Origin of the sequence: Ohtaekwangia sp. (assembly GCF_036568665.1) — a bacterium.
GTDB lineage: Bacteria > Bacteroidota > Bacteroidia > Cytophagales > Cyclobacteriaceae > Ohtaekwangia.
The window spans coordinates 1-57,671 of the sequence record NZ_DATCSD010000313.1; the positions used below are offsets into that span (position 1 = coordinate 1).

Genomic DNA, 57,671 nt, shown 5'->3' on the forward strand with positions numbered 1-57,671 from the left:
TTAAAGGCAAACTGCTCTTCCATTTTAAAAAGCTCCGAGCTCGAAATGGGTATCATACTCCCCATCAATATAGCCAGGGGACTTTTATTGTAGAGTAAACTGGAAGTAAGATCGGTCGTAATTTTCAGTTCCGACTTCTCCAGGTATTCGATATAGTCTTTCGAAACAGCGTGATGCTGCAACGCATCGATCCAGCCTTCGTACTGATCAAAGTATATACGTATACGCAGCCACTTGTTGTCTTTGGAGCGATCAATTACTTCATAATGATCTCCAAACAGAAGCTGTGTTGTCTGCTCCGCTTTATCGGACGGCTCTGCACGTACCGATAGTACACTGAGGCGACAAACACCATAGTCTAAATTCTCCATTATGAAATTCCGGTTTATGTTAGCTTAATGCGGCTCAGCTCTCGCTTCGCATCACGTTCGCGAATACTGTCGCGCTTATCATGAAGTTTTTTACCACGGCCCAAAGCGATCTCCAGCTTTGCCAGACCACGGTCGTTAATGAACAAACGCGTAGGCACCAGCGTTAGTCCTTTCTCCTCTACTTTTCCTTCCAGCTTTTTAATCTCCGAGCGTTTCAACAGCAACTTTCTCTCGCGGGTAGCATCGTGATTATAGTGTGTGCCCTGTGCATACGGTGTTATGTTTATACCTTTTACAAACATCTCGCCATTGCTCAGGTAGCAGTAGCCATCCTGCAGATTTACTTTACCCTCGCGGATAGATTTAATTTCTGTGCCCGTCAGTACCATGCCTGCTACATACTTATCCAACAGCTCATATTGAAAGCTGGCCTGGCGGTTTTTGATATTGATATTATCTGAAAAACGTTGTTTCATGTTCTATACTGTAGAAGCGCCTGTAAATATTTTTATACTATACGCTCCTGGTTAATATTCTTTCGAGTTTCTCTTTCTTTAAAATTTTCTGCCCTGTACTTCCTGTCGCTATCAAGCGGTCGCCTGCTGTGGCCTCGCATGTGCAGATCAGTTCATGGCCATTCAACTGGCTGATCCTGGCCGTGAAGATAATCTCTTCTCCGATAAAGGCCGGACTTTTATGATCGATGCTGAGGTGCGTTCCTATACCTTCTTCATCTTCATCTTTCATCTCCAGCACAAACAACCGTGTTGACCATTCTATCTCCCGCGCCAGCACATACGTTGAACATACCGGGTGTACTGTTTCTCCATGAAACGCTGCTACATCTTCCGGCTTTACCGTATAGTGGTATTGCTTTATGGAAGATGAAGGTTGTTTCATTCGAGAGGTTTGAAGTTCAGGTTCAAGGTTTCAGGTTTATAGTTCAAGGTTGAAGTTCAGGGTTGAAATATATAGTTTTCCTTATACGGGCATGCGGGCCAGGGGTGTTACATCCAGCGGGCAGAACTCGCTTCTCAGGTATTTATAGTGTGCTGCCATGGCAATCATACCAGCATTGTCCGTACAATATTCAAAGGCCGGTATAAATATATTCCATCCTTGCTTCTCTCCCATCGCTTTCAACTCATTCCGTAATCCGCTGTTGGCAGAAACACCGCCTGCTATAGCAATGTTCCGGATACCGGTTTGTTCGCTGGCCTGTCGTACACGCGTGAGCAGCATCTGTACCAGGTGATGTTGCAGGCTTGCACAAATATCGTTTATATTCTCCTCTACAAAGTTGGGATTCTTTACTTTTTGATCTCTCAAAAAATACAAGAACGCAGTCTTGATGCCACTAAAAGAAAAGTCGAGCCCAGGCATAACCGTCTCTGAAAATTTATAGGCCTTCGGATTCCCCAGCTTGGCATACTTGTCTATCAGTGGCCCACCGGGATAAGGCAGTCCCATAATCTTGGCGGCTTTATCAAACGCTTCTCCCACAGCATCATCATGTGTCTGGCCGATCACGTGCATATCCAGATGATCTTTCACCACCACAATCTGTGTATGTCCTCCGCTCACCGTCAGGCAAAGAAACGGAAAGGATGGTTTCGGGTCGTCTATAAAATGTGCCAGCACGTGGGCTTGCATGTGGTTTACCTCTATCAATGGAATGTTCAATGCCATCGCTAAACCTTTGGCAAACGATACACCCACCAGTAATGCACCCATCAGTCCGGGCCCACGTGTGAACGCTATGGCATCGAGTTCTGTTTTGTGTACGCCCGACTTTTCCATGGCTTCGTTTACTACCGCTACTATGTTTTGCTGGTGAGCACGCGATGCCAGTTCAGGCACCACACCTCCGTATTTTTGGTGCACTGCCTGTGAGGCGATAATATTATTAAGTACCTTGCCGTTTCGTATAACGGAGGCAGATGTTTCATCGCACGAAGATTCAATGGCAAGGATAACGGGACGCATGTGTTGATAGAATGAACCGGCAAGTTATCAAAAATAAAATTCGAAAAATACTGGCTTACCTTTTTGCGAGCACAGTCTTCCTGCTTATCTCAGGATTTCTGGTATTGCAGATGCCGCCCGTACAGAACTGGCTTGCCTCACGCTTTCTGAAAGATTTTACCAAAGTAGTTGGCTTCCGCTCTACGGTAAAGGGTTTTCGTATGCTCTGGTTCGATCGACTCGAACTCACCGGGGTAAATATCTATGACCTGGAAGGCAACCGGATGATCGGTGCCAAAGAGATCATGATCAACTTCAAGTTGTCGCAGCTTATACAGGGCCGCGACATCAACATCGATGGTATTTATGTAGACAGTGCGCATGTATACCTTACCAAGATTCACGAGAGCGATACTTCCCGAAATCTGAACATCAATGTATTCATCGATCGGATCAACGAAGGTTATTCTTCCGGATCGGGTGGTACCGGCAAAGCTCCACGCATTAATATAGGGGAAGCCTTTCTCAATCAAAGTCAGTTTACCTATATCAACCAGGACCGCGACTCTATTCATAACGGTTTCGACTATAATCACTTCTCACTGGCTGTAGACGAAGGTCACCTGAACAGCTTTGTGGTGCTGGGCGATACCACGGAGTTCCAGGTAAGTACACTGATCGCGCAAGACCTCAAGACTAAATTTACGGTTAAGCAACTGTCAACGTTCTTTCGCATTTCGCAGTTAGGCATGGAGTTTACAGGACTCAACGCACAGGCTGGTGAAAGCACTATATCAGATACGATCATCTTCCGCTACAATGCTCAACGAGACCTCAATGATTTTGTTGATAAGGTAAAGATCCATGCGAATCTGACGAACACGATCATCGATCCGAAAGATCTCGACCTGTTTGCTCCGGGTGTGCATCGTATCACACAGCCCCTCAAACTCAGCGGTATATTTAATGGCCGCGTAGATAAATTCAAGCTCAGTAAAATGCAGCTCGGTATAGGCAACACAAGTTTGAATGGTTCGCTGGATATGGAAGGGTTGCCCAACTTTAATGAAACGTTCATTAACCTGAACATGAACAATTCGAAGTTCGATCCGCGCGACCTCGCCTTTCTTTTCAACGATCGTACACTCGACAGGCTTCGTCCATTAGGTATACTTAATATGCACGGGCAGTTTCTGGGTTACCCGACTGACTTTGTTGCCAATGGTACATTCTCGGGCAAGCTGGGTATTATACGTTCGGATATAAACCTGAAAGTAAATGAAGAGAACATCGACTACTCGGTATATAAAGGAAAGATATCACTGTCGTCCTTTGATCTCGGCACCTACCTGAACGATACTGCGTTTTACCAACGCGTAACGCTTGACGGGCAAGTGAGCGGTAAAGGACTGACACAGCGCACTGCCGACTTCCTGTTGAATGGCAAGATCAGTTCGATCGGTATAAAAGGATATAACTATACCAACATTACTACCGATGCGCGTTTTGCTACCGGCTTGTTCCGCGGATTGGTAAAGATCAATGACCCGAATCTTGAATTGACGGTGCGCGGTTCGATGGACTTGCGTGACGAACGAAACGAGATACGTTTTCAGGCACAGCTTGATACGGCATACCTGCATCGCCTGAAGTTATCGAAAGATAGTCTCTTCATTCACGCTATAGCGGAAGCCGACTTTCAGGGATTAACGCTCGACTCACTCAAAGGTACTGCTCACCTGCGTGACCTTGTAGTACTCTATAAGGACAAGTGGCTTTCATTAAACGATGTGCAGGTTGACGCCCAGCGCGACCGTGGTAACAGGCTTTTCAAAGTACAATCTACTCTCGTTGATCTGGAAGCACGCGGTAATTATTATTACTCCGATATATCTTCGGATGTACAGTTACTGATAAAGGAAATCCTCCTCAACATCCGAAACGACAAGCATGAGATTGCTGAGTATTATAGTCAGAAAGCACGCAGACCGAAAACATACGAAGCGCGCATCTCGGTTGATCTGAAAAATATTACACCCATTGCCGAACTGTTCAATGCGGATGTACACTTATCGCCCAACACAAGGTTCGATGGTAAATTTACCAGCGGCCGCACTACGATCTTTAATATATACTCACAGTTCGATTCGCTGAAGTATGAAGGAAAAACCTTTGTGAAATCGGCTGTAGAACTTACCGTATCTAAAATTACTGATAGCACGAGCGTACTCTCCATGCTCACGATCAATTCGGATAAACAACTGCTGAGTAAAAATCTGCAGACAAAGAATTTACTCGCAGAAGCTATCTGGAACAGAAACCATATTGATTTCTCGCTGGATGCTGATCATGACGGCCAATCAAACTATATACGCCTGCAGGGAGATGTTGATTTTCAGAAAGACAGTACGGTAATATCAATGCATCCATCGGAACTGCAACTGCTGGAACGCAAGTGGCACTTTAGCGATAACAACTATATATCGGTGCGCGGCAGTGACTGGGGATTTTCAAATCTTGCACTGATGAACGATCAGCAGTCGATTAAAGTAGATGGTATGATATCGCAAGACCCATCGAAGATTATTACCCTTACCATCGACAATCTCGAGCTGTCGCTCTTTAATGTACTGACGAATAAAAAAATAAAAGGCATTACCGATGCCGATATCAACATGAGTAACTACTACAAGAAGCCGGTTATTCAAAACGACATCAGCATTCGGGAGTTTACGGTGGATGATTTCCTGGTGGGCGACATCATGGGTAAAAATCATTGGGATACGCTGGATCACAAGCTCGACATAAATATGTATGTAGACCGGATGGGAACTCGCATTGTTAACCTCACAGGCGATTACAATCCTTCGCGTGCAGACAGTCCGTTGAACATTACAGCTAACCTGGATAAAGCCGAGCTAAAGATTGTGCAGCCATTCCTTGAAGAATTTTTCACGCACATCGATGGTACTGTTTCCGGAGCGTTCAGCATTACCGGTCAACTGAATGAACCCGAGATTCGTGGCGAAGGTAAAGTGGCTGACGGGCAGATCATGATCAACTACCTGAAAACGCTATATCGCTTTACCGGCATCATTGGCCTCACGCCTACTTCTATATTCTTTAAGGACATTGAGCTTACCGATATACTTCGCAACAAAGGAAAGTTAAACGGTGCTATCACACATCGCAACTTCTATAGCATGGGTATAAACATGAAAGCGGAGTTTAAAAATTTCCAGGTACTTAACACAGCCATGAAAGATAACAGTCTCTTCTACGGGCAGGCGTATGCCACGGGCGATGTAAGCTTCACCGGTCCGCTCAGCAACCTGGAGATTTCATCCAACGTCCGCACAGAAAAAAATACGCATATATATATACCGCTCAGCGGTTCATCTTCTGTTGATAAAAAAGAGTTTATCACCTTCGTCAATTTCAAGGATACAACCTTTACCAAAACCGTAAATCATCCGGTTACCAAAAAAGTTAATATTACCGGTTTATCATTCAACCTCAACCTCGATGTAACACCTGATGCCTATTGCGAGATCATCTTCGATATGAAGTCGGGCGACATCATTCGTGGTCGCGGTGTAGGAGATCTTCGTCTGCAGCTCGATACAAAAGGAGAGTTCAATATGTTTGGTCCGTTCGAGTTCACCGAAGGGTTCTACAACTTTACACTATACGATATCATCAACAAAGAATTTATTATCAAGAAAGGAAGTCGCATTACCTGGTATGGCGATCCATACAAAGCCACGGTAGATATAGACGCAACCTATAATCAGTTAGCATCATTCGCCCCGCTGGTAGCGATGAACGATCCTTCTATAAAACTTTCGGAAGCACCACAATTACAACGCCGTTACCCGGTAATGGTATTACTCTCGCTCGATGGACCAATGCTGGCACCCGAGATAAATTTTGATATAGTAGCAAAAGACCTTCCGAAGAACGTAACCTCTAACTCCGGCCAGGTATATAATCTCGACCTGTTGTTTACCGCCTTCAAGAATAAACTGGATGAACAGGAATTGAAGCGACAGGTATTCAGTCTCATTGTACTGCGCAAGTTCTCTCCGGCCGAAGCGTTGAGCACCAGCGGGTCCGTTGTAAACAGTCTCAGCGAATTATTCTCCAATCAACTCAGCCACTGGATGAGCCAGGTGGATGAAGACCTCGTGGTAGATGTAGATATAGGGTCTATGGATGCCGAGAGCTTTAATACATTTCAGTTGCGTATGTCCTATACATTCCTCAACGGTCGCTTGCGCGTAACCGGTGATGGAACCTATAATAATATGAACTCCGCCACGAGCAACGCCACGCAACAGAACCCTTCGAGTCTTGCAGGTGACTGGACGGTTGACTATATGTTAACGGCCGATGGCAAGCTGCGGGTAAAGATGTATAGTCGCACCAACGTAAACCCTATACTTAGCTCGGTTAATAACCAGACGGCTATGACTACGGGGGCGAGTCTCATTCACACACAAAGCTTCAATGAGATACGCGACCTCTGGGTATCGGAACGGAAGAAACGCAAGAAGCAGCAACAATCCGAAGAACAGAAACCCGATGCTAACAAAGATGCAATCAAGGAAGAAGAAGGCGATGGTACGGAGTAAATGGATCGCGATCTTTTTGTTAGCTCCTTCCCTGTTGTTGGCGCAATCTGATTCTATACCGGCCGTTAACAAAAAACGACTGCGTGCCTTTACCATTACTTCTATTGCGGGCTATAGCGCAGCATTAACAGGTTTAAATTATCTCTGGTATAAAGATTCAAACCGCGAATCGTTTCACTTCTTTAACGATAACGCAGAGTGGAAACAAGTAGACAAGATTGGTCATTTTTACTCAGCATTTTACCTGAGCTATGGTACATCGCGCGGTTTGCAGTGGAGCCGTATGCCGGCACGCAAGGCCGATCTTATAGGAGCGCTCGCAGGCTTTGCTGTATTGGTACCCGTAGAGATCTTCGATGGATTCTCGGATGAATACGGTGCCTCTACAGGCGATCTTATTGCTGATGCTGCGGGAGCTGCCTTCTATCTCGGACAAACGCGACTATGGAATGAAGTACGTATATACCCGAAGTTCTCCTTTCATCGCACAGGCTATGCGCCACAGCGTCCGGATCTTTTAGGCGAAGGATTATCGGGCGAGATACTCAAAGACTATAACGGCCAAACGTATTGGTTCTCGGCAGATATGGATAAGTTTATGCGCTTTCCGAAATGGCTGAATATAGCCGTGGGCTATGGTGCGCAAGGTATGCTATATGCCCGCGATAATCAGAATATAGCAGCCGGCTATGCGCCACCTTATCGACAATATTACCTGGCGCTCGACTTCGATCTCTCGGCTATCAAGACCCGCTCGAAGGTTGTGAAGACACTCATCTTTATTGCCAACATGGTAAAGTTACCGGCCCCCACAGTGGAGTTCTCATCGCATGGTACGCGGTTCCACGCCTTTTATTTTTAACGGCTCTGCCTGCTTCCAGGCGCTGTTACCAAATGATTTACAGTTGTTTGATTCTAAATGCGCCAACTATTTTCTAACTTCCGGTATTAACCCTAATCTCACTGTTTATGGTAGCAACATTACCCGGCATTATGTATTATGTTGAGCAATACGCTGAACATATTGGAGGCCAGTACACCGACTATGATCACACCCGTTCTGTGATCGTTGTACCGTTAAATTCCAGTCGCTTTCAAACTGTATTGGCAAGTGTACAGATCAGTCCTGTCTCCGGTCGTGAGCAGGCGCTCTTCACATCGAAAGTATGTGAGTTCTCTCCATCCCTTGATCTGAAGGCATTGCTTGAACGAAATGCAAGCTTTGATTACAGCAAATTTATTCTCGAAGACGGCTATCTGAAAGTGGAATCTTCCTGCCTCGCAGAAACTGTATCGGAAGAACAGGTTCGCGAAATGATCCAGGAAGTAGCACAACTGGCAGATCACTATGAGATGAAGCTCACGGGCAAAGACATTCATTAGTCGTTGGCCGTGAATCGTTATCCGTTAATGGTTACTCGTTAAGAGTGGATCGTTATACGTCTGAAGAATACGCTGTAAAAAAGAAACCTCGAAGTTATTTGCTTCGAGGTTTCTTTTTTGTGCTATACTATATATCTGCTTCTGTTAACGACTCACGGATAACGAATAACCATTAACGGATAACAGAAAACCGAATATCGAACAAGGAACACCGATCAACGAATAATGAAGTATAAATGCCGCCTTCTAACGAATAACCGTTAACTGATAACGATTAACGATAACTAAATCCGTTACTTCTTCACAAATCGCGCTACCTGTCCCTTCTGATTCTTCACCAGGTATACACCTGCAGGAAGTTTGCTCACGTCTACATTCTTCACACCATCGGCTTTCATAACAATTACATCGAGGCTGCTGATGATCACGACATTTGCTTTTTGATTGAAATATAGTGTTTCATTGCCAACCGGGTTGGGATATAGCGTAAATGCCGGGTCCGCTGTTCCTTTACGGGTCAGCGATGTTATCCACGATGCTGATTTACCATCAAAGTCGGTTTGTGTTAAGCGATAGTATGATAATCCGGGATACGGTTCTTCATCAACAAAATTATAGGTCTTGCGAATGGTAGAGTTACCGGCTCCATCAATAGTCGTTATATATTCAAAATCCAACCCGGTAGATGAGCGCTCCAGCGTAAAGTAATCGTTGTTGATCTCGGTGTCTACAATCCAGTTAACCAAAGCAGTTGCTCCGTTGTCTTGTGCCCAGAATTTTTCGAGTGTTATCGGCAGTGGATTGGTTGGCGCTGTCGATGCCAACGTAAACGGACTAAAGCTGGTAACAGCAGCCGAGGTTGGTATAGTGCCGTTGGAAGTAGAACCACTAGCCCCACCGTTGCCATGACTTACCCATCCTGTACCATTCCAGCGTGCTACACGCAGGTCTGCCAGGTTTGTTATATACCCGGCACCACCGCAGGCATTTTCATTCCAGCTTAATGTAACCACTACGTTAGAGCCACCGGCTGCACGATCCAGTATCCAATATTCACAACCGCTTACCGTATAGAAGCTCGGATCCCAGGTAGCTTTACCACCATACGTCTGGCCAGTGAGAAAATATTGCGCAGTAAATTGCGATGATGCGGCAGGTGCAGCAATAGATATAGGTCTGTAATAATTACCGGCTCCTACCGGGAATGTAAATGCTGTCGTACCCGTCTTCCGCACCGGGCCATTTACATAGCTGTTGTTATTTGCACCACTCACAGATGTACCCGCAGGGAACAGCAGTAATGCCGTGGATGAACTGTTAAGTATACCTGAAGTAAAGGTAGCACTCGCGCCAATACTGATGTCTGTATTAAGTGTAACGGTGTTGGAAGTTTTGTTCATCACCAAACGTTGAAATACAGGCGTAACAGAGCCTGCTGTTTTACTGATAGCCTGTGCGTTGCTTCCGGTTGTTTGTATAATGCCGGTTCCCCCACCCAACGTTAAGGTTGTTGTACTGTTGATCGTGATATCGCCAGCAAAATTGTTGGTTTGATTATAGGCTGGTAAAAATGCTCCGCTTGATAGTTTGGAAAATGTTACCGCACCATTATAGGTATCGCCTGTTCCGTTTGCCAACAGCCATTGCGCTGTACTGTTGTTGATCAGCACCGTAGTTCCGTTAAAGGTGTTACCTCCGCTGGAAGTATTGGTAGTGACACCATTCTTCTGTACAGTAGCCGCACCGTTGAATGTAGCTCCGTTCAGCAACACCTGAGGCGATGTAGCCGTAACATCGCCATTGAACTGTACAGTAGGACCAAGCTGAAGTAATGCCGAACCCGTAAGTATAACATTCTGCGCGGTGCTTCCGGCTTGTGTAAAGCGTTGCATCCACAACGTTCCGGTTGTGAAACCAGTAGCTCCCACCGATATCGTTTTACCACTTGCAAGAGTAGCCGAACCGGATGTGTTTTCGCAGAAATATACTCCTGTGCCGGATGTACTGTTCACCGCTATATTTCCGTTGAATGCGTTGCTTCCTGAAAAAGCAGAGCGGATATACCCGGTTCCGGTGTTAGTCAGCGTTACATCACCATTGTAAGTACTGGCCGACAACAGTTCCAGCAGTATGGTGCTTGAACCACTGCTTATCAAAGTAGCCGTACCATTAAATGTATTGTTACCGTTAGTATATAATTGAGCACTGCTGCTGTTTGTAATGATAGCACTGCCTCCAAAAGTATTATTTCCTAAACCTGTATTGTTAGTGGCTCCGTATTTTTCGAGCAATGTAGTAGCCCCGTTGTAGCTGCATCCATCCAGGTATAATTGAGAGCCTTTAAAATCAACATTCCCATCAAAGCTTGAGGCTGGCCCTACGCGTAATATAGATGCGACATTCAAAGTCTGTGCAGTGCTACCGGTTTGCGTAAAGCGTGCGAGGCGCAATTCACCGGAAGTAAACCCGGAAGCACCAATAGCGATGGTCTTTCCTGCAGCAAGCGTAGATGTACCACCGTTCGATCCGAAATATACTCCACTCCCCGATGTTGCATTCACCGTAATGTTTCCATTATATACTGTACCCGCTACGTTGTCAGACAACAATATATAGGATGCCGTGCTGTTGTTATTCAGTGTAAGATCATTATTGAATGAATCGAGTGTAGTAACCCCGGAGCGTAACCATCCGCTGCCAGAGTTGGTCAAGGTAGTTACACCATTGAAGATATTGCTTCCGTTACTGTCATCGTTAGTAGCACCGGTCTTTTCGAGCAGCGTCACACCATTGTAAGTACATCCGTTCAAAAATAAACGTGGCGCTTTGAAATTAACATTACCATTAAACGTAGATGTAGGCCCGAGATATAGCGAGCTTGTTCCCGTTAATGTAAGACTTTGAGGCGTTGTTCCCAGCTGAGTAAAGTGTATCAGACTGAGTCTTCCTGTGGTAAGTCCGCTGCTGCCAACCGAAATAGTTTTCGTGTCAGCCAGTGTAGCCGTACCGGTACTTTCGCAGAAAAATATACCGGTTCCTCCTGTTGAGTTCACCACTATATTTCCACCAAAGGTGTTTGTTCCTAAATATCCGATGCGAATAGAAGAAGAACCGGTATTAGTAAAGGTAACGTCATTGTTATACGTACCACCGGAGTAACGCTCCAGGAGTATATCAGCCGAACCACTGTTGATGATCGAAGTAACACCGTTAAATATATTGTCGCCATTGGTGCGCAGGTAGCCGCTGCCACTATTCACAATAGTAGTTGTCCCTCCAAAAACATTGGCTCCTGTACCTATATTGGCAGTGGCTCCGGTTTTCTCCAGGTAAGCTGCTCCATTATAAGAAGCACCATCCAGGTATAATTGTGGCGATCTAAAATCAACATTGCCATTGAATGTACTGGTTGGTCCTACACGCAGCAGGGCTGTTCCTGTAAGAGCAAGTGTCTGGGCTGTATTGCCTACTTGTGTGAAGCGACTCAGACGCAATTCACCGGAAGAGAAACCACCTGCTCCCACGGCTATCGTATAACCATCCGAAAGTGTTGCCGTAGCACCGTTGGTCTCTGCAAAATATATAGCCGTACCGGTAGTGTTACTTACCGATACATTTCCACTAAAGGTAGTGCTGCCTGCATAAGCCATGCGTATACTGGACGTACCGTTGTTGATCAATGTAAGATCACTATTGTAAACACTGCCTGAAGTATACTCAAGAAGAATCTGGTTACCGGTACTCAGCAACGTAGCAGGTCCGTTAAAAGTGTTGCTTCCATTGGTATACAGAAAAGAAGAACCGCTGTTTACAATAGTAGTGTTTCCTGAAAATATATTTCCGCCAAGTCCGGTGTTACCATTGGCGCCTGTTTTCTCCAGGTAGTTTGTAGTACCGTTGTAAGTAGCTCCATCCAGGAGAAGTTGTGGTGCTTTAAAATTTACATCGCCACCGAAAGTAGTACTCGAGCCTACACGTAATATCGATGAAGCTCCTCCTAAGGCAAGCGTTGATGCGGCTGTTCCCAGCTGAGTAAATCTGCGGAATCGTAATTCACCCGAAGTAAAACCTGTGGCTCCTATGGAAACACTTTTACCCGCGGCCAGCACAGAACTCCCGGCTGTGTTATTGGAGAAGTATATACCTGTGCCAGAAGAAGCATTCAGAATTATATTGCCATTGAAATTATTCGGACCCGAATTGTGTGCAAGGTAAATCAGGTTCGATCCTGAATTGGTTACCGTAAGATCACCACTGAATGTATCAGCCGTTGTATTCGCCAACAGAAAATAACCCGAGCCTGAATTAACGATGGTCGCAGTGCCGCTAAACGTATTGCCGCCATTGCTGGCATCATCAGTTGCTCCGGTCTTTTCAATATAGGCCGATCCGCCATAGGTACATCCATGTAATCGAACACGAGGCGAAGCAAATGTTACATCGCCTCCTATCGATGAGCCGGGACCAATCTGTAGTATAGCATTGCCGGTAAAGGTAAGCGACACCGGTGTAGTTCCGTTTTGTGTAAAGTTTGAAAGCTGGAATGTTCCGGCAGAAAATCCGGCAGCACCAACAGTTATAGTATAGCCCGGCATCATCGTAACAGTTCCGGTTCCTGCAGCCATATCTATACCTGCAGATGTAGTACTGTTGATCGTTACATTGTTATTGAAAATAACATCGCCTAAGTTACCAACAAAGAACTCACCGTTATTCGAAGAGCTGGAAGTAAAAATTACCGGGCCGTTAAAAGTTGTCAGTGTACCTGCGTCGTAGCTGATGTGTACATCACTGGTGTTACCATCACTGGTAAAAGAGGTGGTCCCGTTAAAGGTTACTGAAGAACCTGTGAGTCGCGATACCTGCACGCGGTTGGCATCTACCGTAGGATCACCCGAACTATAGAATGTAGCATTCGCATTGAAGACGGTTCCGGCAGAGCTTTGCCCTACACGAATACGACCACCGCCCAATGCATGAAAGGTAGCATCCGCCTGGAATGTATCGCCTGCATCGGCACTGTTCGAGCCGAGCACAAGATCAGCATCACCCGTGTTTGTGAAGTCCGTTACACCCATGAAGAGATTTCCTCCACGTGAATTACCCGTATTGCTGTCGCTGGTTTGTGTAAAGGTTCCGGTGTTGTTAAAGGTACTGCTGTTAAAAATCAGCACCGGAGAAGAAGTTGTTAACGCACCATTGAAGACAGAAGAGGGTCCTAACGTAAGTGTAGCCGTACCGTTGCCTGCCAGTATAAGCGACTGACTTGTACCGCCTGCCTGCGTAAAGCTCGATAATTGTAAATTACCACATCCCGAAGCACCATAACTCGCTACACTGATGGTTTGCCCTGCGGCCAGTGTTGAAGAACCTCCGTTATACCCGAAGATCACCGAGCCGGTAGAGTTATAGTTAATCGAAACAGAACCGTTGAGTATATTTCCTGCAGAAGCCCGCGCGATCATGATAGCAGCGGTACTGTTGCTATTGATCGTTACAGCACCATTGAAAGTATCAGGAGATGTTCCTCCTAATTGCAACTGGCCCGAGCCTGTGTTGGTAAGAGTAACTGCACCGCCAAATGTATTTCCACCGGTACCATTATCATTGGTAGCACCGCTTTTCGTAATGTCTATATCTGCTGTAAAAACTGATCCGCTGAACAGCACACGGCCTGAACTACCATTAACCGTAGCAGTAAATTGTGTTCCCTGAAAGGTTGTAAGACCGGCCGTGTTCAACGTTAGCGAACCGGTAGCCCCCGAGTTGGAAACTGTACCAACTGCAAAGTTATTGGTACCCGTGGTGGTGAGTATATTTCCATTGAGATCAATTGTGCCGGTATAATTTGTAATCATCGACATGCCGCCAACGGTCGGGCTAATGTCCAGCACGCAGGTTCCGGTTCTTCCTCCCGCACCATCAAAGATGGCTACATTTCCGCTGCCGGGTACAGATGCTCCCCCGGTTCCTCCGGAGGCCGTTGACCAGTTTGCAGAATTGTTCCAGTTAGACGATACGGTTGATATCCAATAGCGATTTTGAGCTATCCCTTGATAGGAAATGAATAGCGCGGCCATTACAGCCAGGAGGTAAATTTTTTTCATGGTTTTGGGCTCCCAGGAATTTTATGCCAATATATAACGAATTGGTACGAGTGGTAACATATATGTTTAAATTATCACTTCTAGCATGGTAATGGCGATTAAATTCCACGTATTACGTGAGACATATTCCAGCGTGTTACTGCGTTTAGGCTATACGTTGGAATCAAATCTCTAAAAGAGACAATCAATTCCCCGGCATATTTCGGATCTTATTACCTTTGCATCAGCAAGCCGCCTTATCGCTCTCGCAAGAGGGAGGAAAGTCCGGGCAACACAGGGCAGCGTACTTCCTAACAGGAAGGTCTTGTTGAGTTATATCAGCGGGAACAGACAGTGCCACAGAAAACAAACTACCTGATCCCGACTTGTCGGGATTGGGAAAAGGTGAAAAGGTGAGGTAAGAGCTCACCGCTCTGATGGTGACATGAGAGGCATGGTAAACCTTACGCGTTGAAAGGTCAAATAGGCTTCGGTTGGAGCGGCTCGTTCCATATATCAGCAATGATATATACCGAAGCGGGTAGACTGATTGATTCCGGCTGTGAGGCCAGGAACAGATAAATGATAAGGACTCCCGCTCTGCGGGATGACAGAACCCGGCTTATAAGCTTGTTATTTTTAAACCTGCTTCGCGAATGCCCAGCAGGTTTATTTATTTTAGCACACTGGCTTCAACGGTTAATCGCTATCCGGTAATCGTTAAGCTTAACCAAAAATCTATGGCAAAAATTCTCATCATCGAAGACGACAACAAGATCCGCGCAATACTGAAAGAGATTCTGGAAGAAAAAGAACACGATGTTCAGGAAGCAGCAGACGGACAGGAAGGATTTAAAAAACTGGAACAAGGTAATTTTGATCTTTGCATCTGCGATATAAAAATGCCCAAGATGGATGGCCTCGAAGTTTTAGAGAAAGCCAAAGAAGCCGGTATATCTTCCAACTTCATTATTATATCGGCACACGGTACGATCGATGTAGCGGTGGAAGCGGTGAAAAAAGGTGCGTTCGATTTTCTGCAAAAACCTTTTGACCTCGGGCGCCTGGAGATAACGTTGCGAAATGCACTCGATAAATCCAGCCTTGTTAAAGAGACCAAGACGTTAAAGAAAAAGATATCGAAGAAATTCGACATGATCGGTGAGTCTGCTCCTATACTTGAAGTAAAGGAGATGATCGAAAAGGTAGCGCCTACCGATGCACGTGTGTTGGTGAATGGCCCTAACGGTTCGGGGAAAGAATTAGTGGCGAGATGGATACACGAGAAGAGCAAGCGCGCAGACGGACCATTGATCGAAGTAAACTGCGCAGCAATACCATCGGAATTAATCGAGAGTGAATTGTTCGGACACGAGAAAGGTTCATTTACTTCGGCTATCAAACAACGCCTGGGTAAATTTGAATTGGCGGAGAATGGCACGTTATTTCTCGATGAGATAGGCGACATGAGTTTATCGGCACAAGCCAAAGTATTACGCGCACTGCAAGAGAGTAAAATATCGCGCGTGGGTGGCGATAAGGAGATCACGGTAAATGTACGTGTAGTAGCAGCTACTAATAAAGATTTGCGAAAGGAAATTGAAGAGAATCGTTTTCGCGAAGATTTGTACCATCGCCTCAGTGTAATTGTTATTAAAGTACCAGCTCTCAACGACCGGAAGGAAGATATACCCTTACTGGTTGATAAATTTCTGCAGGATATAGCGGATGAATACGGAGCGAAAAAGAAATCGATCAACGCAAAGGCTATTACACAATTAAAGGAACACAACTGGACGGGTAACATACGCGAACTGCGCAACGTGGTGGAGCGACTGGTAATTATGAGTGGTGACGAGATTTCGCAGGAGGACGTTAAAAAATATATTTAGCCTCTGCACGTCTATACTACCGGATCAGTTCACCAGCATTCTTTATGAGCACAATCAAAAAGATCGCTTTTATTGGAGCTACCGGTATGATAGGCAAGCCAGTAGCCCTTGCGTTGCACCGGGCCGGTTATGAAATTACCGTGCTAGCTCGCGACAGCACCAAAGCCCGCACTATATTTCCCGAAGATATTCATATTCAGCAGGGCGACATAAAGCATATAGCCGATCTGCAAAAACTCTTTAAAGGTCAGGATGCGATCTATATAAATCTGAACCTTAACCTGAATGATGGCGCAGGCGCGTGGCATTCTGAACGCGAAGGGTTGGATAATATACTTGCTGCGGCAAAAGAATTCTCTATAAAACGTATAGCCATGACCAGCTCGGTAGTTAAAAATTACCAGGGCATGAATGGATTTAAATGGTGGGTATTCGATCTGAAACAACAGGCTATCGAAAAGATCAAAGCATCGGGTATACCTTATACCATCTTTTACCCTTCTACATTTATGGAAAACTTCATAAGCACGTATCGAAGAGGTAACAAGATTTTACTGGCTGGCACTTCGCATCACAAAATGTATTTCATTGCTGGCAGTGATTTCGGTAAACAGGTTGGTCGCGCACTTGAATTACCGGAGACTGAAAACAAAGAATATATCATACAAGGCCCAGAAGGTTTTACGGCCGATGAAGCTGCTGAAGTGTTCATCAAACATGCTCCGGATACTACACTGAAAATATCACGGGCTCCGCTGGGACTATTAAAATTTATAGGCATGTTCAGCAACTCCGTGAACTATGGTCACAAAATTATCTATGCGCTGAATAATTACCCGGAGAAATTTGAGAGTACAGAGACGTGGAATCTGCTCGGTAAACCAACTGTAACGCTAACTGACTACGCCAAATCCGGAGGAAGTATATAAATTAAATTATATAGCTATAGTCCGGTAAGATCCCACGGCAATGATGCATCGTAGCGAATCTCTCCTTTTGTTACCTTGAGTGGCGAAGGTATATTATCTTCATATATAGCACCTGTGCCTAAGCCCTGCGGTATAGCGATAGCATATTCTGCTGTGAATTGACAGATCGCATTCAAACCTATACTTGACTCGAGCGCAGAAGTTATCCACCAACCTATACCAGCCTGCTCCGCCATACTGATCCACTCGCGACAACCCTGCAGTCCGCCATGTAGTGTTGGTTTAAGAATAATATAGGGCGGGTTCATTTGCTTTAGTAATGCACTGCGTGCGTCACCTTCTATACCGATCAGCTCTTCATCGAAAGCTATAGGTATGGGAGACTTGCGACACAGTTCTTCCATCTCGGGCTGTCCTTGCTTTATAGGCTGTTCGATGGAGTGGATCTTGAAGCGCGAAAGCTCTGTGAGCTTAAACAACACTTCCTCTATTTTAAAAGCTCCGTTGGCGTCTAGCCGTATCGTGAGTTGCTCGCGATAGAAGCGCTTGCGGATATAGTCAAGCACATCCATCTCCTTATCAAAATTCAGTCCGCCCACCTTCAGTTTTATACAGGTAAATCCCTGCGCAACTTTTTCGCTGATCTGGTGCAGCATAAAATCCAGATCGCCCATCCAGATAAGACCGTTGATAGGTATAGATTTACCCTGCACAAATTCATTATTGAAGATCACACGCTTGCCTCCGTTTTGCAGATCAAGCAAAGCAGTCTCCAGTCCAAAGATGATAGAAGGAAAACCGGATGGTACAATGTGTTGGAGTGTTGAGGTGTTGAGGTGTTGAAGTGAGTAGGATGCCAGTTTATTCAATACATCCTGAAGAACTTGTTCGAAGTCGGGGCGGTCATCTATACTGAGGCCGGGGAGTGGGCCGCATTCGCCCATACCTTTTATAGCCGGGTTGGCATCATCCCATAGCGTAATGAACCACGAGATCTTATCACGCATCAATCCACGCGATGTCCTTGCCTTGAAATTGAACTGAAACGTTTTCTTTTGGTAGGATGCCTGCAGCGCCATGTTAAAATTTGAAAAACGAAAATAAGGTTTTCAGATTAACTTTGAAGCGCTTATGAAAGAACTGAACATAAACGATTTTACATACGACCTGCCCGCAGACCGCATTGCGCTATACCCGTTGGATAAACGCGATCAATCCAAACTGCTGGTATACCGAAAAGGCACCATCCTGCATCAACAGTTCAGTTCGCTCACAGATTTTATTCCGGCCAATGCCACACTGTTCTTTAACGATACCAAAGTAATACCGGCACGTTTACATTTTACCAAAGATACCGGTGCTACTATAGAAGTGTTTCTGTTACACCCTGTGGCTCCTTCTACGCTTTTGGTAGAAGCCATGCAGACACAGGATACCTGCACCTGGAAATGTACTATCGGAAACCTGAAGCGCTGGACGGAAGGATCATCACTCAAAAAAAATATTGATCCTTTTACAGTAACCGCCAGCCTCCTCAATCGCGAAGAAGGCATCGTAGAGTTTCAATGGACACCTGGAGTATCTTTTGCCGAGATCATTTCACGCTCAGGCGAAACGCCACTCCCACCCTACCTGAAACGCAAAGCCGAAGCTTCTGACCGCGACCGCTATCAAACGGTATATGCACATTACGAAGGAGCCGTAGCTGCACCAACGGCCGGGCTACACTTTACCAGCAATGTATTGCAGGCATTGAAAGCAAAAGGTATAGAAACCGATTACCTCACGCTGCACGTAAGTGCCGGCACCTTTCAACCGGTAAAGGTGCAGAACGCTGTAGAGCACCCGATGCACACCGAGCAGGTATTGGTAAGTCGCAGCAACCTGGAGAACCTGATGAAGAACCGCTTTATCATTCCGGTGGGCACAACCTCTATGCGTACACTGGAGAGTATATATTGGTTTGGCGTAAAGCTGATGACGAACCCGGATGCTGTATTCAGCATTCAGCAGAACGATCCATATATAGCCTATACTTCCCTTCCTTCTGCTATAGAATCGCTGGAACACGTACTCCGCTACCTCGACCGAAAACAGTTAGATATACTCACCGGAGAAACTTCCATATACATTATGCCCGGCTATACCTTTCGCATCTGTCGAGGCCTTGTAACAAATTTTCATCAACCCGGTTCCACCCTTATACTACTGGTAGCCGCGCTCGTTGGCGATGACTGGAAGAGTATATATAGCGAAGCGCTCGCGAACGGCTATCGATTTTTGAGCTACGGTGATAGTTCGCTGTTGTTGCCGTGAGGGAGAGAATTGGAAGATTAATAAGATTGAAAGATTAGAAGATTAAACATTACAATATTGAAAGATTGAAAATTGGAAGATTCACTTCGTTGAAATAAAAAATGCCGGAGGGAAACCCCGGCATTTCAATTTTATAATCTTAAAATTTTACAATTTTATCAATCTTCTAATCTTTCAATTTTTCAATCTGCTAATTCACCTACGGCTTTGTTCCTACTTCATTCAAATCTACTATACGAACCTCCACGCGTCTGCCTTCTTCTTTGGTGGTGGCTACATCTTTGGTAGCTCCGTATCCCTTGGCAACAATGCGTCTGCGCACTACGCCTTTGTGGTTGAAGTAATCGAGAATAGCAATGGCGCGTTTGTTAGACAGTTCGCGGTTCAACGCTTCCGTACCTTCTGCTGACGCGAAACCGGAAATCTCTACACCGAGGTCTGGCGATTTCTTGAGCTCGGCTAATATAGCATCGAGCTGCGCGTTATACTGTGCTTTCAGATCGCTCTTGCCTGCATCAAAGTATATCTTGGCAGCTTTTGTAAGCGCAGTTTTATCGTAGTTGGATTTCTTACCCGCTTGCTCTTTCTGTTTCTTCGCTTCTTCGGTAAATACGAAAGTCGGCAGCGAGAAAATGGTTTTGCCGTCTACCTGCTTCTGCTCAAATTTACTTTCGTCACTTTCATCGTAGTAGTATGTGCGTGTAGCCACCTCGATGCGTGAGTTCTCTTTTTCGTTGAAGTTCACATCTTCGATCGGGTCTTTCATCTGGATCAGGTCGGTGAGGTAATTGATACCATCCTTATCGCCAGAAGCCATCAGGTCGAGCATCAGGTCATATACATCTACATTGCCCGTTTGCACCAGTTTCGCTTCATGTGTTTTACGCAAGTTGCTTTTCACATCCTGGTCGGTATCATAGAATGCATTCTTCACCTGCACCTCTTGTCCTACCACCACATCAAACTGCTTAATGGTTTTCAGGTTGATCATCTGGTATAGCTCATAGAAGTAGCTCTGGTTCGGTATATTTACGTTGATAGTATAAGGAAGAAATCCTTCTGACTCAATCACTATATCATAATCTGTAGCCGGAGGCAGGATCACGAGATAGTTACCGGTTTCCGGATCCGGATCATATACAAAGTCCAGTTTCTTGTCGGTCTTGTTATCGATCACATATAGTTTGGTGGGCATCGGCTTGCCGGTTTCAGCATTGAGAATCTTTCCCTTGATCATCGTCAGCGGAATGTTTGCAGACTCTGCCGGCAAATCGAGGTAGTATATATCTTGTCCGCCCTGGCCTCCTTTACGATCAGATGAAAAGTAAGCACGTGTTCCATCGGCAATCAGCGTAAAGTAATTATCATTCGCAGTCGTATTCACCGGGTATCCCATGTTCTCGGGAGAGCTCCAGTTCTTATCTACCATTTTGGAAACAAAGATGTCGCGTCCGCCCATCGAGTTGTGACCGTCAGAAGTAAAGAACAACGTCTTCTGATCCGGATGAATGAACGGTGCATCTTCATTGGCTTTCGTATTAACCGGTGCACCCAGGTTTACCGGGTTGCTCCAGGTTCCGTTAGATTGCAGCGTTGTCTTATATATATCCAGTCCGCCCTGTCCGCCCAGGCGGTCGCTGGCAAAATATATAGTCTTGCCATCGGGAGTGATACTCGCAGTTGATTCCAGGTACTTCGGTGTATTGAGGTTGGGTGTAAGCAATGCCGGTTTACCCCATGCATCACCGGTCTTGGTTATTTGATATAGTCCTCCGGGATCCGTTGAACCTCCCATAAAGATGATCATCTTCTGTCCATCGGCAGAAATACCAGCCGTCCCTACATTGTAATCGTGCGCTATCGGTATAAGTTTAGGTTCCGTCCATGAGCCGTGATCATTATACGATATATAGATCTCTTCAATAAATTTGTCGCCCGTGCGGGTCTTGCCTGTGTTGGGGCGAAGAGCCGTATAGGCCATCACACTTTCATCAGCCGAAACAACCGGGTTGTATTCGGTATATTTTGTATTTACCAATGGTGAGTTGAAGTAACTTACTTTGAAGTTGCGCGGCACCGACATCAACGCCACTGCGTTGTGGCAGGTTTGTATAGCTTCATCAGCCTGTACCATCGCTTTTTTATCGGCCTTGTTGCTGTTCTCGCGAAACTTGGTAAAGCATTCAATAGCCTTCTGCAGGTTCTCATCCTTCAGATAGATACTGCCGAGGTCGTAGTATAATGATATAGGCCAGCCTTTACCATTCTTGATAGCATATTCAAAATAGGGTATAGCTTTAATTTGTTCACTGAGTTCGGGTGACTTTTCGTAGCAAACACCTGTCTTGTAATGCACGTTTGGATCTTTTTCGCCCGCATTTATGGCATCCAGATATTTTGGTAAAGCTGCATCGTAACTTTTAACACTGAAATACCGTTCAGCTTCAGCCAATGCTTTGGCGTCCTGGGCAAACGAAGCCGTTGCAAAAAGTAAGCAGAGCAACAACAAGTAAATGGTCTTCTTCATCATATGTTAACTGTATTTTAAGCTCTCAATACTACAAAGATTATGCGCGACTATATATAGTTTTTAGCCCGTTACCTTACACCGGGCCCCTAAAAAAATACAACTTTATGAACCGGTATAAAGCAATATGCCTTCCGTTGTGTCAATAATATAGCGACAATCACCTCAATAATAGCCAAAAATAAAGCAGTTTATAGGAATTTACTTGGATTATCACCAATTTTAGGTCTAACGGGGGAATTGCATGAGGGCACAAATACTTCAATTTCTGGATGTCAAGAGCGGTGAAGGCACCCGCGTGGGGCTGCTGCTCATCATGAGCTTTTTCATGGGCGTTTTTCTGGCCACGATTAGTGTAGCCTCACAAACACTTTTTCTCCAACACTTCGATGAAAAAACCGATCTGCCAATAGCCCTCCTCGTTTCCGGTGCCTTTGGTCTGGTAGCGACCATCCTCTATAACTTTTTACAGAACAGAATCCCGTTTCAACTGCTGGCGATCATCAGCCTCTCCGTTGTAACAGCTCTCACAGCCTTTATCGAGTTCGGTGAAATCTTTTTCAACGATTCCAAAACCATCTTCTTCCTCGGCTTTACGCAGATCATTCCGTTCTCATTTATACTATACCTGGTGTTCTGGGGTGCATTTACCCGGATGTTCAACCTGCGCCAGTCCAAACGCCTGGTGGGTACGGTGGATATAGGCGGACTTATCGCTTCGTTCATCGCCTTCTTCTCGATTCCTCAATTGCTTAACCCTCAAATATTCTTCAAGGGAAAAGAAGGTATATCCGTAGAATCGTTATACACTTTTTCGCTGCTAAGTGTTGCTTTGTTCCTGCTCACGTTCATGTACCTCTCCGTAAAATACCTGAGCAAGGGAAAGACCTTCGCAGAAGAGAAAGCCATCTATCAGAAACTCCGTTTCAACGACTTCCGGCAGAACCGCTATATATTTTATATGTCGCTGTTTGTAGTGGCCTCCATGATCGCGCTGAACTTCGTTGACTACTCTTTCCTGAACGTAACAACACTATATTTCACCGACCAGGACGCGCTGGGAAGCTTTATCAGTTACTTTGAAGGTACCATTGTGATCTTCAGCTTCCTGTTCCAGACTGTAGCTACTGATCGTATTATACAGGAATATGGCATGCGCGTATCGCTGCTGATCAGTCCGCTGCTCATTGGTTTCTTTACCATCTGCGCGATCGCGCTGGGTATAGTGTTCGGATACTCTCCTGCCGATAATCTGTTTGTGATCTTCTTTTTGATTATCGCTATCAGTAAATTGTTTATACGCTCGCTCAAAGATTCGCTCGATAACCCGACCTTCAAACTATATCTGCTTCCGATCGAAAGCCACATACGCATTGACGTGCAGACCAAGATCGAAGGAATTGTTACTGCCTTTGCCAGTTTGCTGGCCGGTGCGCTTATCATTCTTATTAACCGCGTAGAGATATTCGATCTCCTCTATATTTCCATCTTTACTTTCCCCCTGTTAATCATGTGGTATATCGTATCCAACCGCATGCATACCAATTACCGCTATACCTTGCAAGATACCTTGTCGCGCAACAAGTCGCGTATAGCCGGTAAAGCAGAGAAGAGTTATACCGTAAGCACCGTGCTTGAACAAGAGATCAACAGCACCGCAGAGGATAAAGTATTGTATGGATTAACGCTGATGGAGAAACTGGAGCCTGCTGTTTTTGAAAGCACCGTAATGCGGCTGGCCAACAGCGAATCCAACGTGATCCGTAAATATGCACTTGAAAAAATAGAAGCACTTGGTCTACAGTCCGACAGTGGCAAGAACGAAATACGTTCCCTCGCAGAGCGTGCGTATGGCGAACTGGAAGACAGCGACCTGCTCTCTATATCTCCTGAAAAATTACTCAAGCTCAGCAAATCCGTTAAGCAATCAGACCGTATACTTTCGGCCAAGTTGCTGCGGAAACTCATCAGTCAGAAAACTATATTTATCCTGCTGGAGTTACTGCGCGATGCCGATCCAAAAGTTCGCTACGAAGCGCTATATACCGCACGCAAAGTAAAACGCCAGGAAACATGGCCGGTGCTGATCGAGTTACTCGGCTCTCCATCCTATAGCCACCACGCTGCAGCTGCCTTGAAAGAAGTAGGCGAATCGGTATTGCCAACACTCGAAGCTGCCTTCCATAAATCAGGGCAAAGCGACCTGGTAATGCTGCGCATTATACAGATCATGGGTCGTATAGGAGGTCGCTACGCATTACAACTGCAATGGAAAAAAGCAGACTACCCGGATAAGCGCATTGTTAAACAGATACTATATTCTCTTCGCTATCAAAATTACCAGGCACGCGGTAAAGAGATACGCGATGTAATAAACCTGCTGGAAGGGGAGATCAGCAAAGCACTCTGGAACCTGGCCGCGTTGGATGAATTACCTCAAACCGATGAGTTCTTCTTTTTAAGACAAGCCTTACAAGAGGAAGTATTAGACAATTACGACCAGATATATATGTTGTTGTCTATACTGTATGATCCACAGTCAGTACAACTGGTGCGCGAGAATATAGAGACACGCGAGCCCGATAACATTGCTTTCGCGATGGAGTTGCTCGACCTGTTTATTGACCAGGAATTAAAACCCAAGCTGCTTCCGTTGCTGGACGACTCTCCTACTTCGGTTAAGCTGAAACATTTACAACTTCACTTCCCGCGCGAAAGCTATAATCCGATACAGGTTATCAACTATATATTGAATCGCGACTTTAACCTGAACAACCGCTGGACAAAAGCCTGCGCGATACATGCTTCTGCCTTTATAGCAGACTTCCGTATAAGCCGCGGGCTTGTAGCGCAGATGTTCAATCGCGATAAACTCCTGCAGGAAACTGCCGCGTGGGTGATCTATCATAAAGACCGGAAAGTATACGATACGATACTGCAGCGTTTACCGGAGCGCGATAAAAAATTCATTGACTCATCGATCGAGAACAACCAGTTGCTGGATGGTTTGAACGATGGTTTCTTCCTGTGGATTGAGCTTGTAATGTTCATCAAACAGTTGCCGCTCTTCCAGGATATACATGGCACATTGTTAAGTGATCTGGCTGATAAAATTACACCACTCGATATGGATCGCAATGAGCGTATCAAGTTGGCGAATGATGCGCACAATTCTCCTCTGTTGATTGTAGCATCCGGTGAAGTAAAACTGAAAAACAACGGTGATGAAGTAGTAACCCTGAAGAAAGGCGCGATCTATGGAGAGCTTTTCAGTGATGGTTATGTAGCACCGGTAAATGAAGTGGAAGCTACGCAGCGGGCAGCCGTGTTCAAGATTAACCTCATGGACTTCTATTTCGTTATGGCGAATCATCATGAGCTTGTACAGGGACTTATCAAGAATATAACAGAAGAACATAAACCTCAATTATTGCAACCTTAAACTTTACCCATGGCCTTTGACATAGATGTACTCATCGTTTTCGCTGACCGTGATAACGAGACTACCGGGAAGAACGAACCGGGCTGGGTTTCACATTTCAAAAAATTCCTGGAGCTTATGCTTACCCAGGTGTTGGGCGCGAAACCAAATATACTCCTGAAAGGAGAACACGATTCAATCACAGCTCCACGTCTCGATAACGTGGGCGTGTTAGTACCCGTACTCTCCAAAGATTTTATAGAGTCGGGCCACTGCCTCGATCATGTAGAAACTTTTTTCAAATCTATTGAGTCGACTACCAAAAACAGGAACCGCGTTTTTAAAGTATTCAGAACTCCGCTCTCCGTTCATGAGCAACCTCCACGCGTGCGCGATCTACTGGGCTATGAAATGTACCAGCTCGATCCGGACTCTGGCGAGATACGCGAATATACCGACTACTTCAGCACAGAAGCAGAACGCCAGTACTGGATGAAAATGGTTGACCTCGCGTACGATATATATGAGATACTGCTCTTTTTGAAAGACAACACTTCGCCTGCCGAAGTAAAGACTATATACAAGCGTAAAACTATATACCTCGCAGAAACAGGCCACGATCTTTCCGTTCAGCGTAACATTATAAAGCGCGAGTTACAACGGCATGGCTATAACATTTTGCCCAACCAGACATTGCCGGGAAATATAGCAGACCTTGAAAAACTGGTACGCAAGAGTCTGGAAGAATCAAGTCTGTCAATACACCTGATCGGCAGTGCCTATGGCGAAATACCGGAAGGCTCTGATAAATCGGTAGTAGATATACAGAACCGTATAGCAGCCGAGAAGAGTATACAGGCGAAAGAAAACAACCAGGAGTTTACACGACTCATCTGGATTTCGCCTAACCTGACGCATGCCAGTGAACGTCAAAAAGCATTTATAGAGAATATCAAGCGCGATGTAGAAGCACAGGAAGGTGCAGAGATTCTGCAAACTCCGCTGGAAGACTTCAAAAATATTATGCGCGAAGAGTTAGAAGAGGCAGGAGAAAAACGTGTATCGCCAGAAACACGCGGCCGTTCTATATACTTTATGCACGACAAGATCGATCACAACGAAGCGCTACCTTTTATAGAAGTACTGCAACGCTCAGGCTTTGAAGTGCTGATGCCGGAGTTTGAAGGCGAGTTATTGGAGCTTCGCCAAAAACATATAGACAATCTGCGCAACCTCGATGGCGCTATTATCTATAAAGGAAAAGTAAATGAACAATGGGTGCGCATGAAAGCGCTTGATCTGCTGAAGGCTCCAGGCTTCGGACGCAAGAAGCCGATCGTAGCCAAAGCCATTGTTACCGGTTCAGCATCATCCGCTAATGTGGAAAGTTACCGGAGTCAAAACCTGCGGGTTATTGATGGCACGCGTAACGCAACTGAATCTCTCCAGAATTTTTTACAGGAATTTAAAGCCTAACCATGCGTGAGGTAAATGTAGATACACTGGCCGCAAACCCGTTCCCCGGATTACGGCCATTCAAGATCGAAGAGAGCCACTTATTCTTTGGCCGCGAAGGTCAGAGTGATGAGGTGCTGCTAAAGCTTTCGAAGAACCGTTTTGTTGGTGTAATTGGTCCTTCCGGTAGCGGTAAATCTTCTTTCATTTATTGTGGTGTGATGCCGATCCTCTACGGAGGATTTTTAACCGATGCCAGTCCTAACTGGGAAGTAGTGGTTACTCGCCCCGGTGCAGGCCCTATCGATAACCTGGCGGAAGCGTTGTTAAAAAATAACCCGGAATACCAAGAAGCTGATACCGAAGAGAAAAAAATCAAGCGTACTATATTTTCTACGTTGCTGCGAAGCAGTTCGTTGGGATTGGTAGAAGCAATTGAACAAACACGCAAGGATGCTGATGTAAATTACCTGGTGCTGGTCGATCAGTTCGAAGAACTTTTCCGATTCAAGGAAGGACTTGATGCCAACTCGATAAACGAGACACTCGCATTCGTGAATTTGTTAATGGAAGCCGTTAACTATCCGGATGCCCCTATATATGTAGCCATCACCATGCGCTCTGACTTTATTGGTGATTGCGCTCAATTCCCTGAACTTACCCGTAAGATAAACGATAGCCACTATTTGATTCCGCAGTTAACGCGCGATCAAAAACGTAAAGCTATAGAAGGCCCAGTTGCTGTGGGGGGTGCTATCATTGCTCCGCGCCTGGTGCAACAGTTGTTAAATGATTTGGGAGATAATCCGGATCAGCTTCCTATTCTTCAGCACGCGCTGATGCGTACATGGAGTTACTGGTCATCGTATCGCGATTACGAAGAAGAGCCGGTTGACCTGAAGCACTACGAAGCGATTGGTACGATGTCAGAAGCATTGTCGCAGCACGCGAACGAAGCGTATGACGAACTGGATGAAGACCAGAAGCGCATTTGTGAAATGCTTTTCAAGGCGATCACTGAAAAACGCGGTGAGAACTTTGGTATACGAAGACCTACACGTTTAAGCGAGATCGCTTCGATCGCCGATGCCTCGGAGCAGGACGTTGTTGCTGTGATCGATCTCTTCCGCGAACCCGGTCGTTCCTTACTTACGCCTGCGTTCGGCTCTGCTATATCTTCCAAAGCGATGGTCGATATATCGCACGAAAGTCTTATGCGTATATGGGTACGGTTGAAGAACTGGGTGGACGATGAAGCGGATGCTGTGCAGATGTATACCCGTTTGGCAGAAGCAGCCGCGATGCACCAGGTGGGCAAAGCCGGTCTGTGGCGTCCACCGGATTTACAGCTCGCCCTTAACTGGCAGGCAAAGCACAAGCCTACACTCGTGTGGGGCCAGCGCTATAACCCTGCGTTCGAGCGTACCATGATCTTCCTTGAGTATTCGAAGAAGGAATGGGAGACTGAGCAACGTATAAAAGAATTAGAACAGAAGCGTAAACTGAAACGCGCCCGTATAGTAGCCCTCGTGCTGGGTACGGCCGTTGTAATTTGCCTGCTGTTCCTCATGTATGCCTTCATTCAAAAATCAGAAGCCGATAAACAACGTCTGCAAGCAGAACGAAATGCAAAAGAGGCGGAGGATGCAAGAAAGGTAGCGGAAGCAAAAAAACTGGAAGCTGAAAAAGCTACAGCCGCTGCGTTGGCCGCCAAAGAAGCAGAAGCAAAACAACGTGAGCTTGCACAAGCTGCCGAACAAGCCGCTATACAAAATGCCGAACTTGCCAAACGTAACGCTGCCGAAGCGCGAAGAAATGCAGAGGAAGCAAGAGTAAACGCACGACTGGCACAAACCAACGAGAAGATTGCGAAAGAACAAGAGTTGATCGCGATCAAGAACGCAGCCGAAGCGTTGCGCCAGCGATATATAGCACAGGCGAAAGCAATGGCCGTGAAGTCGAAAGAGTTGAACGATCCGGAGCAGCAGGCACTCATTGCCCAGCAGGCATTCAAATTCAACTCCGAGCACGAAGGCTATGTATATGATAACGATATATACAACGGACTATATTTCGCGCTCAAGAAACAGGAACATCCGCTTACCAAAAGTCTGGAAGCGCACGAGCGTGGTGCAGCACGCGCACTCGTTACGCGCGTATCCAGCAACCATATATACTCTGCCGGAAGTGATGGCCGCATTATTCGCTGGAGCGAACAAGGCAATCAATGGAAATCAGAGATCCTGGTAAACCAGACAAACTATCAATACTACTCACTCGATGTGAGTCCGGATGGTAACTGGCTTGCAGCAGCAGGTTTAAATACGCAGAACGAAAAGCGTAACTATATCGAGTTGTATAACCTCAACAACATGTCGGCATCACCGAAGAAAATTGAAGGATATACTTACGCGATCGAGAACCTGAACTTTACACCCGACAGCAAAGGATTTTTTGCGCGTGATAATTCCGGAAGGAGCATTCGCTATTCTGATCTCACCAAGAGTCAGGAAGTGATCAGCTCACCGATAAAGATCAACGCGATACATCTCAGTGCTGATGGCAGCAAACTGGCCGGTGCAGGCGAGAATGGAAGTCTCTTTATATGGGATGTAAAAAACAACTTTGCTGTAACCGAAATAAAAGATCTCGGCTCTCACCTCACCTCGGTAACCTTCGCGCCTGAAGGCAGAAGAATTGTAGTGGGCGATAACTCCGGCCTGGTAAAGATCTTCGACATGCAAAGTGGTTTGGTGGTACGTATACTTTCCGGACATACTTCTTCTATCGAACAGATACGTTTCAATCATGCCGGTACATTTATGGCTACTGCCAGCAAAGACAAAACCGTACGCTTGTGGAATGTGAATCGTTTGAAGGAACAGCCGATCGTACTAAGCGATCACAGCGACTGGGTATGGAGTGTTGCTTTTACTCCGGATGATGAACAGTTGCTGGCCAGTGTACACAGCTCGGTAGAAACCGTGAAAGGTGTAGAACATACCATTCACGCATGGCCTACCAAAATACCGGTAATGTCAACCGTACTCTGCGATAAAGTAAAACGGAATATCAATAAGGACGAGTGGGAAATTTTTGTGGGAGACGACTTGCCATACGAATCGACCTGTGCATCGTTACCTGCTAACAATCATTGACGCTGATTTATACACATGAAGAGACTTCTACCCTTTCTAATTTTAACTATACTCTCCGGCAAAAGTTTTGCGCAGCTTGCCTCCTGTGCACAAACGCTTCGCCTGGCGCGCTCCACATACGAACAGGGACGCCTCCACGAAATACCAACGTTGCTGGAGAAATGTTTGACGGACGGCTTTTCACAACAGGAAAAAGTGGAAGCCTATAAATTACTCTGTCTGTCCTATATATACCTGGAAGAACCGGAGAAAGCCGATGAGGCAATGCTGAACCTGCTGCGCACCGATCATTACTTCGAGATCAACCGAAGCACAGACCCTGCCGAATTTATAGCACTCTATAATACTTTTCGCACCAAACCCATTTACCGTATCGGTGGCAAGATTGGTGTGAACGCCAGTAGCCCCAACGTTGTGGCTGCCGTAAAGGCGAATGACGGCAAGAGTAAATATGCTTCCAAGATCGGTGTACAATTTCACCTGACGGGTGAAGTTCCGCTTACGGATCATCTGATCCTGAATCCGGAGCTTGGTTTCGTGCAGCGTAAATTTGAGTATACCAACAAAGTAGAATTTCAGGATACAACATTTACCACTACCGCGCAGGAAACGCAAAGCTGGATAACGCTCCCGGTAAGCTTACGCTATCAATTCACTTCGCTCAGCTTCAAGCCTTATATAGGTATAGGCGTAGAAGGCGATTACCTGTTGAGCTCATCGCTAAGTGGCAGCAGAACGCGCAAAGGATACCAGTTTATCGAAGAGAAATCTTTCGATATGAAAACACAGCGCGAGAAATTCAACGTGAGCGCTGTTATCTCTGCCGGAGCCCATTTTACATTGGGTGGCGGCTATGTTATTACGGAAGTACGATTCATCTATGGCATTACCAAGATCAACTCGGCTAAAACCGGATATGGTATAGACAGCAGTTTACCATTTGAATATGGCTATGCTGACAGCACGTATAAACTCAACTCGCTTTCCATTACTGCAGGCTACGTGCACAACATCTTCAACCCTAAAAAACTGAATAAAAGAAAATGAGCTTACGAATTTCTCTTGCAGGGCTGATTGTAGTGAGTTGCTGGGCATGTAACAACATTGAAGATGCAAAACCGGAGAATCGAAATTCATTCCTCCACTTTTATGAAGCCCCTCATGATCTTTATGGCGTAACAGCGGAACAGGTAGACGATGGCTATATCATTCTCGGAAACGAATTGCTGGCCAATGGCGTCCAGAACAGCCTGATCATTCATACAGACTTTACCGGTAAAAAGATAGCGGATGACGTTGTCTTGACAGGCGGAACGGCCAAAGGACTAAAGGTAGCGTCTGATGGTTACTACGTTATCGGTGATAGTATAAAATCAAACCTTGAATCGGGCGATGTTTCTGTGTACGATCTGGTGGTGTACTCAGCCCGTTTATTCAAGCTTAGCAAAACCGGAAGCATAGTGAATAAACTGATCATTGCCGATCGTAAGAACGCTACGAATATCACCGATATTCATGGTGGTGCTATTACGATCAACGACCAGGGTCAGATCATTGTGCTGGGCTCGTTCAAAGCCGCTGGTGTTGCCACTACCGAGCGACCTTATCTCACAGCACTCGATGCAAACACACTGGATACAGTATGGTATCAAACATACGATGTGCTTGATCGCGACTATGTAAATGCCAAATCGGTGCATATAGCGCCTACCGGTAAAATTATCTGGGCAAGTGCTCTGCTGAAAGAGAATCAGAACTTCTCGCGCTCGTACCTGGGCGTGCCCTATATACAGCCCAACTCTACATTCGAAAACTTTTCACAATTCGGAGAGCAGACCGATCAGCAGTTATATACCAATGATATACAACCTTCTGAGTTTGCAGCAATAGGCTTTGGCGTAATTGGTACATACGCTACCCCTACCGGTACTAACAGCAATATGTTCTTCCTTCGGGTAAACCAGTTTGGCAATATTGTGGAAGGAAGCGAACGATATTTTGATGGCGAGCTCTCGTTAAATAATCAATCTGTTTCTGCAGGTCAGTCGGCCAGTGAAGACACAGGCGATGCACTGATTTCCACCAGTGACGGTGGATATATACTGGCCGGTTCTATGGTTACTACCTTGAATCGTGGCCGTGGGGGCAAAGATATATTCCTGGTGAAGATCGATAGCCAGGGAAATATACTTTGGAACAAAGTATATGGAGGTTCCGGAAATGAAACCGTTGGAAGTATCCGCGAAACAGCCGATGGCGGCTTGTTGATCTGCGGATCAAATGATGTATCCGGACTATCCTCTATTTTCATTATGAAAACTGATATGAATGGCGAGCTGATCGATTGATCGGCTCGCACTTTTTATAGATATATAGTTATATATACCCTTTACTCCTAAACTGCTATAGTTTTAATCAACACCCTTATTATTCAAGTTATGAATAATTTTACCCGTAGATTTGTATTTCTCTTTACGCTTCTTGCTGTCGGATTTTCCGCTTTTGCACAGGAACCCTCGTCATACCCGACAAGCTTTGCCGCTGCAACACAAGATGGCACATCCATCAAACTTACCTGGGTAGGCTCTACCGGTATCAACCTGCCCAGTAATTATCTTATACTGGCCAGAGTAGTACCCGGTGGTACATTTACTACACCCTCTGATAACACTTCTGTAGCTGATGACAGCGACCTGAGCGATAACCTCGGTGCGCAAAATGTAACGGCGGCTACGCTTACCTATACATTTACCGGGCTCGCTACCAATAAGGATTATGAATTTGTAATATATCCCTATAAAACCGGGGGCGCAACGGATCCTAATTTCAAAAATTCAGCAGGAGCTCCAACGATTACGGCTTCTACCAAAGTGCCTACTGTTACCAGCCCGACCGTTACAAGCATTGCCGAAGTCTCTGCTATACTGGGAGGCAATGTTACTTCAAACAATGGCAATGCACTCACAGCACGCGGGACAGTATGGAAAACCAGTGCCGGTGTAACCGCTACTGACAATGCAACTGCTGAAGGAGGCACCGGAGTGGGTACTTTTACGCATACACGTAATGCACTTCCTTCGGGAGTTAAAATATACTATGCTGCTTATGCTACCAACGTAGCGGGCACCGGTCTTTCTCCGGAAGCATCGTTCTTTACATTCTCTACTGTGCCGGATGCTCAACCGGGTACAGTTACAGCAACAGCAGTCAGCAGCAGTCAGATCAACCTTACGTTTACAGCTTTCAATACGATAGGCAATACCAACGGGTATGTTATCTTACGCAGAACAGGTTCTGCACCGGCAACTACCAGTGTGCAGGATGGTGTCGCTCCCGGCTCGCTTGCATTAGGCACCAGCACATTGGTAACCACTATTACAAATGGTGCTACCACTTCGTATAATGATACAGGTTTAAGCGCCGGCACAAACTACTACTACGCGGTTGTTCCATTCAACTGGAATACTACTGATCCGGAAACCTACAACTATAAAGTAGGAAGTGGTTTTACTGTCGATAATGATATAACCTTCTCTGCTTCTTCGGATATAATTCTCAATGGAGGTACTACTGATGCGATCGACTATCGCACCAAGCAAGGCACTTCTTTAACCAGCAACGGAAGTAACAGTATAAGTCTTGCTACTCTTCAGATTCGTGATGGCGGAAGCGGAACAGATGTGGATAACGTAGGCACCAGATTAACATCACTCACGATACAACTGACCAACAATTCTTTTGTACGACAAATTGGTATCTTCGATGGAGGCACTCTTATCGGCAGTACAGAACAAACTGTTTCAGGCTCAACGGTAACATTCAACTTATCGGGATACGATCTGTCTGCAACGGACGGAGGTACCAACAACTTTACTATACGCGCTACATTTCAGCAAAACGTAACGGATAATCAACCGGTGCATGTAACAGTTACCAATGCTGTAGCCGGTAATAGTGCTGGTGTAGGCTCCGGGTTTGGAGCTGCCAATGCCGGAGGCGCAACTACTTCAACCGTAGTACCTGCTACAAACCTGATCGATGTAGATGCTACAACACTTGCATTCCTGGCCAATCCTCCGAATACTCCAACTGCTACAAACTTTAGTCTTACCGTAAGAGCGGTAGACTCCAGAAATAATGTTGATTTGGATTATGCCGAATCCGTACAACTAACAAGTACACCGGCATCCGGAACATTAACAGCGGGCGCTCAGTCGCTAACGCCTACCCTATCTGCCGGAACATTTACCTGGACGCAACTTCAGATTGATAAAGCGAATACGTATACTCTTAAAGCATCGGACGGGAACTTGCTGGATGCTTCCGGAACGGTGGTCATAACCAGTGCCGGTGTTACTATCACTAAACCTGCACCGTTGAGTCTTTGCTACGGAGGTACTTACCAGCCCTTGGGCAATATTGTTATTAAAGAAACAGACCCCAGCGATTTTTCCGGTAGCGGAACCGTTACATTCTCGCTCGCACTTCCTACCGGATTTGAATTTGACCCGACAGTAACAACAGCACCAACTGTTTCCGGTTCAGGATCGGACATTACTGCACTCTCTGCCTTGAGCTACCAGGGATCAAACATCGTACAGTTCAGCTATAATGTTAGTGGTACATCAAATATCAATACACTTACTATTGCCGGTTTGAAAGTTCGTTATCCGGGTAGTACAGCACCATCCGGTGGTTCATCCATCACACGCATCGGTGGTGATGCCCAGGTATCCGGTGATCCTATAGGAACTGTTCACGGAACCGTAACAGCCTCGTTAGGTACTGCTCCGGCAAGTTTAGGATTTACTGTATCGGGCGATGCACTGGTGAACCCGAACGAAACACGCTTTAATAAAAATTCAAACCCGGTAAGATTGGATGGTTCACCTTCGGGAGGTACGTTCTCAGGAACGGGTGGTGTTACACAAAGTGGTTCTGACTACTACTTCAATCCATCTTTACTTTCAGCCGGTAACTATAATATTACCTATACCTATACCGATCCTTCCGGTCAGAAATGTTCCTTTACCTATACCAAAACTTTTGAAGTGTATGTCACGAACATTACCAACCTGCAATTGCAGTATTGCGATAACGATAATGCATCGCCAACACTTTCCGTAAGCCCAACCTATATTTCTTCGCGCTACCCGGGATATGTTTTCGATCATTTTGTATACTACGACTATAGCGTTGGCCAGGTAGATATAACGACTCCTGCAAACAATATCTTCGATCCTAAACTGGCTGCTTATCAAAGTGTATATGCCAATACAGAAGCTGTCTATGGAAACTATGGTATATGGATCGGATTTGTGGTAAGACATTCTGTGCTCACAACACTCACATCAGTAGAGTGGCAGTTCGTTCAGATCAAACGCGCACCTACGGTAACTTTCCCGATATCGAAAACATTTTTCTGTGCAGATGAGTCGCCCGCTATATTTACCGGCTCACCTGCCAACTCGAATACTACTGCGAACGACTTCTTCACTGCCTCCGGCGGGCAGCAAACTTCTATTACTTCCGGTGGTAACCCCATCGTGTGGACGTTCAACCCGGCAACTGTTTCAGGTATAACTCCCGGCTCACCGGTAAGTTTCAATGTTACCTATACCTATACAGACCCTGCTACGGCCTGTAGCAATACATCGGCAGCACAGATTATCACCGTAAGTGCTCGTCCTTCTATTGTTCCTACCGGAAATATCAGTCCGGGAACATCGGTACAAATATGTCAGGGTACAGCATTGCCTAACTTTACTGCCACCACTAATGCGGGTACATCCTATACCTGGTATTCCAACAATCCTCCTACCAATATTGTAGGAAGCGGAGATGTATTTACGCCTCCTGTAAGCAACCTGATTGCCGGTACCTCTAATTTTTATGTAACGCGCAGCATCAACGGATGTGAAAGTACACAAGCGCCATTGCAACTTACTGTAGTGGTTAATGCGAGCCCTGCGGCACCGGTCTCTGACTTCAGCCGAGAGTATTGTGTTAATCAAAATATACCGAACAGTGATCTCGTAGTTACCGGTACCAACGTGCGCTGGTATAATGCCAACAACGGTGCTTTTATAATACAAACCAGTAACCCTACCGCTGCCAGCCTGGGTATAGATAATACGGTAGCCAATACCTATTCATTCTTCGCTACACAAACAGTAAACAGTTGTGAGGGTGCGCCTACTAAAATTACCATCACGGTGAAGCCACTGCCATCGCTGGATATACTGGCATCGATCACCGATGTAAACAAGATCTGTATCACCGGAGGTGCCGTGATATTTGAAGCACGCGATCAGGGTTTACCGGCACCGAACGGAACATGGTCTGGCACCGGAGGTATAGGCTCTGCGTTGGTTCCGAATCCACCCGCGGGAACGGTGCAACTTAACCCTGCGCTGTTACCACCCGGAGGCTATACGCTGCACCTGGTATATATGAATCCATCAACAAGCTGCTCTAACTCGAAAGACCTGCCTATAACATTGCTGCCTACTATAAATCCTTCCGTTACGGTAGGAACGGCTTGTAACGGATTCCCGGTAAGCATCACCAATAACTCGGCTATTGTTCCCAACGGTTCGCCTACTACGATCGCCAGCACAGCCTGGGTATTTGGTGATGGTGCTTCGCTGGTAGCCGGAAATGGTGCTGTGCCTGCCGGTACAAATACAGGAAGAACTACCGGAACGTATTTCAGTCCGAATCACATCTTTAGCGGGCTTGGTAACTTCCTGATGCAATATACCATGACTACTTCCGATGGTTGCGTAGTAACTCCTCCGCAGATCTCGGTAACGGTTAATCCGAACCCGAACTCTAATTTTGCATGGGCGAATGTATGTTACGATGCTGCCAGCGGATCGAACACAAACTTCCTCGCGGCTACTTCCAATATACCGGATGCCAACATCCAGTCATACGCATGGAACTTTGCCAAGAACAACGCACTGACTATTGGTTCCGCTACGGGTGGTAAAACGCCAACGGTAAGTTACTCATCTATTGGTACAGACTCTGTGCAGTTGATCGTAACAACTACGGCTAATTGTAAGGATACAGTACAGAAGCCGGTATATATAGTTCCTTCTTACCCTGCTATTACGGAAGACAACTCGTATACTCAAGGCTTTGAAGCAGGCACCGATGGCTGGATTGCCGGTGGTACCAACTCATCATGGGCGTGGGGACATCCTGCAGAAACGATTCAAAGCCCGGGTAAAGTTTGGGATACCAACCTGACTGGTGTGAGTAACACCGGAGAGCAATCGTGGGTGTTGAGCCAGTGTTTTGATTTTACACAATCGGAGAAACCGATCATCTCATTCGACATCTGGTCGGATACGCCATCGGGTAATGATGGTGCTGTGCTACAGTATAATGAAAACGGAAATATAGAGAACGATAATAACTGGACTGTTATAGGGCAGATTGGCCAGGGTACTAACTGGTATGACGAGAGTGGTATATCCAGCAGCCCGGGTAATCAGTCTGCCAACGATGTGGGCTGGACCGGTATATATGGTAAATGGAAGCGTGCTACCTTCAAGCTCGATAACCTGATCGGTAAATCGAACGTGGTGTTCCGCATTGCCTTTGCCAGCAATCTGCCGAGAAGAGATGGCTTTGCTTTCGATAATGTATTTATAGGCGAACGTACCAGAACAGTTTTGCTGGAAAGCTTTACGAACTCATCGGCCGGTGCCAATACCAAAGCACACAACGATATATTCAGTGCCTTCTCAGTAAACTCACCGGAGATTGCCAAAGTTGAATTTCATACCGCCTTCCCGGGTGAAGATCCGTTGAATCGTGCTAACGTAGAGATCAACAATTCGAGAACCGCCTTCTATGGAATTACAGCTGCACCGGCATTCGCGCTCGATGGTACGATTGTAAATACACTGGCTGACCTTACTCAGCTCTATAACGACCGTGTACTTACTCCTTCACCGTTGCGCATCGCGATCAACCTGGTGAAAGACGGAGATGTAGTGCGTATCCATACAACGCTCACCAATTCATCGAACGATGTAGTCGCTGCTGCAGGTATTAATGCATTTACCGCTATTGTAGAGAAGACTATAACGGATGCCGCTTATCTTGGCAGCAACGGTGATACGCAATTCAATTTCGTAGCCAAAGAATTACTGCCAACAGCAGCGGGTATAAAACTTACGCAAGACCTCAATCCTGGCGAAAGCTTTGCACTGCCGGAAGTTGTGTGGAGCGATCGGAACCTGCTTGCCAGTGGCAACGGTGCGGTTGTTGTATATGTGCAAAGTATAGTAGGTGGTAATAAAAATGTATACCAGTCGAAAATCGTTGATGCAACCGTGGAGCCCGAACTGGTAACCGGTATAGAACACGGACTTGCTTCGCAGATCAGTGTTTATCCGAACCCGGCACGTGGCACCATCAACATTCAATTACCGGAAGCAGCCAGGTATAGCATGCCGGTAAATCTGCTGGATGGCTTTGGTCGTGAAGTATACTCGAATGCTTTTGCTGCCGGAGAAAAACAGAAAGCGATCAACACCACCAACTATGCAGCGGGTATCTATATACTGCAGATAAAAGCTTCTAACGGAGAATTGGTTCGCAAAAAAGTTGTACTCGCAGATAATCCGTAAGATATACTGAAGAGATTAACAGAAAGGCCGTCCGCAAGGATGGCCTTTCTTATTCGTATACCGGCATGGCGTCCAGCGCCTGCGTTGTGTTGGCCGACCAGTCGGTGCGAAAGTAAAAATGATGCAGGCCGTTGGTCACCACCAGAAAGTTTGCCTTTAGTGTAGCGTTATAGGTAGCAGCCTGGTGCAGCGTATGTTCGCTGATGGCAACATCGGGGGATTTACATTCGATTACCATCCACGGTTTACCTTCACGATTAAATACAACAATGTCAGATCGTTTGGCGAGCTGATTATACGAGAGCCCGCCTTCTACTTTGATCAGCGCCTTCGGATACTTTAACTCCTGTATCAGGTAATGTATAAAATGCTGGCGCACCCACTCTTCCGGAGTTAACACCAGGCGTTTCTTGCGAAGTATATCAAAGATCCACCACTTGCCATCGGCCTTTGTTACCTGGTATTCAAATGATGGAAGATTGAGTTGAATCATAACAGCAAAGAAACTACATTTTGATCAGAAACGTTTGTTACAAAAAGCGCGTGTTGCCGAATATAGTCCTAGAAGAAAGGATCATCCAAAATTCAAACTATATAGCGTCATCAATCGCGAATGATTTGGTACTTTTAGAAATATGAAAACAAAACAAGAAATAGTAGAAAACTGGCTTCCCCGTTACACCGGTCAGGCGCTCAATCAGTTTGGAGAGTATATCCTGCTGACCAACTTTGATAACTATGTAAAGATGTTTGCCGAGTGGCACAACACGGAAGTGATTGGCCAGGACCGCGCCATGCTCAGTGCAACGGCCGAAGGCATTACCATCATCAACTTTGGTATGGGTAGTCCGAATGCTGCCACGGTAATGGATTGCCTCAGCGCTATACAACCCAAGGCTGCGCTCTTCCTGGGTAAATGTGGCGGACTAAAAAAGAAAAATGACATTGGTGATCTTATCCTTCCAATCGCTGCTATACGGGGTGAAGGTACATCCAACGATTACTTTCCTGCAGAAGTGCCGGCACTGCCTTCGTTCGCTTTGCAGAAAGCTATATCCACTACCATCCGCGATTACAAGCAGGATTACTGGACGGGCACCGTATATACTACTAACCGAAGAGTATGGGAGTGGGATGAAGAGTTTAAAGAATATCTGCGGAAGATAAGAGCACAAGCTATCGATATGGAGACTGCCACAATTTTCAGCACCGCGTTCTATAACAAGATTCCTGCTGGAGCATTACTGTTAGTGTCTGATCAACCAATGGTTCCGGAAGGAGTAAAAACAGAAGTGAGCGATCAATCCGTTACCCGAAAATTTGTAGAGCTTCACCTCAAGATCGGAATCGATTCACTCCGTCAGCTTATCAACAATGGTGTTACCGTGAAGCACCTTCAGTACTGATCCGGTACTATTCACGAATATATATACCTGCCACCGGAAGTAAAGCGTTTATATACGTTGCTTCCGGATCTCTGCGGAATTCACGGTATATAAAATTATCATCCCGATAACAAAGTATAGTCCGAGGGCCAGTGCGCTATAGCGCATGCTTCCGGTTATATGGTCGATAAAGCCATACGAAAATGTTCCAAACACAATCGAGAGGTTATAGGTAACATCGTAGAAGCTGAAGTAAGAAGCATGATCGTTCGTATCGCGTGGTATAAGTTTCGAATATGTTGCCCGCGAGAGCGATTGTATACCTCCCATGACCATACCCACAACAAACGCCAGCGCATAAAACTGGTAAGCATTTACCGTGAGGTAAGCCCCTATACATATACCGATCCAGATGATGATCATGGTGCTGATCGCAAAGCGGTTTCCCTGTGACTGCGACACCCTGGCGAACAGCCACGCACCGATTGAACCCACCAGTTGGATAATTACTACGGTAGCAATCAGACTTCCGGTTTCCAGGTGCAGCACATCGGTGCCGAACAACGTAGCGAGATACATAACCGTTTGCACGCCCATGTTGTAAAAGAAAAATGCAGCCAGGTATCGCTTCAGGTCCTGCTGGCTCTTCAGGTTTCGCCATACCATACGCAGTTCTTCATATCCTTTTGTCCAGATGTTGCCGGTAGGTTTTCTTCCGTACGGATTCTCCGGAAGTATAGCAAAAGGTATCATGGAAAAACCAATCCACCACACACCCACCAGCAGAAACGAAAAGCGTGTAGCCTCACCGTCATTGGCAAAACCAAAAGGTTCAAAGTTCAGGATCATTACTGTGCAGATCACCATGAGTATAACACTGCCGTAATATCCCATGGAGTAACCACGCGCACTGGTTGCATCAAAACGATCTTTACTGACAATCTCGGGAAGAAACGCATCGTAAAATACAAGGCTGCCGGAATAACCTATACTGGCCAGTATAGAACAAGCTATACCCCACTCCAACATATCTATACTATCAAAGAAATATAGCCCTATGCACGATAAACTTCCGAGGTATACAAAAACCTTCATAAAAGTTTTCTTCTTGCCGGTATAGTCAGCCGCACCCGAGAGTAATGGAAGTATAGCCGCTACTACCAGAAACGAAAACGACAAAGCATACGAGTATAGCACGGAGTTTTGAATGGTGAACCCCAGGAACTGCACCTGGTCACTCCCATTCGTTACAGCTACTGCTTTATAGTATATCGGGAAGATAGCCGTAGTAATAACCAGCGAGTATACCGAGTTGGCCCAGTCGTACATATACCAGGCACGTACAGTTTTCGGGTTGTTTAACTGTGCAGCAACACTTACTCCATTCATGGCATGGGATGTTAAATCATTCAAGATACAATTATTTTACTTGCGTGGACTCGCGGATAACGAGTTTGCTTTTCACAATCCGTTTTTCCGGTTTCATATCCTGGTGGCGGATGTGGTTGATCAATATCTCGGCAGCACTTGCTCCGATATCGTGAGCCGGATGATCGATGCTGCTAAGCGAAGGCTCTACAAAACGACACAGGTTTTCGTTGTTAAAGCCCAGCACCGCTACATCGTTTGGAATGCGCAAGCCATTCTTCTTCATCATGTGCATCATCTCAATGGCAGCATAATCGTTAATGGCAAATATAGCATCCGGACGCTGCGGTAAATTAAGCAGGTAACGTGTATACTCTTCTACTTTATCGCTGCGATAATAAGCATGCACAATGTTGGAATCTTTTATCTGCAGGTTATGCTTGCGTAAGGCATCCAGATATCCGTTCAACCGGCCGCGACTATTCTGTAAATGTTCAGGCCCGGCTACAAATGCTATGCGCTGACAGCCTTGTTCAATGAGGTGCTCTGTTCCTTCCATCGCCACTTCATAATTATTCGTTACTACCTGCGAAGCTTCTACATCTTCAAACACGCGATCGAAAAATACCAGCGGTATACCTTTTTCCGTCAGTGAAGTAAAGTGTTCAAAACGATCTGTCTCGGTTGAAACAGAAACAATAATACCATCCACTCTGCTGGATACTAAAGAATGAATGTTCTTCTTCTCGGATATATAGGACTCGTTCGATTGGCAAATCATTACATTCATGCCCGCCATCTCTGCTTGCTTTTGTATACCGCCAACAGCACGCGCAAAGAAGCGGTTGATGGTTTCAGGAACGATCACACCAATCGTGTTGGTTTTTTGCTGCTTGAGATTTATAGCCAGTGTGTTGGGTTCGTATTGCAACTGACCGGCCAGATCAAGAACCTTCTTTTTGGTTTCCGGATGTATATCGGAGCGACCGGCCAGTGCGCGTGATACGGTTGACTTGGAAATGCCCAGCATGCGGGCGATGTCTTTGATCGTTGTTACTTTCTTCTGCATAAAGTGCCTGCAGGAAAATCAGGATTGGGTTAAAGATAAAAATTTTTCGTTCCCGTTCCCGGGAACGGTCTCGGAAAAATATTTTCGAAAATATACGTATGACCGCATGAAAGTTTGAAAAAAAGACGAAAATTAGAACAATCAATCGATTTCGTAACATGGATAAGTCTCTAACCAAAGTAGTCTCCGGTTCGGCACTCCCTCTAAATTTCCCGGGAAATTCATCCAAACAGTTTGATATAGACCTGTTGATGGAGCGCGTTCTCCGGGAGAATGATTACCTGGCATTTCAAAAATTATTTAACGGCATGTATACTCCGCTCTGCATGTTCTGTGTAAAGTTCGTGCAGGTAAAAGAAGTAGCCGAAGAGTTGGTGAGCGATGTATTCTATACTATATGGAAGAATCGTCAGCAAATCGAGATATCATCTCCCAAAGCTTATCTCTTCACAGCAGTGCGCAACAGGGCCTTCGACCATCTGCGCAAGATCAAGAAGACTGTATGGTGCGACCTGGAGGAAGCCACGCAAATGGCAACCGAGATAGCCGACAGCCAGGAGTTACTTATTCAGCAGGAATTTAATCGTCATGTAGAGAAATCCGTAGCACGACTGCCACGCCAGTGCCGATTGATCTTCGAAATGAGCCGCGAACATGGATTCAAGTATAAAGAGATCGCGAGCGCCCTTAACATCAGCATCAAAACCGTAGAAACACAAATGAGTCGCGCGCTGAAGCACCTGCGTGGTTCCTTGCAAACTACCTGACGTTCCCCCAAATTCTTTACAGAAAATTGAAGCTATAGAACCTTTTCAAATAAGGGTAATCCAAAACTAAATTCGTCTTTTCATAGTATACAGCTTCGATGAAAAGACTCAACGAGCAGGATTGGTCTCTTATTAGCCGTTATCTTAACGCAGACGTAAGCGAGCAGGATATGGCGCAACTTGATTCGATCTGGGCGGAGAACCCTGCTCTCAAATCAAGGATCGATGCGTTATGGCAAAGTAAAACTTCCACCAGTTTCTCTCCTGAGGATTTCGATGCCATCAAAGCTTTTCAAAAACTGCACGAGCGTCTTCAGCGCGAAGACCTGATCTGATCATCAAAATATACTATAAATGAATGCCGGTCATCGGTATAGCTATAGCGAATGGTATAGCCGGCATGATCGCAGATCTTTTTCACAATAGCCAACCCCAGGCCTACACCTTTACCGGGTTTACTCTGCTTGTTGAAGCGCTCAAAGATACGCTCCGGAGCAATGATTAAGGGTTTACCACTGTTGGCTACCAACAACTGATCGGCAGAAAGTTTTACAATTACTTCTCCATTCTCATGGGTGTGATGATATGCGTTACCCACAAGATTGGTAATAAGAACTTCTACCAGCACCCTGTTGGCATATAGTGTGCAAGAGTCAATCTCGTGTTTGGCATGAATGGTTATGTTTGATGTAAGCAGACCAAAGTTCTCGAGTTGTTTGAGCATGATTGGTTTTAAGTCTATCATCTCCCGCTCAGGGAACTGATCATTTTCAATCTTAGACAACAACAGCAGGTTCTTGTTCAGTCTTGATAGTCGTTGATTGGTTTCGAGTAAATCTTTTACCAGTTCAGCCTGCTCTTCGGTTAACTGCCTACTCTGCATCAGTGAATCAAGCTTTACCTGAAATATAGCGAGCGGTGTTTGTAGCTCATGCGAAGCATTTTCAATGAACTCCTTCTGCTGTATGAATACTTGTTTATTACGGTCTGTCAATTGCCGCACGGCATTGTTCAAGTCATCAAACTCAATGATCTCCGTTTGCTCATACTCAAACGATTCATTCTTATCCAGTTCATAAGCTTTCAGCTTGGTAAGTGTTTTATAGAACGGTTGCCATATACGCTTGGAGAGTGAACGGTTTATCAGGATCATACCAATAGTAAGCAACATTAAAAGCAACGCCACAACGGTAACGATAGCCGCCACCAGGTCATCATTATCCAGAAGCGACAAGCGGGTGGTGAGTAAATACGGATGTCCTTTTACAAGAATACTGGATTGCAACTCGCGATAAGGTTTTGTTTCCTGATCGAGGCTGTCATAAATAAATACCGTGCTATACTGCATACCACTTCGCGGGAAAGAATCCTGCACGATATCCACATCATACGACAGTTGTTCAAATACCTGCAAGTCAAATTCAAGATCATCGAGATATTCGAAACTCTTGATGTGATTGACAAACTGATCATGATGTGTAAGCAATGTTTCATCTACCTCCTCCTCCAATAAAGTATGGATAGCCAGGAACGAAATAGGAATCGTAACCAACACCAGTATAAATGAATATAACAGGAAGTTTCGTAAACTGAAATTCAGCAGCCTCATGCCGTAAATTTATAGCCAAGTCCGTAAACTGTTTTTATATAGTCGGCACAACCTGCATCGGCAAGTTTCTTCTTCAGGTTCTTCATGTGCGTGTAGATAAAATCAAAGTTATCCATAAAGTCGGCATCATCGCCTGTAAGATTTTCTGCGATCGCGTTCTTCGATACCACGCGATCTTTGTTGGCAACCAGAAACAGAAGCAGATCAAACTCCTTGCGGGTAACAACGATCGGTTTGTTATTCACCGTTATAGTCTTGGCTGCCGTATCGATCCTGATCTCGTTAAACTCAACGATGCTGGAGCCACTGAACTGCCGTCTGCGAATGATCGCCTGCACACGCGCTATCAACTCCGCCATGTGAAAAGGCTTTGCCAGGTAATCGTCTGCACCGAGATTTAATCCAACCACCTTATCATCAATAGAATTTTTTGCCGATACAATGATAACACCGTTCGTTTTACCAATTCGTTTCAACTCTTGCAATATCTGAAGACCGCTCCCACCGGGTAAAGATATATCGAGCAGTATACAATCATAGTCGTGCGCCACAACCTTATCCATAGCCGTCTCATAATCATTTGCCTGCTCGCACAAATAATTTTCAGAACGCAAAAATTCCGCCATGCTATCCGCCAGCTCCATCTCATCTTCTATAATCAATACCTTCATCTTTTCGGGTCTTTATTTCTTCTTTCCCAACCACAACAAAGCATCTACAATCATCTGATCCTGTATAGCATTACCAAACGTAAGTGATAATTCTTTATTGGTGCCGTGTTCATAATCTATATCGTTGTGCCCCATGTTCAAATATAGCATCCTATATTTCGTATTCGTCCACACTACCGGGTAATAGCCGCTGTGCCATATCTCGTGTTGTTTGGGTCCGGTGCCGAGCGGAAAACTGGCCGGGTCTATCGAGAGCAATATTTTGATGTCATGGTTTTTCGTGAGATCTTTTTCCCAGCTATACCATTCGCTGGGAGACGACTTGAATGTTGCCGGTAAATGCTGTGTGACCGGATGTTTTTTATCTTCCACTTTTAATATAGCAGACGTTGGTCGCCAGGTATTTCCTTTGTACTGCCCCGCTCCTATAAATTGATTGTGGTACCAATCCCAGTTCTGCGGATAAGCAGAGGGTGTAAGCGCAAAACCGGCAAAGTGAAAACCGATCCATCCGCCACCATGCTCTATATATTTTTGAAAAGCCACACGTTGTGCCGCAGAATCCGGACGTGTATCCAGAAACACTACCACCTGGTAACGCGACAGGTATTTCTCATTCAGGTTATCCCAATTGTTAGTGGAGTCATAGGTAAAATTATACTTGCCTGCCATAGCAGCAAACCACTTGTTGGCTTCGTGCACAAAGCTGATGTGCGCCTGATCCTGTTTAGCTGTATAAAATCCTACAACATGAAAGGTTGAAGAAGGTTGTGCCCATGCATCAGAGAACAACACACACAACACACCGAGTAAAATTATGCGAGTAAGGCGCTTCATGGATATAGTCATAACTGTTTTTAGATTGATCGAATTTAGGTATTTAATCCAATTCAGCAGGGAAAGTAAAATAAAAAGCCCCGAAAAAATCGAGGCTTTGGTTATACGGTATAAACTTGTTGCTATCAGATTCTCGAGGGTGCCTTGCCATACATTTTTTTGAAGGCAAACGAAAAGTGCGACAGATCCTGAAACCCCAACTCAAGATATACTTCCGAAGGTGCAGCGCCCTTTTCTTTGATCAGGTAATGTGCCTCCTGTAATCTTCGTTGTTGCAACCACCGGCTGGGAGAACTGTGAAAGATCTTCTCAAAGTCGCGCTTGAATGTAGCTAGGCTTCTGCCTGTGAGATATGCAAATCGTTTCAACTCTACATTGAAATGAAAATTACGATTCATAAATGCTTCCAGGTCGATCTTGCCCGGATCGGTAAAATCAAACAGCACATTCTTCATCTCCGGATTTACCTGCAGCAAAAGCAACACTGCTTCTCTCATCTTCAACGACAACAATTTATCATTACCGGGTTGTTGCAGTTGCTCATAAGGCCGCAGCGAATTCATATAGCTTTCATATAGTATATCCGACTTCAGCGGTACAATTACGTCATCGGCCGCTGGTCCATCAGCTTTATAGCCATACTCCATACCAATCTCCCGCAGAGCTTCCTGATCCAGGTAGATGGATACTGATTTGAACTCTCCCTGCGCTGGTGGCAGTTTGGTAAATTTTACCAGCGAGTTTCGCTTGCAAAAACGAAAATCTCCCGGGTTGAACGTATGCACCTTGTCTCCATCGTTCAGGAAAAGTGTACCCGTCAATTGGTAACTGAAAACATGTTCCTTTACAAACTGCTCTCCCTCATGGTTACGGGTATAATAGCAGGAATATACTATAGGTGCAGACTTGCTGACCTTGTTTACTGCTTCAGGCATATATCAAATATATAAATACCAACAGAATAGCGAATCGTTATTTATGCCAAACACGCCAGCACCGTTAGCAACCGCTTATTGTTTGTTTGATTAGCAAAGTGTTTTATCCTTTTTGTGGAACAAATGCTTTTCCTTCTGCGGTTTCCAGGAAATTTACCGCGTTGTCGTGGTCGGTGGAAACACTCACATTCATCCACTGCTCCAGTTCGGCACCTCTCGCCTCATTCGCCTGCTTTAACATACCGATGGCTTCACTACCCAACACCAGATGTACAGGAGGCTTCGGGTGGCTGGCCAGATCAACCATTACTTTCGCAGCTTTATCCGGATCGCCCATTGGTACATAAGCGCCTTTACGCAGGAAGTTCACTACAAAATCAACTGTAGATTCATAGCCTTCTACGTGCTCGGTAAAGGTCATGGAAGCACCACCCCAATCGGTGCGAAAACCTCCCGGCTCTACCGATGTTACATATATACCCAAAGGTGCCACTTCTCTGGCGAGTGCTTCACTAAAACCACTCAAACCAAATTTAGCAGCCTGATACATGGTAAGACCAGGATTACCGATGCGACCGCCTATAGAACTGATCTGTAGTATACGGCCAGCTCGCTGCTTGCGCATATAGGGCAACACCGCGCGAGTTACTTCAATCGGTCCATACAGATTTGTTTCTAACTGACTGCGCACTTGTTCATCGGTAAATGCTTCGGCTGCTCCTGTTATACCAAAGCCTGCATTGTTTACCAACACATCAATTTTACCAAAGTGTTTTATACCTTGTGCTACAGCAGTATGTATCTGTGCTTTATCGGTAACATCCATTGCTGCCGGGTAAATCTGTTCACCGAATTTCTTCACCAGGTCACTCAACTGCTCAGGCTTGCGCGCTGTTGCAATCACGTTATCACCACTGGCTAACACGGCCTCGGTCAGGCTTTTTCCCAATCCGCGGGAACTGCCTGTTATAAACCAAACTTTTGTCATTGCGTTTTTGATTTTTGTTTACACAAAGCTCGGCAGTAACCTTCCTCTTAACTTTGCTAAAAGGCTCAAAGTTCATTTGTTCAAACGCTCACGCGAATTTTTCTTATAGCATACCCAAGACCTGTAAACAACAGCACTTTTCTCTTTGTTATAGAAACGGAAACCAATAGCATACTATCGCTGCCAGGTATATATCATTTGTGTCTGCCTTCAGCAATTACCTGCGCTTCTAAAAAATGCCGGGTTCCTTGCAGAAATTGATTTTAAAGTAGTAGATTTATTTACATGCCGGATGTATAGGAGAGATTATTAGCATTATCAACCAGTCTCTTCAGCCGCCCGGCACCCTACCTCCTGCCTGCTCATCCTTTTGCCGACAGCGGGGTATATATATAGTTTTGGCTGAACCCGCTGACTTCAGAATTTGCCGGCACGTTGACGTGAGATACATCCCAGGAAGCCGGCGACAAGCTAAAAATAGTTACTGGAAATTTTCAACGTTGATGTTACGATGATATCGCTCTGCTTCCCTGCTCATCCATCTGTAGCCGCCATCTGTCCGGATACGTTGAGGACAAACCTGATTTTCAAAAAGACTCGTTATGAAAAGACAAAACACGCTCATCCGTTTCTCATCTTTTATAGCTGCAGTAGCATTGGCTATTATAACGGTATCCCTATACGTTCTTTGGCTTGTGGGAGGCGATGATATAGGCCAGCAATTAAGTGAAATACAAGCCAGTAGTATATTACTCACGCGGCTTCAATCTTCGCAGGTAGCGCTGACGGAAGGCGTTCAGGAAAATATACTCCGGAACCTGACCATGCAAACCCAGGACTTAAAGAACAGCCTGACGAAATTTTCAAAAGATAAAAACCTGCCCGGTATATATGAAAAAACAGAAACGCTGTGGAGAGATATTTCGGCATTAAACGATGCACATTCCGAATTTAAAAAGCAACTGAACTCCACTCCGGATTCTCTTCGCGCTATAGCACGATCCGATTTTGATAAGCGCTTCGCAGCGATTCTTACTCACGGTACCACAACAGCTTTATCGATAGAAACAGCTTTGAAGATCTATACACGCTCACTGCGCGATGAGCAGAGCACACAGATGGCTTCATTAAAAAAAACTTCCTGGCTATTGTTCCTGGCACTTGTTAGCGGATTTGGCGGAATCGGTTATCTCACTTTCAAAAAGCTGAACGCCAATGAAAAGTACCGGCAGGAGTCGGAAGAGAAATTTGCTCATGAAAATGTACGCATGCAAACTATGACACGATTTGTCGAAGCTATAGCAAGTGGCTCGTATAGCCAGACCGTTGAGTTTGAAGAAGGCGATCATCTGACGCAGATGATGGCAGAGATGAAAAACAAACTACAGGTGTCATCGGAATCGGATCGTAAACGCAATTGGGCAAACGAAGGTATGGCTGAAATTGCCAAGCTGCTGCGTGACTCTACTACTGCCGAGATACTATATTCCAACGTAACACGCTTCGTTGTTAAATATACCCGCTCCAACCAGGCCAGCCTCTTTGTACTAAACGATGAAAACAAGGACAACATTTACCTGCAACTGGTAAGCACGTATGCCTACGATAAAAAGAAGTTTGCTGAAAAGAAATTTGAATTGGGAGAAGGACTCGTAGGACAAGCGGTGCTGGAAGGCCAAACGGTATATCTCACACAAGTACCGCAGCAGTATATCCGGATCACTTCAGGGTTGGGTGAAGCTCCGCCTACAGCAGTAATTATTATACCGCTTAAACTGAATGATAAAATATATGGTGCTATAGAAATGGCTTCGTTCCATCCGTATGAAGCATACGAGATTGAGTTCCTCGAAAAATTGGGAGAAGGTATAGCATCTTCTATTTCAACAGCACAGGTAAATGATCGCACCCGTGCATTGCTGTTGCAAAGCCAGCAACAGGCAGAGGAATTGAAAGCACAGGAAGAGGAGATACGCCAGAACATGGAAGAGCTCACGGCTACACAAGAGGAAATGAGTCGTAAAGATATGGAGATGACCGGGCAGCTCAACGCGATCAATAATACTATGGCAGCGATAGAATTTAGTCTGAATGGTGTTATCAATTCTGCCAATGAAAAATTTCTGCATACAATGGGCTATACGCTGGATGAAGTGAAAGGAAAACATCACCGCATGTTTGTAGATATAGCGCTTGCTGACAGCCGGGAGTATAAAAAATTCTGGGAAGATCTGAGAAGCGGTATAGCACAGATCGGAGAATTTCAGCGCATCGGTAAACATGGAAAAAGTATATGGTTAAGTGCCAGCTATACGCCTATTCTTAATCAGCATGGCGATCCTTACAAGATCATCAAATTTGCACAGGATATAACCGAACAAAAAATTAAGGCGCTCGACTTTGAAGGGCAAATAAAAGCTGTTAACAATACTATGGCTTCCATTGAATTTACACTGGATGGGAAGATCGTTACAGCCAACGAAAAATTCCTCGCTGCCATGGGCTATACATTAAGTGAGATCAAAGGGAAATACCACCGCATGTTTGCTGATGAGAAATATACCCAGAGCCTGGAATATAATCAGTTCTGGCAGGAGCTTAACAACGGCATATCGCAATCAGGAGAGTTTAGAAGGATTGGTAAAAATAAAAAGGAAGTGTGGCTCAATGCCAGTTATACTCCTATATTGAATATTAACGGCAAGCCCTATAAGATCGTAAAATTTGCACAGGATGTAACCGCAATTAAGCTGAAGTCGCTCGACTTTGAAGGACAGATCAACGCTGTAAATAATACCATGGCTTCTATCGAATTTACACTGGATGGTAATATTGTTACTGCCAATCAAAAATTTCTGGATACGATGGGATATACCCTTGACGAAATAAAAGGAAAACATCATCGCATGTTTACCGATGCTGCACATGCCGGCAGTTATGTGTATCATAAATTCTGGGAAGATCTGGGGAAAGGTATATCGCAGTCAGGTGAGTTCAGAAGATTGGGTAAAGATCACAAGGAAGTTTGGCTCTCTGCCAGCTATACCCCCATCAAAGATATTGATGGTCGTCCATATAAAGTAATCAAGTTCGCGCAGGATATAACCGCTGTTAAACAGAAGACACTTGATTATGAGGGGCAGGTAAATGGTATACGAAGATCAAACGCTGTCATTGAATTTGATATCCGGGGAAATATACTCGATGCCAATGAGATGTTTGTGGCGGCTATGGGATATGAAACGAAGGAGCAGATCGTTGGCAGGCATCACAGCATTTTTGTTACCGATGAAGAAAAGCAGTCGGCTGAGTATAGAAAGTTTTGGGAACGCCTGGCTCATGGCGAATTTTTTACAGGAGAGTTTGTACGAAAAAGAGCAGACGGTTCTGATATACAAATACGCGGAAGCTACAACCCTATATTGGATAGCCAGGAAAAACCCTGTAAGGTCATAAAGTTTGCGCAGGTTATCGGCCAGGAACAAAACATCCTGGTGAAGGAAGCACAAGACAGACTCATACAAAAACTGAATGAACAGGAAACGAAGAAGAACCGTGTGAACACACACAATCAACCCGATGTGTGATTACAACGAAAGCCTGGATAAGTGTGTCTAAATAGAAAGCTCACTATGAAAACGAGGTTTTATATACTTATCCTTCTCTTTGCGCTTTGTTGCTGCGAGAGTAAAGACACGGAGTTAACCGCTTCGCGAAAGGCAGCTGGTTTTACCGGTAACTGGACGATTGAGCAGGTATATGCCAATGACCACTGGGGTGGCCCGCTCACCTGGAGAAATACCGACTGGGGCAAGCAGATCAAATTCACAGCGGATGAATACTACGAAAAAACGAACGGCACTTTTCAATTGATTGGCTCGTATAAAATAGTTTCCGATACCGAAATTGAGATCACATTAGATCCTCCTGTACAGGATTTCCCAACCTATACATTAGGCTATACTTTTGAAGAAGATGGCACACTTACCTTGCGAAAAAATCAATTTGAAGGTGTTGTGGCCGAACGATACCGGTTTAACGCAACGGAATAAGTCTGGCAAAAGAAATACAACGGTCCGTCTAGACAAAAAACGGACCGTTGCGGCTATATATACCTATACTACATAGCCGGTGTGATCTTCAAATTGGCGAATGAGCCGTTCGAGGTCACTCCTGCCCAGAAGCCAATTCTTCCGGTTCTATTCTCGTTCAGACTTTCAACTTCCAGGCTTGGCTTGGCAGAATTGTTCACATATACCCTGATCAATTTACCCTGTACGGTGATCTTTACATGAAACCAATCGTCCGGGTTCGGAACAGGATTAACTTTGCTCTCATATTTGCCGGGAGAATCTGCGCGGAGTTTATCCCAGGGATAATCGGGCATAAATACATACTGTACCGATCTTGGCCTGCGCACCGTGTCCGGATTCATAAAATTAAACGGACGGAAATAAATCACCTCATACTTTTTATCTTCCGTTGCATGAAATGCTGCACCAACAAAACTCTGCTGCGGCACATTTCTTCCTTTCACATCAAACTCGATGGTGCCGTTGGAGAATTTATAGTCTTTCAACAACATATAACCATCACTTTCGGCTTCGCTGAATTGAATAACTTTTTTTCCATTCTCTGTAGTAGCACTCACATTGCGACCTGTTACATCCCACAATTTCAGGTTATGCAAATCAGGTTGAAAAGTTTGTGCAACCGCTAAAAGATTAACAGCCAGCAACAGCATAAAACTTAAACAGTATTTCATAAGCATTTTTATTTTTGGTTTTTGGATTGAAGTTTCGAACGCCAAAATTCCTGCAAAAGGATTGTTTTTCGTTGTTCAAGTTCGTGCCAAATCCGTACAAGCCTATACCATTGTTTTACTATGACCAAAAACGGAGAAGAATCAGAAGTTACCCGATGCCTGTTGCTGATCGAATCTCAACTCGGTTGGGGCGCCAGCGAACAGTGGGTAAACTATGATTTTGAAAAACTGAGCGACACTATTCACGAAAGTACCGGTGTGCGGTTAAGTATAACAACGCTGAAACGCATTTGGGGAAAACTGAAATACGACAGCGCTCCAACGCTTACCACACTAAATGCTCTGGCCAAATTTGCCGGCTATACCGATTGGCGCACATTTAAACAGCAAGGTAACACTTCTGCTACAATAGAAGTGGATGAAGTACAACCCGCTCCGGTTCAGGCAGCCACCGTACGCAAGCATAACACGCGTTACTACTGGTTATTGCTGTTGATTCCGTTCGCGCTCCTGGGGTATGCACTGATCCCTGCCAGGTATAAAATAAAAAACTATACGATCGACAGCAATCTATACTCTTTCCGTGCAGACAAGATGGTAACAGAAGGTGTACCCAACTCGGTTGTGTTTCATTATAATGCTGAAGCTTCTCCTACCGATTCTGTTTTTATAGCGCAGACATGGGACCTCTCCCGGAAAGTACGTGTACCCAAAAACAAAACGGCACACTCTGCTATCTACTATTACCCCGGCTACTTCCGTGCAAAACTTCTGATCGATACCATTGTTGTAAAGACGCATGATCTCTGGATTACTTCCGGAGGATGGTTGTGCCTGGCAGAGAATAATCCTGTGCCGCTATATTTCACACAGGCAGAATGTATAAAAGACAGTATCGTAGAAGTAAATGAAAGTATATTGAAGAAATACAATCTCTCACTTCATCCGAAAGCTCCGCGTATTCGCTTTTTCAATCAGCGTAACCTGGGCGATCTGATGAGCGACAACTTTACGTTTGAAACCAAACTGCAAAGTGACTTCAATGAAGGCACCAATGTATGTCAACCCGTACAGGTATTGATTCAATGCAAAGACGATATAATTATTATACCTTTTTCTGCCAGGAGCTGTGTTGGCGATCTGCAATTAGCGTTCTGCGGAACTTATGTCACCAGTAAAGATGCTGACCTCTCCAGGTTTGGAGCCGACCTCACTCAATGGACTAAACTTCGGATAGAAACCGTTAACAAACATACTACGATCTATATCAACGATCAGAAAGCATACTCATTTACATTCCCCAATGACGCAAGCAACATTGTAGGCATACAATATCGTTTTAATGGTGTAGGAGCTGTAAAAGATACCTGGTTTGAAAATAAAGGCAAGGTTACCCGGTTTTAATTTACCAGGCAGGCAAACTTTTTTCTATATACTTTTTGTTACGGCTATACTCTATACTCAATAATCTATCACAACGTGAGCAATCCGGTTATCAACAAATCCACTTTTGATTTTTTAAAGAAGCTTTCTGCAAACAACGATCGCGAATGGTTCAGCGAGCATAAAGCACAATATGAACTTGCCAAAGAAAATGCCGAAGCATTTATGGATGCACTCATCGCGAAGATGAATACTCATGATCAACTGGAAAATCCTTCGGGGAAGAAGAGCCTCTATCGCATCTACAATGACGTACGCTTCTCAAAAAACAAAGCTCCCTATAACGCCCGGTTTGCCGGTTACCTGAAACGCTCCAAACCTTTGTTGCGCGGTGGATACTATATTCGCATAAAACCAGGAGCTTCGCGTATAGCCTGTGGATTTATGAATCCTAATACTGATGACCTGAAACGTATACGCGAAGATATAGCAGCAAACTATACCGACTGGAAAAAAATACTGAACACCAAGAGCATCAAACAAAACTTTGGTGGTATGCAGGGCGAACAGGTAAAGAGCGCACCACGCGGTTTCTCCAGCGATGATCCCGCTATAGAACTTCTTCGCTATAAACAATTCTGGTTCGAGCACACATTTACCGATAGCGAAGTAATGGCACCAGACTTCCTATTGAAAGTAAACAACACCTATAAAGCCATTCGCCCGTTCTTCGATTACATGAGCGATCTGCTCACAACAGATTCTAATGGTGAATCGCTGTATTAGCGATTCACCCAAAAATATATTTTTATTTTTTTGACTCCTTCCAGAATCGACTGACTACCTAAACAGAGGGAGTATACTTTCTAAATATTTCCCCGTTCACTCAGTGATTATGCTATATATTTTTTTGATGTGTAGTAATATACATTTATATACCCGGATATAGGCGTTGGCAGGGATTGGAAAATCATTCGGTACTCATTTACTTTTGAAAAAGATCTTTTTTGGCGGAGCGACCAACGCCTGCTAATTATTATTCAACGCAACTATATATGATGAAACGAAAAATAACAATTCTAATTCCCCTCGGTATTTGTCTCATCGCTTCTGCAATTTCGTGGGTACTGATCGTTACTGGTATAACCGGAGAAAAAGAAACCTGGCGAGTAATTTTCAGCTCTGCTGGATTATTGGGGATTCTGTTTCTTACGCTATGGCTCGGCAAAAGAATTTACAAAAAGGCGTAAATATATATCAAAAAAAATGGTGAAGGACCTTAATGAATGCCCTCACCATTATAAGAATAGAAACGTACTAACCTTAAACGTTAAACCTTAAACCTGGCACCTCAAAGCATCTACTGCTTCGCCAGCCACTCCAATATATAGTCGGCATCTTCCTTCCAGGTAGACTGCCCCACCACGTAGTGATTTCTTCCTTTAAACTCTTTATAGTCCAGAACAGAGCCGTTCTTTTTATACCGTTTATAGTTACGAAGATTGAGGTGAGCGGGTATAATGGTATCGAGGTCGCCCGAAGTAAGAAGAAGCGGTACATGCGGTTTATCGAAGTCTACCTTTGCAGCACTGGTTAGTCCGCCACGTGCTACAGTTTTCGATTCAGGTATAGTATTCTGTTCATACGCTTCCAATTGTTCTTCGAGTGGCATCTCATTGACAAAAGCATATTGCCAGTCTTTAAACGACATCAGGTAGGTCTTCTTTAGCGAAGTGAAAAGTCCTAACGCTTTCCATCCTGCTTTTAAAAATGAAAACTCATAGGGAAATACACCCAGTGGCGGAACTGAATGTATAGCAACACCGGCCGCTGCAAGATCGCGATTCACAATGATCTGTGTCATCAGTCCTCCCAACGAGTGGCCGATCACAATGGGCTTCTCCGGAAAACTTTTTACAATACCGGCATAATGATCCACCACTTCGCTGAGCGTAAGCGTGGCAAGATCTATATCATTGGGCTGGCGTTTTCTCAATACATCCGGAGGAGCATCTTTAAACGGCCAGGGAGGAGCTACACATGTATAGCCTTTACTTTGAAAGTATTCGATCCAGGGATTCCAGCCGAGGTTGGTAACAAAGGCACCGGTAACAAAGACGACATTTTTAGTTTGGATGGCCATAACAAAGGGGATTTGGGTAAGTAAATTTCAACTCCCATTAAGTTGACCAATAAATAGTATAAAAGCGAGAAACGGGCCGATTAATTACGGATATATACCCGGATCAAATAACATGCAACGTTTGCGAGAAGCAACGCAGGTCACGCCTCGTCTACCATTAGACAAGATATACCTTGTGCAGGGTATATATCAGGCTACCTTCGACAACTGCTGCTCGGCAATGGCCTGGTTCCGAATGCGCTCGCGATGCTGCGTGCCCCATTTATTCAGCGACTGCAACACCTCGTGGAGGGAATCTGCATACTCGGTAACTTCATATTCCACCATCACTGGCGTTGTTTCCGTATATACATTTCGTTTGATAAAACCATTCATCTCAAGATCCTTCAATTCATTTGAGAGCACACGAGCCGAGATGCCTGTTACCTTGCGCTGCAATTCATTAAACCGCTTGTTACCTTCTGATAGCGCGATGATAATTCGCAGTTTCCATTTTCCTCCGATCACGTACAGTGCATCACCCACTGCGTTTAGTGCGGCAGTACATTCTGCACTGGAGAGAGGACTGTTAGGTTTTAATCCTGGCATATATAGTTTATGGTTAAGTTACCTGAAGGTTAGTACTAACCTTCTGTTCACTACTAATATTTGCATAGCAAAGGTATCTATTTTTGTAACACCAAAGCGCGAAAAAAGCGCTGTCATGACACGCAAAAGAATTTAAAGGTCGAATACACTATTCGAACGGTAAAGCTTTGATCAGCCCTTATAACAATTCCTCTGTGGTTACGCAGCGGCTGTTCTGCTTGTGCCATTTCGGAAATAAAACTCAACTAAAAAGTCATGAAAAACATATTGCATATAGTTTCAAGTCCACGCGGAGAAGAGTCGAACAGTACATTGCTGGGAAATACGATCATTGAAAAATTATTAAAAGAAAATCCCGGAAGTAAAGTTGTTGTGAAC

Annotated in this window: 39 protein-coding genes and 1 other RNA gene (1 of these 40 running past the window's edge); 22 read left to right on the top strand and 18 right to left on the bottom strand. The window is 45.1% G+C overall.

What is annotated here, in order from left to right; translation table 11 throughout:
• The 4 genes from VIN08_RS17115 to tsaD form a co-directional block, all read right to left on the bottom strand.
• Positions 1-371 (bottom strand): SH3 domain-containing protein (locus tag VIN08_RS17115; RefSeq protein ID WP_331967494.1); only part of this gene is annotated, 371 nt, incomplete at its 3' end.
• 14 nt (positions 372-385) lie between these two features.
• Positions 386-847 (bottom strand): SsrA-binding protein SmpB, encoded by a 462-nt coding sequence (gene smpB, locus VIN08_RS17120; RefSeq protein ID WP_331967496.1) that lies wholly within the window; start codon positions 845-847, stop codon positions 386-388.
• A gap of 37 nt (positions 848-884) precedes the next feature.
• Complete coding sequence (locus VIN08_RS17125) at positions 885-1,271, bottom strand: thioesterase family protein (protein ID WP_331967498.1); 387 nt, start codon at positions 1,269-1,271, stop codon at positions 885-887.
• Between the two features lie 81 nt (positions 1,272-1,352).
• Positions 1,353-2,357: a tRNA (adenosine(37)-N6)-threonylcarbamoyltransferase complex transferase subunit TsaD gene (gene tsaD, locus VIN08_RS17130; RefSeq protein ID WP_331967500.1), complete on the bottom strand. Its 1,005-nt coding sequence runs from the start codon at positions 2,355-2,357 to the stop codon at positions 1,353-1,355.
• Positions 2,358-2,467: 110 nt separating this feature from the next.
• Here tsaD and VIN08_RS17135 point away from each other — a divergent pair, with 110 nt between their 5' ends.
• From VIN08_RS17135 to VIN08_RS17145, 3 genes are all read left to right on the top strand, one after another.
• Positions 2,468-6,970: a translocation/assembly module TamB domain-containing protein gene (locus tag VIN08_RS17135; protein WP_331967502.1), complete on the top strand. Its 4,503-nt coding sequence runs from the start codon at positions 2,468-2,470 to the stop codon at positions 6,968-6,970.
• Positions 6,933-7,832, top strand: coding sequence for a DUF2279 domain-containing protein (locus VIN08_RS17140; RefSeq protein WP_331967503.1), 900 nt, complete (start codon positions 6,933-6,935; stop codon positions 7,830-7,832). Before VIN08_RS17135 ends, VIN08_RS17140 begins: the two co-directional genes overlap by 38 nt.
• 107 nt (positions 7,833-7,939) lie before the next feature.
• On the top strand, positions 7,940-8,353 hold the full coding sequence (locus VIN08_RS17145) for a hypothetical protein (protein WP_331967505.1): 414 nt from the start codon (positions 7,940-7,942) through the stop codon (positions 8,351-8,353).
• A gap of 293 nt (positions 8,354-8,646) precedes the next feature.
• Here the strand turns inward: VIN08_RS17145 and VIN08_RS17150 are convergent, their stop codons facing one another.
• Positions 8,647-14,460 carry a hypothetical protein gene (locus tag VIN08_RS17150; protein WP_331967506.1) on the bottom strand — a complete coding sequence of 1,938 codons (5,814 nt, stop codon included), beginning with the start codon at positions 14,458-14,460 and terminating at the stop codon, positions 8,647-8,649.
• Between the two features lie 223 nt (positions 14,461-14,683).
• Between VIN08_RS17150 and rnpB the strand changes: the two genes are divergently transcribed.
• From rnpB to VIN08_RS17165, 3 genes are all read left to right on the top strand, one after another.
• Positions 14,684-15,080: RNase P RNA component class A (gene rnpB, locus VIN08_RS17155), an RNA gene on the top strand.
• Positions 15,081-15,179: 99 nt separating this feature from the next.
• Positions 15,180-16,331 carry a sigma-54 dependent transcriptional regulator gene (locus VIN08_RS17160; protein WP_331967508.1) on the top strand — a complete coding sequence of 384 codons (1,152 nt, stop codon included), beginning with the start codon at positions 15,180-15,182 and terminating at the stop codon, positions 16,329-16,331.
• A 44-nt stretch (positions 16,332-16,375) separates the two neighbouring features.
• Complete coding sequence (locus VIN08_RS17165) at positions 16,376-17,260, top strand: SDR family oxidoreductase (RefSeq protein ID WP_331967510.1); 885 nt, start codon at positions 16,376-16,378, stop codon at positions 17,258-17,260.
• 14 nt (positions 17,261-17,274) lie between these two features.
• On the opposite strand, the gene VIN08_RS17170 is transcribed toward VIN08_RS17165, so the two are convergent.
• Positions 17,275-18,339, bottom strand: a complete 1,065-nt coding sequence (locus VIN08_RS17170) for an o-succinylbenzoate synthase (RefSeq protein ID WP_331967512.1) — start codon at positions 18,337-18,339, stop codon at positions 17,275-17,277.
• A 52-nt stretch (positions 18,340-18,391) separates the two neighbouring features.
• Here VIN08_RS17170 and VIN08_RS17175 point away from each other — a divergent pair, with 52 nt between their 5' ends.
• Positions 18,392-19,576 carry an S-adenosylmethionine:tRNA ribosyltransferase-isomerase gene (locus tag VIN08_RS17175; RefSeq protein WP_331967514.1) on the top strand — a complete coding sequence of 395 codons (1,185 nt, stop codon included), beginning with the start codon at positions 18,392-18,394 and terminating at the stop codon, positions 19,574-19,576.
• A 199-nt stretch (positions 19,577-19,775) separates the two neighbouring features.
• Here VIN08_RS17175 and VIN08_RS17180 read toward each other — a convergent pair whose 3' ends face one another.
• Entirely contained in the window at positions 19,776-22,106 is a 2,331-nt protein-coding gene (locus tag VIN08_RS17180; RefSeq protein ID WP_331967516.1) for an OmpA family protein, read from the bottom strand.
• A gap of 241 nt (positions 22,107-22,347) precedes the next feature.
• Between VIN08_RS17180 and VIN08_RS17185 the strand changes: the two genes are divergently transcribed.
• The 6 genes from VIN08_RS17185 to VIN08_RS17210 all read left to right on the top strand — a co-directional run bounded on the left by VIN08_RS17185 (position 22,348) and on the right by VIN08_RS17210 (position 38,785).
• Entirely contained in the window at positions 22,348-25,545 is a 3,198-nt protein-coding gene (locus tag VIN08_RS17185; RefSeq protein WP_331967517.1) for a HEAT repeat domain-containing protein, read from the top strand.
• A gap of 9 nt (positions 25,546-25,554) precedes the next feature.
• On the top strand, positions 25,555-27,000 hold the full coding sequence (locus VIN08_RS17190) for a hypothetical protein (RefSeq protein WP_331967519.1): 1,446 nt from the start codon (positions 25,555-25,557) through the stop codon (positions 26,998-27,000).
• A 2-nt stretch (positions 27,001-27,002) separates the two neighbouring features.
• Complete coding sequence (locus tag VIN08_RS17195) at positions 27,003-30,137, top strand: High-affnity carbon uptake protein Hat/HatR (RefSeq protein WP_331967521.1); 3,135 nt, start codon at positions 27,003-27,005, stop codon at positions 30,135-30,137.
• Between the two features lie 15 nt (positions 30,138-30,152).
• On the top strand, positions 30,153-31,184 hold the full coding sequence (locus VIN08_RS17200; RefSeq protein ID WP_331967523.1) for a porin family protein: 1,032 nt from the start codon (positions 30,153-30,155) through the stop codon (positions 31,182-31,184).
• Positions 31,181-32,485 (top strand): hypothetical protein, encoded by a 1,305-nt coding sequence (locus VIN08_RS17205; protein ID WP_331967525.1) that lies wholly within the window; start codon positions 31,181-31,183, stop codon positions 32,483-32,485. Before VIN08_RS17200 ends, VIN08_RS17205 begins: the two co-directional genes overlap by 4 nt.
• Before the next feature lie 90 nt (positions 32,486-32,575).
• Complete coding sequence (locus VIN08_RS17210; protein WP_331967527.1) at positions 32,576-38,785, top strand: T9SS type A sorting domain-containing protein; 6,210 nt, start codon at positions 32,576-32,578, stop codon at positions 38,783-38,785.
• 49 nt (positions 38,786-38,834) lie between these two features.
• On the opposite strand, the gene VIN08_RS17215 is transcribed toward VIN08_RS17210, so the two are convergent.
• Entirely contained in the window at positions 38,835-39,278 is a 444-nt protein-coding gene (locus VIN08_RS17215; protein ID WP_331967529.1) for a type I restriction enzyme HsdR N-terminal domain-containing protein, read from the bottom strand.
• Positions 39,279-39,420: 142 nt separating this feature from the next.
• Between VIN08_RS17215 and VIN08_RS17220 the strand changes: the two genes are divergently transcribed.
• Positions 39,421-40,191 (top strand): AMP nucleosidase, encoded by a 771-nt coding sequence (locus VIN08_RS17220; RefSeq protein ID WP_331967531.1) that lies wholly within the window; start codon positions 39,421-39,423, stop codon positions 40,189-40,191.
• A 48-nt stretch (positions 40,192-40,239) separates the two neighbouring features.
• Here the strand turns inward: VIN08_RS17220 and VIN08_RS17225 are convergent, their stop codons facing one another.
• Both VIN08_RS17225 and VIN08_RS17230 read right to left on the bottom strand, forming a co-directional pair.
• Entirely contained in the window at positions 40,240-41,583 is a 1,344-nt protein-coding gene (locus VIN08_RS17225) for an MFS transporter (RefSeq protein WP_331967533.1), read from the bottom strand.
• Positions 41,584-41,590: 7 nt separating this feature from the next.
• Positions 41,591-42,607: a LacI family DNA-binding transcriptional regulator gene (locus VIN08_RS17230; protein WP_331967535.1), complete on the bottom strand. Its 1,017-nt coding sequence runs from the start codon at positions 42,605-42,607 to the stop codon at positions 41,591-41,593.
• 158 nt (positions 42,608-42,765) lie between these two features.
• Here VIN08_RS17230 and VIN08_RS17235 point away from each other — a divergent pair, with 158 nt between their 5' ends.
• Together VIN08_RS17235 and VIN08_RS17240 are read left to right on the top strand one after the other, a co-directional pair.
• A complete protein-coding gene (locus tag VIN08_RS17235) occupies positions 42,766-43,374 on the top strand; it encodes an RNA polymerase sigma-70 factor (protein ID WP_331967537.1) in 609 nt (202 codons plus the stop codon).
• Between the two features lie 98 nt (positions 43,375-43,472).
• On the top strand, positions 43,473-43,709 hold the full coding sequence (locus VIN08_RS17240; protein WP_331967539.1) for a hypothetical protein: 237 nt from the start codon (positions 43,473-43,475) through the stop codon (positions 43,707-43,709).
• Here VIN08_RS17240 and VIN08_RS17245 read toward each other — a convergent pair.
• From VIN08_RS17245 to VIN08_RS17265, 5 genes are all read right to left on the bottom strand, one after another.
• Positions 43,688-44,983, bottom strand: a complete 1,296-nt coding sequence (locus VIN08_RS17245; protein ID WP_331967541.1) for a HAMP domain-containing sensor histidine kinase — start codon at positions 44,981-44,983, stop codon at positions 43,688-43,690. The two genes, VIN08_RS17240 and VIN08_RS17245, sit on opposite strands and share 22 nt — an antisense overlap.
• Entirely contained in the window at positions 44,980-45,654 is a 675-nt protein-coding gene (locus VIN08_RS17250) for a response regulator transcription factor (RefSeq protein WP_331967543.1), read from the bottom strand. The genes VIN08_RS17245 and VIN08_RS17250 overlap by 4 nt, the downstream gene beginning before the upstream one ends.
• 12 nt (positions 45,655-45,666) lie before the next feature.
• Positions 45,667-46,503: a ThuA domain-containing protein gene (locus VIN08_RS17255; RefSeq protein ID WP_331967545.1), complete on the bottom strand. Its 837-nt coding sequence runs from the start codon at positions 46,501-46,503 to the stop codon at positions 45,667-45,669.
• 113 nt (positions 46,504-46,616) lie between these two features.
• Positions 46,617-47,426 (bottom strand): AraC family transcriptional regulator, encoded by an 810-nt coding sequence (locus tag VIN08_RS17260; RefSeq protein WP_331967547.1) that lies wholly within the window; start codon positions 47,424-47,426, stop codon positions 46,617-46,619.
• A gap of 103 nt (positions 47,427-47,529) precedes the next feature.
• Positions 47,530-48,414, bottom strand: coding sequence for an oxidoreductase (locus tag VIN08_RS17265; RefSeq protein WP_331967549.1), 885 nt, complete (start codon positions 48,412-48,414; stop codon positions 47,530-47,532).
• A gap of 602 nt (positions 48,415-49,016) precedes the next feature.
• Between VIN08_RS17265 and VIN08_RS17270 the strand changes: the two genes are divergently transcribed.
• Entirely contained in the window at positions 49,017-52,001 is a 2,985-nt protein-coding gene (locus VIN08_RS17270; protein ID WP_331967551.1) for a PAS domain S-box protein, read from the top strand.
• 45 nt (positions 52,002-52,046) lie between these two features.
• Entirely contained in the window at positions 52,047-52,466 is a 420-nt protein-coding gene (locus tag VIN08_RS17275; RefSeq protein WP_331967553.1) for a hypothetical protein, read from the top strand.
• 68 nt (positions 52,467-52,534) lie between these two features.
• On the opposite strand, the gene VIN08_RS17280 is transcribed toward VIN08_RS17275, so the two are convergent.
• The gene (locus VIN08_RS17280) at positions 52,535-53,179 is read right to left on the bottom strand and encodes a family 16 glycoside hydrolase (protein WP_331967555.1); all 645 of its coding nucleotides are present in this window, start codon (positions 53,177-53,179) and stop codon (positions 52,535-52,537) included.
• A gap of 120 nt (positions 53,180-53,299) precedes the next feature.
• Between VIN08_RS17280 and VIN08_RS17285 the strand changes: the two genes are divergently transcribed.
• The 3 genes from VIN08_RS17285 to VIN08_RS17295 all read left to right on the top strand — a co-directional run bounded on the left by VIN08_RS17285 (position 53,300) and on the right by VIN08_RS17295 (position 55,812).
• Positions 53,300-54,583 (top strand): hypothetical protein, encoded by a 1,284-nt coding sequence (locus VIN08_RS17285; RefSeq protein WP_331967556.1) that lies wholly within the window; start codon positions 53,300-53,302, stop codon positions 54,581-54,583.
• 75 nt (positions 54,584-54,658) lie between these two features.
• A complete protein-coding gene (locus VIN08_RS17290; RefSeq protein ID WP_331967557.1) occupies positions 54,659-55,348 on the top strand; it encodes a DUF2461 domain-containing protein in 690 nt (229 codons plus the stop codon).
• A 269-nt stretch (positions 55,349-55,617) separates the two neighbouring features.
• A complete protein-coding gene (locus tag VIN08_RS17295) occupies positions 55,618-55,812 on the top strand; it encodes a hypothetical protein (RefSeq protein WP_331967559.1) in 195 nt (64 codons plus the stop codon).
• 110 nt (positions 55,813-55,922) lie between these two features.
• On the opposite strand, the gene VIN08_RS17300 is transcribed toward VIN08_RS17295, so the two are convergent.
• Together VIN08_RS17300 and VIN08_RS17305 are read right to left on the bottom strand one after the other, a co-directional pair.
• Entirely contained in the window at positions 55,923-56,705 is a 783-nt protein-coding gene (locus tag VIN08_RS17300; RefSeq protein ID WP_331967561.1) for an alpha/beta hydrolase, read from the bottom strand.
• Positions 56,706-56,894: 189 nt separating this feature from the next.
• Complete coding sequence (locus VIN08_RS17305) at positions 56,895-57,293, bottom strand: helix-turn-helix domain-containing protein (RefSeq protein WP_331967563.1); 399 nt, start codon at positions 57,291-57,293, stop codon at positions 56,895-56,897.
• A 255-nt stretch (positions 57,294-57,548) separates the two neighbouring features.
• Here VIN08_RS17305 and VIN08_RS17310 point away from each other — a divergent pair, with 255 nt between their 5' ends.
• Positions 57,549-57,671 carry the 5' portion of an FMN-dependent NADH-azoreductase gene (locus tag VIN08_RS17310; RefSeq protein ID WP_331967565.1) on the top strand. 477 nt of this gene lie beyond the right edge of the window, so only the first 123 of its 600 coding nucleotides appear in the window; its start codon is at positions 57,549-57,551; the stop codon falls past the right edge of the window.

Excerpts from the sequence above, each read along its gene's own strand:
- VIN08_RS17250 (WP_331967543.1), bottom strand. The coding sequence starts at position 45,654 with ATGAAGGTATTGATTATAGAAGATGAGATGGAGCTGGCGGATAGCATG.
- VIN08_RS17300 (WP_331967561.1), bottom strand. The coding sequence starts at position 56,705 with ATGGCCATCCAAACTAAAAATGTCGTCTTTGTTACCGGTGCCTTTGTT.
- VIN08_RS17255 (WP_331967545.1), bottom strand. The coding sequence starts at position 46,503 with ATGACTATATCCATGAAGCGCCTTACTCGCATAATTTTACTCGGTGTG.
- VIN08_RS17195 (WP_331967521.1), top strand. The coding sequence starts at position 27,003 with ATGCGTGAGGTAAATGTAGATACACTGGCCGCAAACCCGTTCCCCGGA.
- VIN08_RS17285 (WP_331967556.1), top strand. The coding sequence starts at position 53,300 with ATGACCAAAAACGGAGAAGAATCAGAAGTTACCCGATGCCTGTTGCTG.
- VIN08_RS17200 (WP_331967523.1), top strand. The coding sequence starts at position 30,153 with ATGAAGAGACTTCTACCCTTTCTAATTTTAACTATACTCTCCGGCAAA.
- VIN08_RS17215 (WP_331967529.1), bottom strand. The coding sequence starts at position 39,278 with ATGATTCAACTCAATCTTCCATCATTTGAATACCAGGTAACAAAGGCC.
- VIN08_RS17280 (WP_331967555.1), bottom strand. The coding sequence starts at position 53,179 with ATGAAATACTGTTTAAGTTTTATGCTGTTGCTGGCTGTTAATCTTTTA.
- VIN08_RS17245 (WP_331967541.1), bottom strand. The coding sequence starts at position 44,983 with ATGAGGCTGCTGAATTTCAGTTTACGAAACTTCCTGTTATATTCATTT.
- VIN08_RS17135 (WP_331967502.1), top strand. The coding sequence starts at position 2,468 with ATGCCGCCCGTACAGAACTGGCTTGCCTCACGCTTTCTGAAAGATTTT.
- VIN08_RS17190 (WP_331967519.1), top strand. The coding sequence starts at position 25,555 with ATGGCCTTTGACATAGATGTACTCATCGTTTTCGCTGACCGTGATAAC.
- VIN08_RS17175 (WP_331967514.1), top strand. The coding sequence starts at position 18,392 with ATGAAAGAACTGAACATAAACGATTTTACATACGACCTGCCCGCAGAC.
- VIN08_RS17150 (WP_331967506.1), bottom strand. The coding sequence starts at position 14,460 with ATGAAAAAAATTTACCTCCTGGCTGTAATGGCCGCGCTATTCATTTCC.
- VIN08_RS17230 (WP_331967535.1), bottom strand. The coding sequence starts at position 42,607 with ATGCAGAAGAAAGTAACAACGATCAAAGACATCGCCCGCATGCTGGGC.
- VIN08_RS17305 (WP_331967563.1), bottom strand. The coding sequence starts at position 57,293 with ATGCCAGGATTAAAACCTAACAGTCCTCTCTCCAGTGCAGAATGTACT.
- VIN08_RS17145 (WP_331967505.1), top strand. The coding sequence starts at position 7,940 with ATGGTAGCAACATTACCCGGCATTATGTATTATGTTGAGCAATACGCT.
- VIN08_RS17240 (WP_331967539.1), top strand. The coding sequence starts at position 43,473 with ATGAAAAGACTCAACGAGCAGGATTGGTCTCTTATTAGCCGTTATCTT.
- VIN08_RS17140 (WP_331967503.1), top strand. The coding sequence starts at position 6,933 with ATGCAATCAAGGAAGAAGAAGGCGATGGTACGGAGTAAATGGATCGCG.
- VIN08_RS17265 (WP_331967549.1), bottom strand. The coding sequence starts at position 48,414 with ATGACAAAAGTTTGGTTTATAACAGGCAGTTCCCGCGGATTGGGAAAA.
- VIN08_RS17160 (WP_331967508.1), top strand. The coding sequence starts at position 15,180 with ATGGCAAAAATTCTCATCATCGAAGACGACAACAAGATCCGCGCAATA.
- VIN08_RS17170 (WP_331967512.1), bottom strand. The coding sequence starts at position 18,339 with ATGGCGCTGCAGGCATCCTACCAAAAGAAAACGTTTCAGTTCAATTTC.
- VIN08_RS17260 (WP_331967547.1), bottom strand. The coding sequence starts at position 47,426 with ATGCCTGAAGCAGTAAACAAGGTCAGCAAGTCTGCACCTATAGTATAT.
- tsaD (WP_331967500.1), bottom strand. The coding sequence starts at position 2,357 with ATGCGTCCCGTTATCCTTGCCATTGAATCTTCGTGCGATGAAACATCT.
- VIN08_RS17220 (WP_331967531.1), top strand. The coding sequence starts at position 39,421 with ATGAAAACAAAACAAGAAATAGTAGAAAACTGGCTTCCCCGTTACACC.
- VIN08_RS17125 (WP_331967498.1), bottom strand. The coding sequence starts at position 1,271 with ATGAAACAACCTTCATCTTCCATAAAGCAATACCACTATACGGTAAAG.
- VIN08_RS17165 (WP_331967510.1), top strand. The coding sequence starts at position 16,376 with ATGAGCACAATCAAAAAGATCGCTTTTATTGGAGCTACCGGTATGATA.
- VIN08_RS17235 (WP_331967537.1), top strand. The coding sequence starts at position 42,766 with ATGGATAAGTCTCTAACCAAAGTAGTCTCCGGTTCGGCACTCCCTCTA.
- VIN08_RS17210 (WP_331967527.1), top strand. The coding sequence starts at position 32,576 with ATGAATAATTTTACCCGTAGATTTGTATTTCTCTTTACGCTTCTTGCT.
- VIN08_RS17205 (WP_331967525.1), top strand. The coding sequence starts at position 31,181 with ATGAGCTTACGAATTTCTCTTGCAGGGCTGATTGTAGTGAGTTGCTGG.
- smpB (WP_331967496.1), bottom strand. The coding sequence starts at position 847 with ATGAAACAACGTTTTTCAGATAATATCAATATCAAAAACCGCCAGGCC.
- VIN08_RS17270 (WP_331967551.1), top strand. The coding sequence starts at position 49,017 with ATGAAAAGACAAAACACGCTCATCCGTTTCTCATCTTTTATAGCTGCA.
- VIN08_RS17275 (WP_331967553.1), top strand. The coding sequence starts at position 52,047 with ATGAAAACGAGGTTTTATATACTTATCCTTCTCTTTGCGCTTTGTTGC.
- VIN08_RS17180 (WP_331967516.1), bottom strand. The coding sequence starts at position 22,106 with ATGATGAAGAAGACCATTTACTTGTTGTTGCTCTGCTTACTTTTTGCA.
- VIN08_RS17295 (WP_331967559.1), top strand. The coding sequence starts at position 55,618 with ATGATGAAACGAAAAATAACAATTCTAATTCCCCTCGGTATTTGTCTC.
- VIN08_RS17185 (WP_331967517.1), top strand. The coding sequence starts at position 22,348 with ATGAGGGCACAAATACTTCAATTTCTGGATGTCAAGAGCGGTGAAGGC.